This window comes from Phaeobacter sp. JH20_29 (assembly GCF_048056175.1).
GTDB classification, from domain to species: domain Bacteria; phylum Pseudomonadota; class Alphaproteobacteria; order Rhodobacterales; family Rhodobacteraceae; genus Phaeobacter; species Phaeobacter bryozoorum.
This window is the reverse complement of sequence record NZ_JAYMWO010000022.1, coordinates 1-55031: the sequence shown is the minus strand read 5'-3', so window position 1 is coordinate 55031 and position 55031 is coordinate 1. Positions and strand designations below refer to the sequence as shown.

General features: G+C 62.0%; 56 protein-coding genes, 1 tRNA gene and 1 pseudogene (1 of these 58 running past the window's edge). 25 read left to right on the top strand and 33 right to left on the bottom strand.

Features of this window, described 5'->3' with window-relative positions; all coding sequences use genetic code 11:
- The 4 genes from VWZ85_RS19720 to VWZ85_RS19705 form a co-directional block, all read left to right on the top strand.
- Nucleotides 1-513 carry the 3' end of a class I SAM-dependent methyltransferase gene (locus tag VWZ85_RS19720; protein WP_416589451.1) on the top strand. The gene continues 555 nt to the left of window position 1, outside the view, so the window shows 513 of its 1068 coding nt (coding positions 556-1068); its start codon lies beyond the left edge, outside the window; it ends in the stop codon at nt 511-513.
- Complete coding sequence (gene pgeF / locus VWZ85_RS19715; protein WP_416589449.1) at nt 510-1277, top strand: peptidoglycan editing factor PgeF; 768 nt, start codon at nt 510-512, stop codon at nt 1275-1277. The genes VWZ85_RS19720 and pgeF overlap by 4 nt, the downstream gene beginning before the upstream one ends.
- Nucleotides 1278-1472: 195 nt before the next feature.
- A complete protein-coding gene (locus tag VWZ85_RS19710; protein WP_340546220.1) occupies nt 1473-1625 on the top strand; it encodes a hypothetical protein in 153 nt (50 codons plus the stop codon).
- 274 nt (nt 1626-1899) lie between these two features.
- Nucleotides 1900-2676 (top strand): Hint domain-containing protein, encoded by a 777-nt coding sequence (locus VWZ85_RS19705; protein ID WP_416589448.1) that lies wholly within the window; start codon nt 1900-1902, stop codon nt 2674-2676.
- A 111-nt stretch (nt 2677-2787) separates the two neighbouring features.
- Here the strand turns inward: VWZ85_RS19705 and VWZ85_RS19700 are convergent, their stop codons facing one another.
- On the bottom strand, nt 2788-3288 hold the full coding sequence (locus tag VWZ85_RS19700) for an Lrp/AsnC family transcriptional regulator (RefSeq protein ID WP_340546222.1): 501 nt from the start codon (nt 3286-3288) through the stop codon (nt 2788-2790).
- 241 nt (nt 3289-3529) lie between these two features.
- Here VWZ85_RS19700 and trxB point away from each other — a divergent pair, with 241 nt between their 5' ends.
- From trxB to VWZ85_RS19685, 3 genes are all read left to right on the top strand, one after another.
- Nucleotides 3530-4471: a thioredoxin-disulfide reductase gene (trxB, locus tag VWZ85_RS19695; protein WP_416535007.1), complete on the top strand. Its 942-nt coding sequence runs from the start codon at nt 3530-3532 to the stop codon at nt 4469-4471.
- Between the two features lie 5 nt (nt 4472-4476).
- Entirely contained in the window at nt 4477-4809 is a 333-nt protein-coding gene (locus VWZ85_RS19690) for a ribonuclease E inhibitor RraB (protein ID WP_416589447.1), read from the top strand.
- 184 nt (nt 4810-4993) lie between these two features.
- Complete coding sequence (locus VWZ85_RS19685) at nt 4994-7069, top strand: bifunctional sulfate adenylyltransferase/adenylylsulfate kinase (protein ID WP_340546225.1); 2076 nt, start codon at nt 4994-4996, stop codon at nt 7067-7069.
- Nucleotides 7070-7132: 63 nt separating this feature from the next.
- On the opposite strand, the gene VWZ85_RS19680 is transcribed toward VWZ85_RS19685, so the two are convergent.
- From VWZ85_RS19680 to VWZ85_RS19665, 4 genes are all read right to left on the bottom strand, one after another.
- Nucleotides 7133-7996 (bottom strand): hypothetical protein, encoded by an 864-nt coding sequence (locus VWZ85_RS19680; RefSeq protein ID WP_416589446.1) that lies wholly within the window; start codon nt 7994-7996, stop codon nt 7133-7135.
- Between the two features lie 13 nt (nt 7997-8009).
- Nucleotides 8010-8891, bottom strand: coding sequence for a PhzF family phenazine biosynthesis protein (locus VWZ85_RS19675; protein WP_416589445.1), 882 nt, complete (start codon nt 8889-8891; stop codon nt 8010-8012).
- Nucleotides 8892-9137: 246 nt separating this feature from the next.
- Complete coding sequence (locus VWZ85_RS19670; RefSeq protein WP_340546228.1) at nt 9138-9362, bottom strand: DUF1150 family protein; 225 nt, start codon at nt 9360-9362, stop codon at nt 9138-9140.
- A 5-nt stretch (nt 9363-9367) separates the two neighbouring features.
- A complete protein-coding gene (locus tag VWZ85_RS19665) occupies nt 9368-9781 on the bottom strand; it encodes an Hsp20 family protein (RefSeq protein ID WP_072505182.1) in 414 nt (137 codons plus the stop codon).
- A 178-nt stretch (nt 9782-9959) separates the two neighbouring features.
- Here VWZ85_RS19665 and VWZ85_RS19660 point away from each other — a divergent pair, with 178 nt between their 5' ends.
- The 3 genes from VWZ85_RS19660 (at nt 9960) to VWZ85_RS19650 (ending at nt 11881) form a co-directional block, all read left to right on the top strand.
- Nucleotides 9960-10184, top strand: coding sequence for a YdcH family protein (locus tag VWZ85_RS19660; protein ID WP_340546229.1), 225 nt, complete (start codon nt 9960-9962; stop codon nt 10182-10184).
- A gap of 127 nt (nt 10185-10311) precedes the next feature.
- Nucleotides 10312-10812, top strand: coding sequence for a 5-(carboxyamino)imidazole ribonucleotide mutase (purE, locus tag VWZ85_RS19655; protein WP_416589444.1), 501 nt, complete (start codon nt 10312-10314; stop codon nt 10810-10812).
- Nucleotides 10805-11881 carry a 5-(carboxyamino)imidazole ribonucleotide synthase gene (locus VWZ85_RS19650; RefSeq protein ID WP_416541888.1) on the top strand — a complete coding sequence of 359 codons (1077 nt, stop codon included), beginning with the start codon at nt 10805-10807 and terminating at the stop codon, nt 11879-11881. Before purE ends, VWZ85_RS19650 begins: the two co-directional genes overlap by 8 nt.
- Nucleotides 11882-12031: 150 nt before the next feature.
- On the opposite strand, the gene VWZ85_RS19645 is transcribed toward VWZ85_RS19650, so the two are convergent.
- From VWZ85_RS19645 to VWZ85_RS19615, 7 genes are all read right to left on the bottom strand, one after another.
- The gene (locus VWZ85_RS19645; protein ID WP_416589443.1) at nt 12032-13180 is read right to left on the bottom strand and encodes an alpha-D-ribose 1-methylphosphonate 5-triphosphate diphosphatase; all 1149 of its coding nucleotides are present in this window, start codon (nt 13178-13180) and stop codon (nt 12032-12034) included.
- Nucleotides 13177-14010 carry an esterase/lipase family protein gene (locus tag VWZ85_RS19640; protein WP_416589442.1) on the bottom strand — a complete coding sequence of 278 codons (834 nt, stop codon included), beginning with the start codon at nt 14008-14010 and terminating at the stop codon, nt 13177-13179. Before VWZ85_RS19640 ends, VWZ85_RS19645 begins: the two co-directional genes overlap by 4 nt.
- 98 nt (nt 14011-14108) lie before the next feature.
- A complete protein-coding gene (locus tag VWZ85_RS19635; protein WP_416589441.1) occupies nt 14109-14990 on the bottom strand; it encodes a DMT family transporter in 882 nt (293 codons plus the stop codon).
- Between the two features lie 92 nt (nt 14991-15082).
- Nucleotides 15083-15976, bottom strand: a complete 894-nt coding sequence (locus VWZ85_RS19630; RefSeq protein ID WP_416589440.1) for an HNH endonuclease — start codon at nt 15974-15976, stop codon at nt 15083-15085.
- A gap of 306 nt (nt 15977-16282) precedes the next feature.
- The gene (groL, locus tag VWZ85_RS19625; RefSeq protein ID WP_416534997.1) at nt 16283-17932 is read right to left on the bottom strand and encodes a chaperonin GroEL; all 1650 of its coding nucleotides are present in this window, start codon (nt 17930-17932) and stop codon (nt 16283-16285) included.
- Between the two features lie 74 nt (nt 17933-18006).
- Nucleotides 18007-18294: a co-chaperone GroES gene (locus VWZ85_RS19620; RefSeq protein ID WP_340546237.1), complete on the bottom strand. Its 288-nt coding sequence runs from the start codon at nt 18292-18294 to the stop codon at nt 18007-18009.
- A gap of 169 nt (nt 18295-18463) precedes the next feature.
- The gene (locus tag VWZ85_RS19615) at nt 18464-19174 is read right to left on the bottom strand and encodes a DUF2161 domain-containing phosphodiesterase (protein ID WP_416589439.1); all 711 of its coding nucleotides are present in this window, start codon (nt 19172-19174) and stop codon (nt 18464-18466) included.
- A 213-nt stretch (nt 19175-19387) separates the two neighbouring features.
- Between VWZ85_RS19615 and VWZ85_RS19610 the strand changes: the two genes are divergently transcribed.
- Nucleotides 19388-20308: a manganese-dependent inorganic pyrophosphatase gene (locus VWZ85_RS19610; RefSeq protein ID WP_340546239.1), complete on the top strand. Its 921-nt coding sequence runs from the start codon at nt 19388-19390 to the stop codon at nt 20306-20308.
- A 665-nt stretch (nt 20309-20973) separates the two neighbouring features.
- On the opposite strand, the gene VWZ85_RS19605 is transcribed toward VWZ85_RS19610, so the two are convergent.
- The gene (locus VWZ85_RS19605; protein WP_416589438.1) at nt 20974-22941 is read right to left on the bottom strand and encodes a methyl-accepting chemotaxis protein; all 1968 of its coding nucleotides are present in this window, start codon (nt 22939-22941) and stop codon (nt 20974-20976) included.
- 140 nt (nt 22942-23081) lie between these two features.
- On the opposite strand from VWZ85_RS19605, the gene VWZ85_RS19600 reads away from it, so the two are divergent.
- The 5 genes from VWZ85_RS19600 (at nt 23082) to VWZ85_RS19580 (ending at nt 27057) form a co-directional block, all read left to right on the top strand.
- Nucleotides 23082-23957, top strand: coding sequence for a TIGR01459 family HAD-type hydrolase (locus VWZ85_RS19600; RefSeq protein ID WP_416589437.1), 876 nt, complete (start codon nt 23082-23084; stop codon nt 23955-23957).
- 146 nt (nt 23958-24103) lie between these two features.
- A complete protein-coding gene (locus VWZ85_RS19595; protein ID WP_416534992.1) occupies nt 24104-24547 on the top strand; it encodes a MaoC family dehydratase in 444 nt (147 codons plus the stop codon).
- Between the two features lie 75 nt (nt 24548-24622).
- Nucleotides 24623-25555, top strand: coding sequence for a bifunctional riboflavin kinase/FAD synthetase (locus VWZ85_RS19590; protein WP_340546243.1), 933 nt, complete (start codon nt 24623-24625; stop codon nt 25553-25555).
- On the top strand, nt 25552-26022 hold the full coding sequence (locus VWZ85_RS19585; RefSeq protein WP_340546244.1) for a YcgN family cysteine cluster protein: 471 nt from the start codon (nt 25552-25554) through the stop codon (nt 26020-26022). The genes VWZ85_RS19590 and VWZ85_RS19585 overlap by 4 nt, the downstream gene beginning before the upstream one ends.
- Nucleotides 26023-27057 carry a threonine aldolase family protein gene (locus VWZ85_RS19580; RefSeq protein ID WP_416554798.1) on the top strand — a complete coding sequence of 345 codons (1035 nt, stop codon included), beginning with the start codon at nt 26023-26025 and terminating at the stop codon, nt 27055-27057.
- A gap of 67 nt (nt 27058-27124) precedes the next feature.
- On the opposite strand, the gene VWZ85_RS19575 is transcribed toward VWZ85_RS19580, so the two are convergent.
- The gene (locus VWZ85_RS19575) at nt 27125-28027 is read right to left on the bottom strand and encodes a LysR family transcriptional regulator (RefSeq protein WP_416534989.1); all 903 of its coding nucleotides are present in this window, start codon (nt 28025-28027) and stop codon (nt 27125-27127) included.
- Between the two features lie 92 nt (nt 28028-28119).
- Between VWZ85_RS19575 and VWZ85_RS19570 the strand changes: the two genes are divergently transcribed.
- Nucleotides 28120-28548: a hypothetical protein gene (locus VWZ85_RS19570; protein ID WP_340546247.1), complete on the top strand. Its 429-nt coding sequence runs from the start codon at nt 28120-28122 to the stop codon at nt 28546-28548.
- Between the two features lie 114 nt (nt 28549-28662).
- Here the strand turns inward: VWZ85_RS19570 and VWZ85_RS19565 are convergent, their stop codons facing one another.
- Nucleotides 28663-29517, bottom strand: coding sequence for an alpha/beta fold hydrolase (locus VWZ85_RS19565; RefSeq protein WP_416534988.1), 855 nt, complete (start codon nt 29515-29517; stop codon nt 28663-28665).
- A 215-nt stretch (nt 29518-29732) separates the two neighbouring features.
- Between VWZ85_RS19565 and VWZ85_RS19560 the strand changes: the two genes are divergently transcribed.
- On the top strand, nt 29733-30752 hold the full coding sequence (locus tag VWZ85_RS19560; RefSeq protein ID WP_340546248.1) for a ribose-phosphate pyrophosphokinase: 1020 nt from the start codon (nt 29733-29735) through the stop codon (nt 30750-30752).
- Nucleotides 30753-30890: 138 nt separating this feature from the next.
- Entirely contained in the window at nt 30891-31268 is a 378-nt protein-coding gene (locus VWZ85_RS19555) for a GFA family protein (RefSeq protein ID WP_340546249.1), read from the top strand.
- Here VWZ85_RS19555 and VWZ85_RS19550 read toward each other — a convergent pair.
- From VWZ85_RS19550 to VWZ85_RS19520, 7 genes are all read right to left on the bottom strand, one after another.
- Nucleotides 31265-31615, bottom strand: coding sequence for an H-type lectin domain-containing protein (locus VWZ85_RS19550; protein WP_340546250.1), 351 nt, complete (start codon nt 31613-31615; stop codon nt 31265-31267). The two genes, VWZ85_RS19555 and VWZ85_RS19550, sit on opposite strands and share 4 nt — an antisense overlap.
- Nucleotides 31616-31798: 183 nt before the next feature.
- Complete coding sequence (locus tag VWZ85_RS19545; RefSeq protein WP_340546251.1) at nt 31799-32212, bottom strand: F0F1 ATP synthase subunit epsilon; 414 nt, start codon at nt 32210-32212, stop codon at nt 31799-31801.
- A gap of 11 nt (nt 32213-32223) precedes the next feature.
- Complete coding sequence (gene atpD, locus VWZ85_RS19540; RefSeq protein ID WP_340546252.1) at nt 32224-33648, bottom strand: F0F1 ATP synthase subunit beta; 1425 nt, start codon at nt 33646-33648, stop codon at nt 32224-32226.
- A 20-nt stretch (nt 33649-33668) separates the two neighbouring features.
- On the bottom strand, nt 33669-34550 hold the full coding sequence (locus VWZ85_RS19535; RefSeq protein ID WP_340546253.1) for a F0F1 ATP synthase subunit gamma: 882 nt from the start codon (nt 34548-34550) through the stop codon (nt 33669-33671).
- A 14-nt stretch (nt 34551-34564) separates the two neighbouring features.
- Nucleotides 34565-36103: a F0F1 ATP synthase subunit alpha gene (gene atpA / locus VWZ85_RS19530; protein ID WP_340546254.1), complete on the bottom strand. Its 1539-nt coding sequence runs from the start codon at nt 36101-36103 to the stop codon at nt 34565-34567.
- Complete coding sequence (locus VWZ85_RS19525; RefSeq protein WP_416589436.1) at nt 36104-36664, bottom strand: F0F1 ATP synthase subunit delta; 561 nt, start codon at nt 36662-36664, stop codon at nt 36104-36106. It abuts the gene before it with no gap.
- Nucleotides 36665-37248: 584 nt separating this feature from the next.
- A complete protein-coding gene (locus tag VWZ85_RS19520; RefSeq protein WP_340546256.1) occupies nt 37249-37995 on the bottom strand; it encodes a class I SAM-dependent methyltransferase in 747 nt (248 codons plus the stop codon).
- A gap of 65 nt (nt 37996-38060) precedes the next feature.
- Between VWZ85_RS19520 and gloB the strand changes: the two genes are divergently transcribed.
- The 4 genes from gloB (at nt 38061) to VWZ85_RS19500 (ending at nt 43086) form a co-directional block, all read left to right on the top strand.
- The gene (gloB, locus tag VWZ85_RS19515; RefSeq protein WP_416589435.1) at nt 38061-38834 is read left to right on the top strand and encodes a hydroxyacylglutathione hydrolase; all 774 of its coding nucleotides are present in this window, start codon (nt 38061-38063) and stop codon (nt 38832-38834) included.
- A gap of 182 nt (nt 38835-39016) precedes the next feature.
- Nucleotides 39017-41338 carry an ATP-dependent Clp protease ATP-binding subunit ClpA gene (gene clpA, locus VWZ85_RS19510; RefSeq protein ID WP_340546258.1) on the top strand — a complete coding sequence of 774 codons (2322 nt, stop codon included), beginning with the start codon at nt 39017-39019 and terminating at the stop codon, nt 41336-41338.
- A 6-nt stretch (nt 41339-41344) separates the two neighbouring features.
- Entirely contained in the window at nt 41345-42310 is a 966-nt protein-coding gene (locus VWZ85_RS19505) for a M23 family metallopeptidase (protein ID WP_416589434.1), read from the top strand.
- A gap of 206 nt (nt 42311-42516) precedes the next feature.
- Nucleotides 42517-43086 carry a DUF2087 domain-containing protein gene (locus VWZ85_RS19500; RefSeq protein WP_416589433.1) on the top strand — a complete coding sequence of 190 codons (570 nt, stop codon included), beginning with the start codon at nt 42517-42519 and terminating at the stop codon, nt 43084-43086.
- Nucleotides 43087-43102: 16 nt separating this feature from the next.
- Here VWZ85_RS19500 and VWZ85_RS19495 read toward each other — a convergent pair whose 3' ends face one another.
- The 3 genes from VWZ85_RS19495 to VWZ85_RS19485 form a co-directional block, all read right to left on the bottom strand.
- Nucleotides 43103-45070: a peptidoglycan -binding protein gene (locus tag VWZ85_RS19495; protein ID WP_340546261.1), complete on the bottom strand. Its 1968-nt coding sequence runs from the start codon at nt 45068-45070 to the stop codon at nt 43103-43105.
- A 3-nt stretch (nt 45071-45073) separates the two neighbouring features.
- Entirely contained in the window at nt 45074-46255 is a 1182-nt protein-coding gene (locus tag VWZ85_RS19490) for a biopolymer transporter ExbB (RefSeq protein WP_340546262.1), read from the bottom strand.
- 79 nt (nt 46256-46334) lie between these two features.
- On the bottom strand, nt 46335-46865 hold the full coding sequence (locus VWZ85_RS19485) for a gamma-glutamylcyclotransferase (RefSeq protein ID WP_340546263.1): 531 nt from the start codon (nt 46863-46865) through the stop codon (nt 46335-46337).
- Nucleotides 46866-46932: 67 nt separating this feature from the next.
- Here VWZ85_RS19485 and VWZ85_RS19480 point away from each other — a divergent pair, with 67 nt between their 5' ends.
- Nucleotides 46933-47934: a DUF2125 domain-containing protein gene (locus VWZ85_RS19480; RefSeq protein WP_416549200.1), complete on the top strand. Its 1002-nt coding sequence runs from the start codon at nt 46933-46935 to the stop codon at nt 47932-47934.
- Here the strand turns inward: VWZ85_RS19480 and VWZ85_RS19475 are convergent.
- The 3 genes from VWZ85_RS19475 to hisC are packed head-to-tail and all read right to left on the bottom strand — an operon-like array spanning nt 47931 to nt 50805.
- Nucleotides 47931-48806 (bottom strand): extensin family protein, encoded by an 876-nt coding sequence (locus tag VWZ85_RS19475; protein WP_416589432.1) that lies wholly within the window; start codon nt 48804-48806, stop codon nt 47931-47933. The two genes, VWZ85_RS19480 and VWZ85_RS19475, sit on opposite strands and share 4 nt — an antisense overlap.
- Nucleotides 48803-49723 carry a prephenate/arogenate dehydrogenase family protein gene (locus tag VWZ85_RS19470; protein ID WP_416541318.1) on the bottom strand — a complete coding sequence of 307 codons (921 nt, stop codon included), beginning with the start codon at nt 49721-49723 and terminating at the stop codon, nt 48803-48805. Before VWZ85_RS19470 ends, VWZ85_RS19475 begins: the two co-directional genes overlap by 4 nt.
- The gene (hisC, locus tag VWZ85_RS19465) at nt 49720-50805 is read right to left on the bottom strand and encodes a histidinol-phosphate transaminase (protein WP_340546267.1); all 1086 of its coding nucleotides are present in this window, start codon (nt 50803-50805) and stop codon (nt 49720-49722) included. Before hisC ends, VWZ85_RS19470 begins: the two co-directional genes overlap by 4 nt.
- A gap of 152 nt (nt 50806-50957) precedes the next feature.
- Here hisC and VWZ85_RS19460 point away from each other — a divergent pair, with 152 nt between their 5' ends.
- Complete coding sequence (locus VWZ85_RS19460; protein WP_340546268.1) at nt 50958-51419, top strand: Lrp/AsnC family transcriptional regulator; 462 nt, start codon at nt 50958-50960, stop codon at nt 51417-51419.
- A gap of 42 nt (nt 51420-51461) precedes the next feature.
- Here the strand turns inward: VWZ85_RS19460 and VWZ85_RS19455 are convergent, their stop codons facing one another.
- From VWZ85_RS19455 to VWZ85_RS19435, 5 genes and pseudogenes are all read right to left on the bottom strand, one after another.
- Entirely contained in the window at nt 51462-52046 is a 585-nt protein-coding gene (locus VWZ85_RS19455; RefSeq protein ID WP_416589431.1) for a PA14 domain-containing protein, read from the bottom strand.
- A gap of 206 nt (nt 52047-52252) precedes the next feature.
- Complete coding sequence (rpsD, locus tag VWZ85_RS19450; RefSeq protein WP_072505221.1) at nt 52253-52873, bottom strand: 30S ribosomal protein S4; 621 nt, start codon at nt 52871-52873, stop codon at nt 52253-52255.
- A gap of 280 nt (nt 52874-53153) precedes the next feature.
- On the bottom strand, nt 53154-54239 hold the full coding sequence (locus VWZ85_RS19445; protein ID WP_416589430.1) for a Hint domain-containing protein: 1086 nt from the start codon (nt 54237-54239) through the stop codon (nt 53154-53156).
- A 280-nt stretch (nt 54240-54519) separates the two neighbouring features.
- Nucleotides 54520-54780: pseudogene (locus tag VWZ85_RS19440) on the bottom strand (transposase); the annotation flags it as partial.
- 172 nt (nt 54781-54952) lie between these two features.
- A tRNA-Met gene (locus tag VWZ85_RS19435) sits at nt 54953-55029 on the bottom strand.
- Between the last annotated feature and the right edge of the window lie 2 nt (nt 55030-55031).

Below are 55031 nucleotides of genomic sequence, written 5' to 3'. Positions count from 1 at the left end.
GGCGCGGTGGCGCCACAGCCTGCACTGGCGCATCGCCTTGAGGACACCCGCGACGGTGATCTGGTCGAGCTGTGCGAAGCCGCGCAACCGATGGTTCAGACCATCGCCACCCGGATCGCCCGCTACGGCGGAACCGCGCTTATTGTCGATTACGGCGATTGGCGGTCGCTGGGGGATACGTTGCAGGCCCTGCGCGCCCATGCGCCAAGCGATCCGCTGAAGGATCCGGGCAGCGCCGATCTGACCACCCATGTCGATTTCGAAGCGCTTGCACTGGCTGCGAAATCTGCGGGCTGTGCCTATAGTCGGCTGACCCCGCAAGGCGTGTTTCTGGAGCGTCTGGGCATCACCGATCGGGCACAGGCGCTGGCGGCGCGGCTAAACGGCGATGCGCTGCAATCTCTGATTGCGGCGCATCGACGGTTGACGCATCCTGAGGAAATGGGAAACCTGTTCAAGATACTGGGGATTTTCCCCGAAGAGACCGCACCCCCACCGGGATTGAACGCATGACGCTGGAAATTCTCATCTCCGAGCTGCTCAATGGCACCAAACACGGCTTCTTTACCCGTCGCGGCGGGGCCTCTTCGGGTATTTTTGCCGGATTGAATTGCGGGCTTGGCTCGTCGGATCAGCGCGAAGCGGTGCAGATCAACCGGATGCGCGTCGCCGCAGCGATGGAGGCATCGCCCGAGGCGCTTGGCCGGGTGAATCAGGTGCATTCCGCCAATGTCCTGACCATCTCCGATCCCCGGCAGGACAATATTCAGGGCGATATTCAGGCTGATGCCATGGTCACCGATGTGCCCGGCGTGGTGCTGTCGATCCTGACCGCCGACTGCCAGCCGGTTCTGTTTCACGACCCGGAGGCCAATGTGATCGGCGCAGCTCATGCCGGGTGGCGCGGCACGCTTGATGGCGTGCTGGAGGCCACATTGGACGCGATGGAACAGCTGGGCGCGCAGCGGCAGTCCACCCGGGCGGTCATCGGCCCGTCGATCTCGCAGCGCGCCTATGAGGTCGGCCCTGAGTTCTTTGACGACTTCATGATGCAGGATCCGGAAAACGCACGGTTCTTTGCCAATGGCGAGGGCGATCGCTACCTCTTTGATCTGCCCTCTCTGGGTCTGCACAAACTGCGCAGCGCCGGCGTGGCCGAGGCCGCATGGACCGGGCATTGCACTTACTCCGACCCGGAACGGTTCTATTCCTTCCGCCGCGCGACCCATCACAAAGAGGTCGACTACGGGCGCCTGATCTCCTGCATTCGCCTGTAGGCGCCGCGACCTGCAATTCGCGGCCCAATGTGACCACCGAAGCGCGCCCGCGCGGGGGCTGAGTGCGCGCGGATCACTGCGGCGTTCCTGTGATTTCCACAGATCGGCCACATTCCCGGCGCATTGGCAGGCGACAAAAGACGGGACTAAAGCGCGGGCCGCAGAATGCTGCCCCGCTCCTACAGGAGACGCCTCATGAAACCAAAATCGCGCTTCATCAAATCCATTGTAGCTGCCGCCAAGACCGAAGAGGTGCGCCTACCCTGGACGCGTGGCGCCACCCGGCAGATCGCGATTGAGCGGCGTCGCGAGACTCTCCGGCGCCCGGCCCAGGCCAAGAGCGCCTGAGATCATTGAAGAGGCGTCCCTGCAATCTCGACGGCCCGCTCTCACGACGGGGCCAGGAATACCCGCCTGACACCGTCCACCGGTGATCACCTCCGGCGGCGGCCTCTGCCCAAGACAGGACCGCCGCATTTACCTGCCCGATTGGGCGCATTGCCCGGGACCGCGCGTATTGCGACCGGGGCGCCCGACAGGGACCAAGCGATTCCGGCGCGCCTTCTGCTCATCGCGCTGCCGGGGTTGATGCAAGTACAGTCATGAGAGAGGCACGTTCGCCATGACCATACCCCAGTCGCTGCGACGCGCAGCTGCCAATGCGGTCGAAGCCAATGCCCTGCTACAGGACCCTGCTGCCCAGCGCGGCGGGACGCGGCCACAGCTGCGCCGTTACGATGTCTGTAGCCTGCTGCCAAACGGCCAGATCGCCGAGACACGCCATGTCGCACCGTCGCTGCCATTGTTCGAAGACGCCTTTACCGCCTTTTGCCGCGGATCCCTGATCGAGACCACGCAGGGGCCCATTGCAATCGAGGATCTGCTGCCGGGCGATGAGCTGATCACCTTTGATGGCGATCCGCTCCCCCTGTTGTGGAAAGGCAGCACCAGCCTTGTCCCATCGCGCAGCGGGCAGCACGGTCGCAGCCACCGGCTGACCAGCTTTACCGCCGATAGCCTTGGCGAGGCAAAGCCGATGTCGACGGTTGTCGCAGGCCCCGCCGCGCGGCTGTTGCAACGGGCACCTCTGCCGGGGATCAAGCTGGACAATGCCGCCTCGCTGGTTCCGGTGCAGCAATATCATGACGGGATGAGTATTTTCGAAACCGCGCCCCCGACCGCCGTGGACCTCTTTCATCTGTGCCTGCCACGCCATGCGGCGATCAGTGTCGGCGGTCTGCGGTTCGAAACCTATCACCCCGGCCCGGAGGCCCTGAAACTGGTGAGCCATGCCATCCGCACGCTCTATCTGAACCTGTTTTCGCACGTCGAATCGATCGCAGGCTTCGGCCCGCTGGCCTATCCCCGGATCCTGCTGCAAGATCCCGATATGAATTAAGCCGGGTCCGCCCACCGCTGCGGCGGTCGCCCCAAACGAAAAAAGCGCCCGCATTGCGAGGCGCTTTTTCTGATCAGACTGGCCTGACCGATTTCTGCGAGGCTCTGCCCCTCAGGCTTCGCGCGCGAGCCGTTGCTCCAGCACATCAAAGGGAACGCCGGGTTCGTCCTTGGCCCCCCGGATCACCAGCGACGTCTTGACGCTGGCCACATTCGGCGTCGTCAGCAGATCGCCGGTCAGAAAGCTCTGGAAGGTGCTGAGATCGGGCGCGACGCATTTCAGGATGAAATCCACCTCGCCGTTCAGCATGTGGCACTCGCGCACCAGCGGCCAGTCGCGGCATTTCGCTTCAAAGGCGCTCAGCTCGGCCTCGGCCTGGCTCTCCAGCCCCACCATGGCAAAGACCTGCACTTCGAACCCCAGTTCGCGTGCGTTGACCTCGGCATGGTATCCGCGGATCAATCCGGCCTCCTCAAGCGAGCGCACCCGGCGCAGGCACGGCGGTGCGGAAATACCCACACGCTTGGCCAGTTCAACATTGGTCATACGACCGTCGGCCTGTAACTCCGACAAAATCTTGCGATCAATCGGATCAAGGCGTGTTGTGACCATCTGGAAGCTCCTGTTGAATTTTCCGTTTGTTATACCAGCATCCGTAGCGCACGCAATATTATTTCAGGCGCGCGCAACAATATTTGCCGTTGATAAGATGAGACCTCAGCATCTTAGCCCAGGCATCAAAACCGGGGGCATCCGACATCGCTGAAGCCGGGGCTTTAAGACATCGCCGGGTGCAGTTATATGCATTGCCTGACGGCGGCAAGACCGCCCTTTCATCGACTGGGGAAATGAGATGAGCGACACGCGCCACACCAAGGTTCTGATCATCGGGTCCGGCCCGGCAGGCTACACCGCCGGTGTCTACGCCAGCCGCGCTATGCTGGAGCCGATTCTGGTTCAGGGCATTGAGCCGGGCGGCCAGCTGACCACGACTACCGAGGTAGAGAACTGGCCTGGCGACACCGAGGTTCAGGGCCCGGATCTGATGGTGCGGATGCAGGAGCACGCCAAGACGATGGGCTGCGAGATCATCGGGGACATCATCACCGATCTCGACACCACCTCGCGCCCATTCGTGGCCAAGGGTGACAGCGGCACCGTCTACACCGCCGATGCGGTCATTCTGGCAACCGGCGCGCGCGCCAAATGGCTCGGCCTGCCGTCCGAGGAGAAGTTCAAGGGCTTTGGCGTCTCCGCCTGCGCGACCTGCGATGGTTTCTTCTATCGCGGCCAGGAGATTGTGGTGATCGGCGGCGGCAATACCGCTGTGGAAGAGGCGCTGTTCCTGACCAATTTCGCCTCCAAGGTGACGCTGATCCACCGCCGCGACGAGCTGCGCGCAGAGAAAATCCTGCAAGACCGCCTGATGAAGAACGAGAAGATTGAGCCGCTGTGGTTCCACCAGCTGGAAGAGGTGATCGGCACCGAGAACCCGCTGGGCGTCGAGGGCGTGCGGGTGAAGAACGTGAAGACCGGCGAAATCACCGAAATCTCCTGCAAGGGCGTCTTTGTCGCCATCGGCCATGCGCCTGCCAATGAATTGGTCAAGGACGTGCTGGAAACCCACAATGGCGGCTATGTAAAGGTAACGCCCGGCACCACCGAAACCTCCATCCCCGGCATTTTTGCCGCTGGTGACCTGACCGATCACAAATATCGTCAGGCGGTGACCTCCGCCGGCATGGGCTGCATGGCGGCGCTGGATGCCGAACGCTTCCTCGCAGAGCAGGAGTGAGCGCGGTGGCGCATGATTTCGACACCCAGAAGGCCGAGACATTCTCGGCCTTCTCCGATTTGCAGGCCGAGGGTGACCTGCCGTTTGAGGCGGATCTTGATCTGTTCTTTGTCACTGAAGAGGCCAAGGACTGGATGCCCCTTGCCGAGGCACTGGCCGATCTGGGCTTTTATACCCAATGGGCAGAGGCCGAGGGCGATGATCCCGCCACATTGATCGCGACGATGCCCGAACAGATCCTGTCCGCATCAGCGATCTGGATGGTCGAAGAGGTCGCAACCCGGACTGCACTTGACCATGGGTTTCGGCCAGACGGCTGGGGATTTGCCGAGGATTGAGCCCAAGGCAGCCCCGGCTGCCAGACCCCTGTCCCGGCCCGCCGGAGACAACAGACCGCCCGTTCCGCTTGCGTTGCAATAGGGGAACGGCGGTCTTTTTCACGAAACTCAAAAGGGTTTTGACTTTGCTGCGACTGCAAAGCATGACATGTGTTCACCCGTGAACACACTTTGAGTCGACCCGATGCCATCCCGATCCACACCACTCAGCCATGAGGACGAAGACCTGCTCTTTCGTATCCTCAGCCAGCTCGACAAGGCGCCAGACGCCTCGCAGCGGGCGACGGCGACGGCTGTCGGGATTTCACTTGGGCGGCTCAATGCACATCTACGCGCAGCCGCAGAAGCCGGTCTTGTCAAGGTCAGCCATCGCGCAGGTCCCGACAAACGTCAACGCTTCGCCTATGCGCTTACCACCCGAGGTGCTGCCGAAAAAATCCGGCTCACCGATCAGTTTCTCGCCCGCAAGTTCGCCGAATACGACGCGCTTCACGCTGAACTCACTGGGACCACCAGTGGCCTCGTCCCCTTCAAGTACAGGACCAAGTTGATGCAGAATAATCTTGCCCCCATCCCGGAGCTTTATGTCTCCTATGACTCCGCCCAAAAGCTGAAGGTCGAGGCCGCAGAGCTGAAGAGCCATGACCTGAGCCCGCGCCAGATCTGCGATCTGGAACTGCTGATGAACGGCGGCTTCAACCCGCTGAAAGGGTTTCTGAGCGAAGCAGACTACAACGGCGTTGTCGAAAACATGCGCCTTGCGGACGGCACCCTCTGGCCGATGCCGATCACGCTGGATGTGTCCGAGGATTTTGCCGCATCGCTGGAAATCGGCGAAGACATCGCCCTGCGCGATCAGGAAGGTGTCATCCTTGGCACCATGACCGTGACCGATCGCTGGGAGCCGAACAAATCGCGCGAAGCCGAAAAGGTGTTCGGCGCCGATGATGACGCCCATCCGGCGGTCAACTACCTGCATAACACCGCAGGCAAGATCTATCTGGGCGGTCCGGTGACCGGCATCCAGCAGCCCGTCCACTATGATTTCCGCGGACGTCGCGACACTCCGAACGAGCTGCGCGCCTATTTCCGCAAACTGGGCTGGCGCCGCATCGTGGCCTTCCAGACCCGCAACCCGCTGCATCGGGCACATCAGGAACTGACCTTCCGCGCCGCGCGCGAGGCCCAGGCCAACCTGCTGATCCACCCGGTTGTCGGCATGACAAAACCGGGCGACGTCGATCATTTCACCCGCGTCCGCTGCTACGAGGCGGTTCTGGACAAGTATCCGGCGGCCACCACATCCATGTCGCTCTTGAACCTGGCAATGCGTATGGCCGGCCCCCGCGAGGCGGTCTGGCACGGGCTGATCCGCAAAAACCACGGCTGCACCCATTTCATCGTTGGTCGCGATCACGCAGGCCCCGGCAAGAACTCCGCCGGTGAAGATTTCTACGGCCCTTATGATGCGCAGGATCTGTTCCGCGAGCATCAGGAAGAAATCGGCATCGAAATGGTCGACTTCAAACACATGGTCTATGTGCAGGAACGCGCCCAATACGAACCCAACGACGAGATTGAAGATCGCGACAATGTCACCATCCTGAACATCTCCGGCACCGAACTGCGCCGCCGCCTGCAGGAAGGCCTGGAGATCCCCGAGTGGTTCTCCTTCCCCGAGGTTGTGAACGAGCTGCGCAAGACCAAGCCGCCACGTTCCAAGCAGGGCTTCACCGTGTTCTTCACCGGGTTCTCCGGCTCCGGCAAATCCACCATTGCAAATGCTCTGATGGTCAAGCTGATGGAAATGGGCGGCCGTCCGGTGACGCTGCTCGATGGCGACATCGTGCGGAAAAACCTCAGCTCCGAACTGGGCTTCTCGAAAGAGCACCGCGACCTCAACATCCGCCGCATCGGCTATGTGGCCTCCGAGATCACCAAGAACGGCGGCATCGCCATCTGCGCGCCGATCGCGCCTTATGCCACTACCCGCCGCGCCGTGCGTGAGGATGTGGAGCAGTTCGGTGCTTTCCTGGAGGTGCATGTTGCGACCTCGATCGAGGAATGCGAGCGCCGCGACCGCAAGGGTCTCTACAAGCTGGCTCGTGAAGGAAAGATCAAGGAATTCACAGGGATTTCCGATCCCTATGATGTCCCCGTTGATCCGGAGCTGCGTGTCGAGACCGAGAATGTCGACGTCGACAACTGCGCCCATCAGGTTCTGCTGAAGCTGGAGAACATGGGGCTGATCGCAGGCTGATCCACCCGCAAGACTGACAGAAGGCCGCCCGATCGGGCGGCCTTTTTCGACTCACACATGGGGTTAAAGGCTGGCCCGAAGCGCCTCCGCCGCGCGGCGCTCAATACTGCCATATCGCGCAGCCTCCGGCTTAAGCGCCCTGAGCGTCGGCAGCCGCGCCGTGTAATCATCCTGCGATATCATCGCGATGGCCGCGCGTATCTCTTCGCCGGTAGAGCAGATCATCATTCCGGCAGGATCGAAGAAATCGCTGATATTCGGGCAGCCCCAATAGATCGGCACCGTTTCGCAGAGAACCGCGTCGATGAGCTTCTCTGAGAAATAATTCCGTTCGCGGACATTCTCGATCACCACACTATAGCGGTAGGGCGCCAGCCCGTCGGATTTTGTCTCAAACGGCCGGTATCCACGCCCGAGGATGGCCACCTCGGGCGTGCTGCGCCTCAGATGTTCGACCACGTCATGGCGCAGCTTGTGGCCCGGATGGTTCCGCTTGGCTGAGGCGATGATCGAAAGATCGGCACGTTTCTCTATCGCCAGCTCCTGCCACTCAGGCACCCATGTGGTGCCGAAGGGCAGGAAATGCCCGTTGCCAATGCCCGCCAGCAAGTCCTCATTATAGCTGAACACCCGAAAGAACCGCCGCCAGGTCCAGGGCAGCAGCCGGTGGTGCAACGACGACATGATTTTGGGCTCCATCACCATCATGGAGATCCCCGCCCGACAGGGCCAGCGCCCCGGCAGGTGCATTCCGGTTTTTGCCCAGACAATCAGATGGTCTTGCGCTGCAAGATCCGAGACCCGCCCGCCGATCAGATCGCCGGGGCAACCGAACGGCCAGTGCAGGCTTGCAAGCTCGCGATTGGCAAAGGCCCGGTTCAGCTTTGCCCCATAGGGCACCACCGCAATGGCAGGCTCGCGCGTCACAGTCCGCCCTCTGTCAGCCGAGGTCTGGCAGATCTACGGTGCCGCGCATCAGAACATAGCCACTGCCCGCCACCCGCACGCCCTCAATCGCATCCGCCGGGCCAACCCGCGTCACCACAGCCTGACCGGGACGGCCAAGGCCATGTCCCTGCTCGGCAATGAAACGGTCGGACTCCATCAGACCGTGGTGCCACAGATAGGCGGCCATGGCGCCGGTCGCCGAGCCTGTAAATGGATCCTCCGGCGGGCTCGGCGGGGCCATCAGCAGCCGCGAGAATGTGTTCCCCACGGCGGTGGCACCGCTCAAGGTCACCAGAAACGGTTCCATCATGTCGATACCGTCGGCACCCATTGCCGCCCCCAGCCGGGCCAGCGCCGGCACATCCAGCGTCGCGGCCTCAAGCGCGGCACGGTCCCGCAACACCGTGATACAGAACGGCAATCCGGTCGACACCCGCTGCGGTCGGCCAACAATCGCCTCCACCGGCAGCGAAACCGCCGCCGCGACCAGCTGCGGATCGGCAAAGGCGCCGAATTCTGGCGCGATCTGGGTCATTTCAATGAGATCATCCGCCATGCTCACCCGCACCAGACCGGCTCCGGTCTCCAGCGTGATCGCATCGCCCTCCATCAGGCCACGGTCGCGCAAGGCTGCCACGGTGGCAATGGTCGGATGGCCTGCAAAAGGGATCTCGCGGCTGGCGAGGAAATAGCGCACCCGCACATCGGCAACCTGTGACGGGCCGGTGAAGGTGCATTCCACCAGCGAGGTCTCGCGCACATAGGCCATGCAGATCTCATCGCTCAGCCCTGCGCCGCCATGGACCACTGCGCAGCCGTTGCCACCAAAGGCCCGGCCCGAAAAGGCATCTACCCAGTCAAAATCGTATCGCAATGTACCCTCCCCGGCGTGATCACGGTCCTGCGTCAGCAAGATCACGCCGCACGCGGCATCGCAAGCGGATTTGGGCCCGGAGTTGCCGCCTGCCCCTTTGATTGCACCTGCGCGCAGCGCCTGCCGGACAGCCTGAGAGCCCCGCCGCAGCTGTCGCCGCCCAACAAAAAGGGCGCCATGGGTATGGCGCCCGATCCGCTTGCAATCACCTGCGCTGGCGTTGCTCACGCCGTGCGGCAATATCTATTAGTGCACCGGCACCGGCGCATAATCATGCTGCCGCGCCAGAACAAAGGCCATTTTCCGGTCGCTGACCAGGGCCAGCTGTTCACCAGCGGCATCATGCACCGCATAGAGGTGGCTGCGCCCGGCGGCACCGGCCTGAACCTCCGCAGGGAGATCCGCGACATCAACCGCCTTGACATAGACAATGCGGCTGTCGGCATCGTTGAACTGATAGGCTGTATGCATCTGTCTTACCCCTTCTTGATATTGATCGTCTGAACCACGGTTTCGGGCCGCGATCGGGTCAGGTCGACATGCAAGAGGCCATTTTCCATAATGGCCTCCCCCACCTCGACCCCATCCGCCAGCACAAACATGCGCTGAAACTGCCGCGCGGCAATGCCCCGGTGCAAAAACACCCGGCCATCGCTGTCATCGCTCTGGCGTCCCCGGATGACCAGTTGACGGTCCTCGACGGTGATCGCCAGATCCGCCTCGCCGAAGCCGGCCACCGCCAGCGTGATGCGATAGGAATGATCTGAGGTTTGTTCGATATTATAGGGAGGATAGCCCTCGTTCCCGGATTTGGCCGAGCGTTCCAGCAGGCGTTCCAGCTGCTCAAATCCCAACATATGCGGATACGAGCCAAGTGTGAGTTTAGACACGGGTTTCGTCCTTGATTCTAAAGCGACGTATGGTGACGGCCCCATTATGGCGACCGCTTCCCTAAGAATATGGATGTTTTATCTGTTTTCACAAGCCCAAGGCACCGCGGCGCTGGCGCAAAAGCCTCTAAAAGCGTAATATTCGCCAAAGATTAACCCGCCAGCCGACGAGTCGCCAATGAACGCACCAACCGATATCTCCATGAAAACCGACGATGTTTTACAGGTGGAGCTGGAGGTCTTTCGCAGGCAACACCGCGATCTCGACGAAGCAATCGTGGCCCTGCAGGAGCGCGGGACCAGCGATCAGCTGACCATTCAGCGATTGAAGAAGCAGAAGCTGATCCTGAAAGACAAGATTGCCTTGATCGAAGACCGGCTGACACCGGATATCATCGCCTGATCCCCCATCCAGCCAACGCGCCCGACAGCTCCAATGCCGCATTGCGCGATGCACAGGGTTCTCTATAGTGCGCGCTTCCTCCAACCCAGCGGGTTCGCAGGCCCGCGGCATGACAGGATCCGAGCCTATGCCAGAGCATACCGCCGACATCAAAGTGGGCATCATCATGGGCAGTCAGTCCGACTGGCCAACCATGAAAGAAGCCGCCACCCTCCTCGACGAACTGGGCGTGTCTTATGAGGCCAAGATCGTCTCGGCCCATCGCACCCCGGACCGGCTGTGGAGCTATGGCAAATCTGCCGCCGAACGTGGTCTGCAGGTGATCATCGCAGGCGCCGGCGGGGCCGCCCACCTCCCCGGTATGGTCGCGTCGAAAACCCGCGTTCCGGTGGTTGGTGTGCCGGTTCAGACCCGCGCCCTCTCCGGTGTTGATTCGCTTTATTCCATCGTGCAGATGCCCAAGGGCTTCCCGGTTGCGACCATGGCCATCGGCGCCGCCGGTGCAGCAAATGCCGGATTGATGGCCGCCGGAATTCTGGCCTTGCAGGATCCCGAACTTGCCCGGCGTCTCGACGACTGGCGCGCGGCTCTTTCCGCTTCGATCCCAGAGGAACCGGTTGATGACTGATCGTTTGAACACAGGCGCCACCATCGGCATTCTCGGTGGTGGCCAGCTGGGCCGCATGTTGTCGGTCGCCGCCTCCCGCCTCGGCTTTCGCACGCATATCTTCGAGCCGAGTGCAAATCCCCCGGCCGCAGATGTCGCCCATAAGGTGACAACCGCGAGCTATGAGGACGCGGACGCGCTGGCAGGCTTTGCCGCCTCTGTTGATGTGATCACCTATGAGTTCGAGAACATCCCGACGTCGGCGCTGGACCTGCTGGAACAGCACAAACCCATCCGCCCCGGCCGTGAGGCCCTGCGGATCAGCCAGGACCGGTTGACCGAAAAGACCTTTCTGCAGGATCTCGGCCTGAGCACCGCGGCTTTTGCCGATATTGCCGATCAGGCCAGCCTCGACGCGGCGCTGGCAACAATCGGCACCCCTTCGATCCTGAAAACCCGCCGCTTCGGTTATGACGGCAAGGGGCAGGCCCGGATCAAGGCGCCTGAAGACGCAGCCACCGCGCTGAGCGAGATGGCAGGCGCCCCTTCGATCCTGGAAGGGTTTGTCACCTTCAGCCATGAGATTTCAGTGATCGCCGCGCGCGGCGTCAGCGGCGAGATCGCCTGTTTTGATCCCGGTGAGAACGTTCACCGCGACGGCATTCTTCATACAACGACAGTGCCCGCGCGCCTCAGCGCCGGACAGCGTATGGACGCGGTCCTGATGGCAGGCAAGATCCTGAATGCGCTGGAATATGTGGGCGTCCTCGGGGTCGAACTCTTTGTCACGCCACAGGGGTTGATCGTGAATGAAATCGCTCCCCGGGTGCATAATTCCGGCCATTGGACGCAGAATGGCTGCGCCGTGGATCAGTTTGAACAACACATCCGCGCAATTGTTGGCTGGAGCCTTGGCGACGGGCAGCGGCACAGCGATGTGGTGATGGAGAACCTGATCGGTGCCGATGTGGACCGGATCCCTGAGCTGGCTCAGGAAACCCGCTGCGCCATCCATCTCTACGGCAAGACCGAAGCCAAGCCGGGCCGCAAGATGGGCCATGTGAACCGGGTGCAACTGCCACAGACCTGACCAATTGGGGCTCTGCCCCAAACCCCGGGATATTTTGAGCCAGAAGATGGCGGCAGGGCAGTAAAAGCGGCCCCGCCGGTTTTACGCGCCGCAAAGAGGGCCATCCGGCCTGATGCGCGGCGCTCTCCTCCCGGCGACGCGGCGGATCTGTCAGGCCAGAAAGCGGCCTGCCACATCGCCGTTCATATAGCTGACCCTGCCGCCCGAAAGCGTGGCTGCAACACCACCCTGGGCGTCAAGGATCACGAGATCGGCGCGTTGTCCGGGCCTTAGCTCTCCGCGATCCTCCAGCCCGAGGATACGCGCCGGGCCTGCTGACACCAGCCTCCAGGCTGAGGCAAAATCCAGAACACCGGTTTTCTCAAGCATCAGAGCCGCCCGGCGCGGACTGGGGTAGTGATAGTCAGAGGCGAGCGCATCGCAGAGCCCCATGGCGATCAGATCAAGCGCCGAGGCATTGCCCTTGTGTGAGCCTCCGCGCACCACATTGGGTGAGCCGAGGATGACAGGGTCGCCCGCTGATGTCGCGGCCTCTGCGGCCTCCATCGTTTCGGGAAACTCCGAGATCCGCGCGCCGCGGTGGCGCCAGGTGATGCGGTCATCCGCTGTATGGTCATCATGGCTGCCCAAACAGACGCCTGCGGCCTGAAGCTTTGCGGCCAGCTGATCCAGCGCCGCGGGCACTTCGGGTCTGCGGGCATGCATCTGCTGCAACATCTGCCAGTGAACCTCCGGATTACGCCCTGCCTTGAGCGCCTGGCCGGTCAACCGGGGAGGCTTTTTTCCTTGCGCAAGCCGGTCATGAGGTAGGTGATCGTTGAAGACGACATAGGGGACCTGCCATCCCGCGATCTGTGACGGCAGATCATCGTAGGCCTCCAGCAGGTGGATTTCAAACCGCAGCTGCGGAATCAGATCGGTAACGACACGGGGTTTTGCGGATTTGATCCCTTCAAAGACCTGATCTGCAAAGTCGGGACCGCGCAGCCCCCCCTCCCAGGAGTAGAACTGGGCAAGAACACCGGTTGTGATGCCGTTTGCCGCCAGTTCTGCCTCTGCGGCGATCACCCCTTCGACCATCTGTTTCATGGCACCGCGCCGGGGCGCGAGGTGACGTTCGAACCCATCGCCGTGACAGTCAACGATCCCCGGAAGGATCCGATATCCGGCCAGGTCAATCTGCCGCCCCGCCCGCTCGGCCTGGATCCGACCTGCTGCCAGCGCCAGCACACCAGCGCGCTCCATCCCGTCCGGGCGCAGTACATCTGCACCGGTCAATGTCAGTTCAAGCGTGCTCATGGCCGGGCCTCCCCTTGCAGCTGATCCCCATCGGCGCTGCACCGACCACCGGCACAGGCCTCCTCTATTTCACCCGTGATGGACTCAAACCATGTCAGATCGGGGTCAAAGCGCCCCCTGTCGAGGAAATGCAACGCCTGCGCAATAACCTGCGGATTATTCATCATGAAAGTATGGGTCACGGGCAACACGATGTGATCCGCCATGCCCTCCAGATATGTGCTCTGCACCGACACCTTGCCGTCATCCGGCCCCGGAATGATGGCCGAAAACACCGGGTTGAGCGAGAAGCGCCCGGCGATGACCCCAACCGGGAAACTGGCAGCAGGCAGCTGGTTGGGCAGGCTGTCCTCGCCGGTTCCCAGCTGCAGCCCCGCAGGCCCGTTCAACAGGCCAAAGACCTCCCAGTCGCCCAGTTCGTCCACCAACTCGCTGCCGTGGTTGGGAGGGGCCAGCATAACCACCCGCCCCAGCGCCTCTGGCCGGTTTTCCCGCAACCAGTGGCGCAGCAGGATGCCGCCCATCGAATGGGTGATAAAGTGGATCTGCTCGCCTTGTGATATCTGCTCCGCACATTGCCCGACCGCATCCGGCAGCGTCTCCGCGGCAAGCACCGCCACCGGTTTGTCGGTTGACGGGTACCCGGGTGTCACGACCTTGACGCCGCGCGCCTCCAGCACCTGCCCCATAACCGCCAGCGAGATTTCGCTGCGCGCCAGACCGTGCAGCAGGATCGCGCAATCTGCACGGGCCAATCCCGGAGCAAAACACAGGATCGCGGCGACACATGCCGAAATACTGGCTAAGAAGGTGGTGGAATGTCGGGTCATTGTGCTCGCGGTCTCAAGGGGTCGTGACACCGCAGATAGGGGCATTTCACCTCAACGGAAAGAGCAGACCGCGATTCCCAGAGCCGTGACGCGGCGCCTTAGCCCTCTTTGCCCGCCGGGATGCCCGCCGCCCGCCTGCGCCCCGGCCCAGACAGGACGACGATTGCAATACCGCCCAGAACAGCGATCGCGCCAATGGTCAGCTGCAGGCCAATCACCTCTCCCAGCACAACCGCACCGGCGAGGATCGCGATCACCGGCACCGACAGCTGAACCGTGGCAGCCACGGCGGGCGCAAGCTGTGGCAAGACGTGATACCAGAGCGCATAGCCAAGGCCCGAGGTTACTGCGCCGGACACAATGGCCAGCACCACGCCCCATGGAGAGATGACGATGTCCGCGCCGAAGATCAGCACCGCGGGCACCATGATCACGCTCGCCGCCGCGAAATTCACAGCCGTTGCCGCCAGTGGTGCCTTTGCGCCCCGTCCGAGCAGACTGTAGCCCGCCCATCCAAGACCGCCCAGCGCCATCAGGCATGAGGCCCCCAGCGGCGCCGCTGGCACACCGTCGGTCGGCCAGACCACCGCAGCAAGCCCGACCAGAGCAATTGCCGCGCCAGCGACCTGCCCCGGCGCGACCGGACTGCCCCGCAGCGCCCCCCACAGGAACATCGACACCTGCACCACGCCGAACAGGATCAGCGCGCCAAGCCCTGCATCCAGGTCCTCATAGGCGATGGAGAACCCGACGATATAGGTCGTAAGCGCCGCCGCCCCCCAGAAGGTCTGGCGTCGATCACGTCTCAGCGACAGCCCGCTGAGGGCACAAAGCCCAACCAGCGTGACTGCCCCGGACAGCACACGCAAAAGGCCAAAGCTCGTGGCCTCCATATGCCCGCCTCCGATGGCCAGTCGGCTGAGGATGGAATTGGCGGCAAAGGCCACAATGGTGAGGAAGACAAGAAGAAACAGGCGCATGAACTGGCTGCTATCGTGCAAACCAACTTCGGACCAGTGATATTTTCGTGTCAGAGATCTATCTTCGACTGAACATGTCCCCCGAAGCGCCTCTAACCCTTAAAGACATTCTCCCGATGCCAGCGGAGATATGATCTGTGTGGTTTGAATGCGGGGTTCACAGGCTCAATCAATCGCCGGTCCGGCAGCAGCAAACGATCCAGCGTCGCGTCATCCACCGCCTTCTTCGCAACAAGCACCTCATGGTCGTCACTGATCGACAGAAGACCTCGGTCAAACATCCAATGCACCGTTCCCGACAGGGCCAGCCCATTGCGCACCGTGTCCGGACCAGATTCCGAAACCGGCACGATATGGGCGGCCTCGACCTCCGGTCGCCCGCCGCCATTGCGCAACTCCAGCCCCGACACCGAACAGCGGCCGCCATAGGCATGTTTGACCTGTCTTGCAAAACTACGATCCCGGAAGGCCCGCTGGGACAGCAGCGTTTCGCGAGGTCCATTTGGGGATTCAAAAGCGACCTGTGCTTCGGCAAAACCAGGCTCTGCGGTGAAATCCCCGGTTCGCGGAATGGCATTCGGCTCTTCGCGCGCAGTCAGGCCGGCATTGATAATGCGCGCAAAATCCGCGTCGGAGATCAGCCGCACCGCGCTTGTGTTGCTGCCGCGCGACCGTGGCAGCCCGGTTTCATAGGGTCCCTGCCCCTCTACCCATCGGGGAACAAAATTCTCAAAGGACAGCTCACTGCCTGTGTCCAGCAGCGCATAGGCCAATGCTGGGTCCTCAGGGTCATCCTGCACCTTCAGGACACGCTGTACAGCATGGTACCCTGTACCGCCGCCGCGCCGCCCCTCGTAGAAGATGACCCAGTCGCCCACGGTTTGCTCGACCCGGCTCAAATAGAGCTTCTTCGGGAAATGATACGCTTTTCCAGGCTGGTCGTCATAACCCGAATGCGAGGACTGAATAAAAACTGCTTTGACCATGGCGGCAACTTTAGGCCTTTGTTTCGAAAACGAAAAGAGAAGAGACAAGAGGCATCATCCCCTCTTTCTGGCCAAACATGCCGACGCTGCGACGCCCCCCCTCATTCACCTTTCCAAAAATACTCCCGCCGGAGGCAGGCCCGCAAGGCGGGCCTTCTCTCTCCCCGCCGAAACGAAAAGGGGCCGCCCGAAGGCAGCCCCTAATTCTTCCAGTCATCAGCGGTGGGCTTCCGGCGAATTGGCCCAGATAACGAACCTGCAGCCAATCGCTTTTTGCCTCATCCCAAATCCCAAGGGGATTTGTGATTACATCATGCCGCCCATGCCGCCCATGCCGCCCATGTCGGGCATGCCGCCACCTGCCGCGCCTTCTTTGGCGGGCTTGTCGGCAACCATGGCTTCGGTGGTGATCAGCAGGCCTGCGACCGAGGCTGCATCTTCCAGCGCGGTGCGGGTCACTTTGGCGGGGTCGATCACGCCGAAGGAGAACATGTCACCATATTCATCAGTCTGGGCGTTGTAGCCAAAGCTGCTGTCAGAGGATTCACGGATCTTGCCCGCAACCACGGCACCGTCAACACCGGCGTTCTCGGCGATCTGGCGCAGCGGCGCTTCGATGGCCTTGCGAACGATCATGATACCGGCGTTCTGGTCGGAGTTTGCACCTTCCAGACCGTCCAGTGCCTTGCCGGCCTGAACCAGAGCAACACCACCACCAACGATGACGCCTTCCTGCACGGCTGCGCGGGTTGCGTTCAGAGCATCGTCGACGCGGTCTTTGCGCTCTTTCACTTCCACTTCGGTCATGCCGCCGACGCGGATCACGGCAACACCGCCTGCCAGTTTGGCAACGCGCTCTTGCAGCTTCTCACGGTCGTAGTCAGAGGTGGTCTCTTCGATCTGGGTGCGGATCTGGGCAACGCGTGCTTCGATCTCGGCCTTCTCGCCAGCGCCGTCAACGATGGTGGTTTCGTCTTTGGTGATTTCGATTTTCTTGGCGGTGCCCAGCATGTCCATGGTGACGGACTCGAGCTTCATGCCCAGATCTTCGGAGATGACCTGGCCGCCGGTCAGGATTGCGATGTCCTGCAGCATGGCCTTGCGGCGATCGCCGAAGCCCGGTGCCTTGACAGCAGCAATTTTCAGACCGCCGCGCAGCTTGTTGACAACCAGGGTTGCCAGCGCTTCGCCTTCGACGTCCTCAGCGATGATCAGCAGCGGTTTCTGCGACTGGATCACCTGCTCAAGCAGCGGAACCATTGCCTGCAGCGACGACAGTTTCTTCTCGTGCAGCAGGATCATGCAGTCGTCGAGTTCTGCAACCATCTTGTCGGGGTTGGTGACGAAATAGGGCGACAGGTAGCCACGGTCGAACTGCATACCTTCGACAACAGTGGTCTCGGTTTCCAGACCCTTGTTTTCTTCGACGGTGATAACACCTTCGTTGCCGACTTTCTGCATCGCGTCAGCAATCTGACGGCCGATTTCTGCTTCGCCGTTGGCGGAGATGGTGCCAACCTGCGCAACTTCGTCGCTGTCTTTCACATCGCGGGCCGAGGCTTTGATCGCTTCAACAACCTTGGAGGTTGCCAGGTCGATGCCGCGCTTCAGGTCCATCGGGTTCAGACCGGCTGCAACCTGCTTCAGGCCTTCTTTGACGATGGCCTGGGCCAGAACGGTTGCGGTGGTGGTGCCGTCACCGGCTTCGTCGTTGGTGCGGGAAGCAACTTCCTTCACCATCTGGGCGCCCATGTTCTCGAACTTGTCTTCCAGTTCGATTTCCTTCGCCACGGACACGCCGTCCTTGGTGATGCGCGGTGCGCCGAAGGATTTGTCCAGAACCACATTGCGGCCTTTCGGGCCCAGGGTCACTTTCACGGCGTCGGCCAGAATGTTGACGCCACGCAGCATACGGTTGCGGGCATCGGTGTCGAATTTGACGTCCTTAGCAGCCATTTTTACTCTCCTAGAGAAATTCTGTGGGTTTAAGCGATCAGAGATCAGAGCAGACTTGGGAAAAACCCGGTGTCTTACTCGATGATGCCCATGATGTCGCTTTCCTTCATCATCAGCAGCTCTTCGCCGTCGACGGTGACCTCGGTGCCGGACCATTTGCCGAACAGGATCTTGTCGCCAGCCGAAACAGCCATTGCGATCAGCTCGCCGCTGTCCTTGCGTGCGCCTTCGCCGGTTGCGACGACAACGCCTTCGCTCGGCTTTTCCTTGGCGGAATCAGGGATGATCAGACCACCGGCGGTTTTTTCTTCGCTTTCGGTGCGACGGACCAGCACGCGGTCATGAAGCGGTTTCAATGCCATCTTTGTAGCTCCTTAAAGGCTCAAAGGTTGTTGTCTCGCCCCCCTGCTCCCCGCAGAGGGTGTTAGCACTCAATACTGCCGAGTGCTAACGAAGGAATAGCTAGGCAGGGCGTGCGGTCCTGTCAACAGGTTGGTTGGGAAATTTTATGGCAATATTCTGCCGCGGCCATCACGCAGGGCCCACCTCGGCCGCTGTCCCATCGTCGGCCCCCAGCGCTTCCCAGCTATGCGCCCAATGCACCAGCCCCGCCTGACCGGCCTCGGTCAGTTGATAAATGCCGGTGGCGACCCGCACGAACCAGCCATAGTGATTGCTCGCCATGATCCGGGTGGCCTGCGGGACGCCCGCTGCCCTGGCCACGGCGGCCCCCTTGCTCGGCCCGTGGTCTGCCAGATGGGCGGCACAGCGCAAGGCGTCCTGGCGATAGGCGGTCACGATCCCGTGGCGGGTGGCCCCACCGGCATTCGGATCCCCCTGCAGGCGCTGAAATTCGCGCAGCAGCCGCGCCTGTTTCTTGGCCGATTTTCGCGGCGCGTAAGGCCCCGGATCACACTGGACCTCCGTCCGACCATCCGGCAGAACCGTGATCAGCCCCAGCCCCAGACGCCGACACATCGCCAGATTGTCCTTCAGCACCCGCCGCGCCTGGCGGCCAGCGGGTTTCGGCACAGCGATATAAACGAGGTCGCTCAGCGCAAGCCGCGTGATCGCCTGATGGAACAGCGACAGTGAAAACCGCAACTTCAGCTCGACAATAACCGGTGGTTCATCGCCCCGGCAGGCAACCACATCAGCGGCCCCCACCTCCCCCTTCACGGTATACCCCTGCTGTTCCAGCAGGGCCTTCACGGGCGGATAAAGCTGATCTTCGCGGGTCATGGCGCAATGCTACCCCCAGCCGCAGCCGAGGAAAAGCCATTCGCCAAATCAGGGCAATGATCCGCAGCCATTGGCGCCCTTGGCGCGCCTGCGCAGCGCTGATCTGCACGGACGGCATAGCTGCATTGACGAGACAACGGGCCGGGGTGACAAGATCGCCGCCCCCACCTATAAGACGCGCAAAATTCCGGCATCTGCATAGGACACACTTCAATGACTACCTTCGTCTTCGGCCATAAATCCCCCGATACCGATTCCACCGGCTCCGCCATCATCTGGTCGTGGTATCTGAACCAGATCAAAGGCGTCGAAGCCGCTCCGAAATTGCTAGGCGAGCCCAACACCGAAGCGGCCTTCATGCTGCAACACTGGGGGCTGGAAAAGCCGGAGATCATCAGCGATGTGGCCGATGATCAGCCTGTCGTCATCGTCGACACCAACAACCCGGCCGAACTGCCCGCCAATATCAATGGCGCTGACGTTCGTGCGATCATCGACCATCATAAACTGGTCGGCGGGCTGGAAACCAAAGGCCCCATCGACATCCGCATCGAGCCGGTCGCCTGCACCGCGACCATCATGTGGAAAATGATCGGCAGCGATCTGGCGCAGGCACCACGCGAGATCAAAGGCGCGATGCTGACCTGCATTCTGAGCGACACGCTGGAATTCCGCTCGCCGACCACCACCCAGGAAGACAAAGCCGTGGCCTATAGCCTGGCCGAAGATCTCGGCGTCGATATCGCCACCTATGCCGCCGAGATGTTTGCCGCGAAATCCGATGTTTCGGCCTTCTCCGACGCAGAGCTGCTGCGGATGGATTCCAAGGAATACGCGGTCGAAGGCACCAAATTCCGGGTCTCGGTTCTGGAAACCACCGCTCCCGCCGTGGTGCTGGATCGCAAGGCGTCGCTGATGGAAACCATGACAACTGTCGCTGCCGAAGATGGCGTTGATCAGGTTCTGCTCTTTGTGGTGGATATCCTGAAGGAAGAAGCCACCCTTCTGGTGCCCAACGACCTGGTGAAAACCCTCGCGGCCAAGAGCTTTGGCGCCACAGCGGAGGGCGATAGCGTTGTGCTGCCGGGGATCATGAGCCGCAAGAAACAGATCATCCCCAATCTGACAATCTAAGGCCCGGCGCCTTCGAGCCTATGAAATGCGAAAGATGCGGGTCTTCTAAGGAGGCCCGCATCTTTTTTGATGGACCCGCAGTATCCGGCAGTCCGATCTCCGGGTGATACCACCGCGCGTTTCGATCGACCGGCAACCAGGTGCTGGTAGCACGCGCAGAGCGATCGCCACCCTCTTGCGGATCCCCCCGGACCTCTGTTTGCCGCATCTGCGGTGCGCATTGACCAATTGCTGTGGTTGCCCGTGTCGCGGTCCCCGGATGACACTCCAGCAAATCACGCCTCAGGGCGAAAGTAAGCCACGGATACCTAAGTCATCCCAGCCCGCCCCGGTGCAAAGGGGCCAAAGCGCCGCGACCGGCGTCAGCGCCTCGGCAAAGGAGCCAGCACCGCCAGAGGTGACGTGGATCTATCGACCGGCATTGGCATTTCCGTCATGCAAAGGCATTGGCGCTGGCAATCCTGCCATAAAGTCGCGGGCGCCCGATTCGCTCACAGGCATCGGCTGACCGAGGCCGGTCGGTTCAGATTGCACCGGGCGAAGCTGACGCCCGATCCCAGGTGACAGGCCGCCACGCGCGGCAGGCGGCAAGCCCGAAACCGGCGCGTGGTCAGCTGCCTACCGTGCCCCACAGACGACTATCAGGCGCTCAGGCCGTCAGGCCGTCAGGCGAAATTGGCAACCGCATCCCGATCCGCCCAATCGTCACCGGCACCCCCTGCTTTCGACCCCACGGACTTGTGCAGCGATGCGCGGTCGGTGTCCCAGTCATCGATGCCATCGCCGGAAACAGGCCCATGGGCGGAGACTTCGTTATAGTCTTCCCAACGCTCCTCATCCGGGTGACCTGCCTCGACAACGGCCGCTGCGCGCTCCGCCGCTGAGGGTGCGCGGCCTGCGGCACCATCTGCTGAGAGCAGAACAAACTGGCTGACGATCTGGTTCAGACCATAGGTCTCGCTGTTCATCTTCAGGATGGCAGCGCCGGATTCCTCAACCATCGCGGCATTCTGCTGGGTGACATTGTCCAGCTGGGCAACACCGATATTGATTTCGTTCAGCCCCTGCGCCTGTTCACCGGATTCCGAAGAGATACCAGAGACAAGCGTGGCGATATTGACCACCTCGCCGACAACCTGCGACAGGGCCTTGCCGGCGCTATCGACCTTCTCCACGCCCTCTTCCACCGTTCTGGTGCTGGCCGAAATCAGCGACTTGATCTCATTGGCGGCATCCGATGACCGTTGCGCCAAAGCGCGCACCTCGGAGGCGACGACGGCAAAACCGCGGCCGACCTCACCTGCCCGCGCCGCCTCGACACCAGCGTTCAATGCCAGCAGGTTGGTCTGGAAGGCAATGTCGTCGATCACGCCGATGATCTGCGAAATCTGCCCGGACGAGCGTTCGATCTCATTCATCGCCTCGATCGCGCCCTCCACGACCCGGCCGCTGTTTTCAACATCCTTGCGCGCGGAATCCACAGCGCTTTCGACGGCTTTGGCGTTCTGGGCGGAGTTGTTGACACTGACCGTCATTTCTTCCAGCGCGGCAGCCGTTTGCTCCAGCGTGGCCGCCTGGCTTTCGGTGCGGGCAGACATGTCTTCAGCACCGGACCGGATTTCATCGGATTGCGCCTGGATCGCGGCGCTTGCCTTGACCACCTGGGCCATCACCTCATTCAGTTTATTGACCGTTTCGTTATAATTCATCCGCAGCGGATCATAGGCCTCGCCAAAGCTCTCTGCGATGCGAACGCTGAAGTTCCCGGACGCCAGCGCCTGCAGGCCCTGACGCAGCCGGTCGATGACATGCTCACCCTCCACACGCAGGGTATTCTGTTTCTCCAGCTCGCTGATGACCCGGGCCGACACACGGTCGATATCGCGGGCGATCTCGCCAAAATCGTCACCGCGCATCCGCTCAGCGACCTTGATGCCAAAATCCCCTTCTGCGACTTCGCGCAGGGCTTCGCGCAGCCGATCAATCGGGCGCACAATGTTCATGGTCATCTTGCGCGCGTTATAGAGCGTCACCAAGACCAACAGGGCGGATGTTCCCAGGAGGACATAAAGCAGAAGCATGTCATGTGCCCGCGCCGCCTTTGCGGTTTCGACCGCCGAGGTTTCAATCCAGTCACTCAACGGGTGCAATTTCTCATTGAGGGCCGCGTAACTGTCCTGAAAGGCATCGACAGCAGCCTCCGCGGCGACCGGGTCGGTGACGGCCAGCTCTGCCAGGGCGACGCCCTGACCGACAAAGGTATCAACCTCCGCCACCATCCCCTCGACCTGCGCCAGCGCCTTTGGTGGCAAGGAATCGTTTTTCAGCAATTCCAGATTCTTGCGAAGCTCCTCGCTGGCCTGGACCACTTGTGCGCGCAGCGCCTCTTTCTCGGCTGCGGTCGCATGATCCCCGGCAAACACGAGATAGATCACTTCCGAGTGCAACTCTTCATGCAGGAGGTCGACCTTCAGCTCGTGGCGCACCGTTTTGGTTACATCAATCTGCCGCTCAAGCTCCAGTTCGCTTTGCCACAGGCTGTAGACAGATATCAGAGCCAATATAACAATCGCAAAAACGGATACCGCACCCGAAATAATAAATCGGGTTTTTGTTGACATCGTTCGAAACATTACCGCACACCTCTGGGTTGTAGCCTCGACCTGTTCTACGCCTCTGTTGTTAAAAAACCGGAAACATCGCCGATCTGGTCAAATTCCGCAGGCTCTGGCATAGCTTGAACAGCCGAAATCCCATGTGAAAGACCTGTCCCATGACCCGACTCATTGCCTCCCTCGCCGAGGTCTCAAGCCAGTACAAAGCCCTGTTTGTCGATCTTTGGGGCTGTGTGCACAACGGTATCACCGCCTACCCCGAGGCCGTGGCTGCCTTGCAGGCCTATCGCGCGGCAGGCGGTGTTGTTGTGCTGGTGACCAACTCGCCCAAGCCAAGGGCGGGGGTTGCGGCACAGCTTGGCGACTTCGGCGCCCCTCAGGATGCCTATGACACCATTGCCACCTCCGGCGATTCCGCACGCGCCGCCATGTTCAGCGGTGCCGTTGGCCGCAAGGTCTATTTCATGGGTGAATGGGAGCGCGATGCCGGCTTCTTTGAGCCGCTGAAGATGCTGGACGATCCGATTGATGTGACCCGCGTTCCGTTGAAGGAGGCCGAAGGCATTGTCTGCTGCGGCCCCTTCGATACGCAGGCCGACCCGGATGTGAACCGCCCGGATTTCCTTTATGCCAAGCAGATGGGGCTGAAACTACTCTGCGCCAATCCCGATATCGTGGTTGATCGCGGCGAGACGCGCGAATGGTGCGCCGGGGCGCTGGCGCGGCTTTATACGGAAATGGGCGGCGAGAGCCTGTACTTCGGCAAGCCCCACCCGCCGATCTACGATCTGGCGCGGCGGCGTCTGGCGGAGCTGGGCCTGGATATCGCCGACCGTGACATATTGGCGATCGGTGACGGCCCCCACACCGATATCTCGGGCGCAATGGGCGAAGGTCTGGACTCACTCTTCATTACAGGTGGACTTGCAGCAAAAGAGACCAAAACCGACCACCAGCCCGATGAAGCCGCGCTAAGCACCTATTTGGAAAAGGAAAAATCTGCACCGACCTATTCTATCGGCAGATTGCGCTAACGGAGAAAACACTTGCCTTTCTGCGACTGCAAAGTAATAAAGTTGCCGTAACAAGTCTGCATTTGCCCGATTGTTTCAGGTTCGACCCGCAACCCATAGACAGCACCGCGCAATTTTTCGCAGAGCAACGGCAACAGGAGAGGCATATGTTGGACAATTTTCCGCGCGGAACGATCTGCATCGAAGATATCGAAATGGGGATGGTCCGCTATCTGCGCAAAGAGGTGACGGACAAGGATATCGAGATGTTTGCCGAGGTCTCAACGGACCATAACCCGGTGCATCTGGATGAAGATTACGCGCAGGACACCATGTTTCAGGGGCGCATCGCCCATGGGATGCTGACTGCCGGGTTGATCTCTGCCGTAATTGGCGAGCAACTGCCCGGCCATGGCACCATCTACATGAGCCAGTCCCTGAAGTTTCTTGCCCCCGTCCGCCCCGGCGATCTCGTGCTTGCGGAGGTCGAGGTGACCGGCATCGAGATCGACAAACGCCGGGTCAAGCTGGATTGCCGCTGCATGGTGGAGGGCAAGAAGGTGCTGGTCGGCGAAGCCATGGTGATGGCGCCGTCACGCAAGTTCGACTGAGGCGATGGCCGCCAAGCTGTGGCGCCCCGTGGCATGGCTCTTGCAAGCGCGCCCCGGCGCGGCTAGGCAGTGGCCATGCGCATTATCCGTGACTTTCAATTCGTAGATCCAAAGGATCGTGGGGCCTCTGCCGCCATCGGCAATTTCGATGGTGTCCATCGCGGCCATCAATCGGTCATCGATCTGGCCCGCGACGCTGTGCCCGAGGCGCCGCTCGGGGTCCTGACCTTCGAACCTCACCCGCGGGAGTTCTTCGCCCCCGATGCCCCGCCGTTTCGCCTGATGTCGGCCGAAGCCCGGGCATCGCGGCTGGAAAAACTGGGGGTGGAGCGTCTCTACCAGTTGAATTTCAATGCCGCCCTCTCCGGTCTCACGCCCGAGGGCTTTGCCCGCAAGGTGATTGCCGACGGTCTAGGCCTGCGTCATGTCGTCGTCGGCTCGGATTTCTGTTTCGGCAAGGGTCGCGCCGGCTCTGCCGACGATCTCCAGCGTTTTGGCGACCAGATGGGGTTCGGCGTCACCGTGGCGCCGCTGATGGAATATTCCGAGGACACGGTCTCCTCCACCGCCATCCGCCGCGCGCTCAGCGACGGGCGGCCGCGCGATGCCGCCAATATGCTCGGCCATTGGCACCGGATCGAAGGCGAGGTCATTGGCGGCGAACAACGCGGCCGCGAATTGGGCTATCCCACGGCGAACATGTCGATCGACGGGCTGCATCAGCCCGCCTTTGGCGTCTATGCCGTGCTGGTCGATGTGCTGGATGGCCCCTATCGGGGCAGCTATCATGGCGCCGCCTCCGTCGGAGTGCGCCCGATGTTCGATGGCAGCCATCCCAATATTGAAACCTTCCTGTTCGATTTCACCGGCAACCTCTATGGCGCGACGCTGTCTGTGGGGCTGGTCGAATACCTGCGCCCGGAAATGACCTTTGACGGGCTGGAGGGGCTGCTGGCCCAGATGGACGCTGATTGCATCACCGCGCGCCAGCTGTTGGCGGCGCTATGAGCCAGGGCATTGACCGCAACGGGCTGGGCAAGCGCTTCTGGGAAAAGAAGCCGCTGACAAAGCTCAACAACCGCGAGTGGGAAGCGCTCTGCGATGGCTGTGGCAAATGCTGCCTGAACAAGCTGGAGGATGAAGACAGCGGCGAAGTGGCGCTGACCCGGGTTGCCTGCCGTCTGCTGGATGATGCCACCTGCCGCTGCGCCCACTACGAGAACCGCCATCAGTTTGTCCCCGAATGTATCGTGCTGAAGCCCGACAATCTGGACACCCACGCCTATTGGATGCCACAGACCTGCGCCTATCGCCTGCTCTGGGAAGGCAAGCCGCTGCCCGACTGGCACCCGCTGATCACCGGTGATCCTGCAAGCGTGCATGAGGCCGGTGTTTCGGTGCGGGGCTGGACCGTATCGGAATTCGACACTCCCGAAGAAGACTGGGAAGAGCATATAATCGAGGAGCCACTCTAAATGCATTTCGCCTCTGACAACTCCGGTCCGGCCAATCCTGAAATTCTGGCAGCCCTTGCAACGGCCAACACTGGCTATGCCATGGGCTACGGTGCAGATGACGAGATGGCACAGGTCACCACCCGCATCCGCGAGATCTTTGACGCCCCGGACGCAGCGGTCTACCTCGTCGCAACCGGCACGGCCGCCAATGTACTGGCCCTTTCGACCCTGTCGCAGCCCTGGCAAACGCTGTTCTGCACCCGACAGGCCCATATCAACGTCGATGAATGCAACGGGCCTGAGTTCTACACCGGCGGCGCCAAGCTGACGCTGGTGACCGATGCTGACAAGATGACCCCCGCCGATCTGCGCCAAGCCCTTGAGGGCGAGGAAAATCGCGGCGTCCACGGGCCGCAGCGCGGTCCCGTCTCGATCACGCAGGTGACGGAATTTGGCACGGTCTATTCGGTCGAAGAGCTGCGCGCTCTCTGCGAGGTTGCAAAATCCTACGGTCTGCCGGTGCATCTGGATGGTGCACGTTTCACCAATGCGCTGGTGACGCTGGGCTGCACCGCCGCCGAGATGACCTGGAAGGCAGGCGTGGATGCGGTGTCTTTTGGCGGCACCAAAAACGGCTGCATGGGGGTTGAGGCGGTGATCTTCTTTGACCCTGCCAAAGCGCAGGAGTTCGAATATCGCCGCAAACGCGGGGCGCATCTGTTCTCCAAGCATCGCTATCTGTCAGCGCAGATGCTGGCTTATCTGACCGATGATCTCTGGCTGCACAACGCCCGCGCGGCAAATGCCAAGGCAGCGCGTCTGGCGGACGGGTTGCGCAGCAAAGGCGCCCGGTTCAGCCATGATCCGCAGGCCAACATGATCTTTGCCGCCCTGCCACGCGCCACCCACCAGCGGCTGTTCGACGCCGGCGCGGTCTATCACCTTTGGGACGGCGGCCTGGAAGGCGCAGCGGACGAAGAGGTCACCGCGCGGTTCGTCTGCGACTGGTCCATAGAAGACGACCAGATAGACGCGTTTCTCGCGCTTCTCTGACACGTATAGCGGTTGGGCCGCCACCTCCTAATGGGACGCCGGTTTGCCGCCCACCGGCGGCTCCCGGTCACATCGGCTCAGCGGTCATCGCGGGCCCGCCACCCGGAGCGCTGCCACCCCCGGCGCCAGCACCCATGAAGCTCTGGCGGCTCAGGAAATGCCGCGCCATAGCGTCGGCAAATCCTGTTTTGCGATAGCCGACACCAACCACCCGCGTTACCGGGTCGACGTCCGAAATCTCCCGCAGCACAATGCCCCTGTGAGCATCGCCATGGGACATTGGCATCAGCGCCATTCCCAAACCGGCAGCCACCAGATCCATCAGCTGGGCATCATGTATTGCGCTGGCCGCCACCCGCAGCCCCGTCCCGCCGTCATCCCGCGCCAGTTCAGCCAGATACCGGTCCGCGCTGGGGCAATAGGGGCGCGCAATCAGGGCCTCATCCGCAAGATCTGCCAGCGTCAGCTGCGGTTTTGCCACCAGAGGATGCCCGGAGGGCAGACCGAGACCATAACGCTCCTGCCAGAGCGGATGAAAACCGCAGCCCCGTGGCAGACAGCTCTCAGCCGCAAAATGCAGATCCGCCTGCGTGGGATCCTCGGTAAACTGAAACTGCGCCTGTGGTTCCGCCCGCCGGATCCGGGCCAGCCCATCCTCAAATGCCGCCATCAAGACGTCGGGCGCGCAGAACACCCTTACCGTTTGCGCGACATGCCCCTTTAGCCGCGCCTCAAGCTGGCTCATCTGCGCCAGCACCCCGCCTGCCTGCTGATAGAGTTCGTGCCCGAGCGCGGTTGGCGTCAGACCATCCCGGCCGCGCCGAAACACCGGGCCGCCATACCGTTGCTCAAGTCGGGCAATTGCCGCCGAGACCGAGGGCTGGCGCACATCGCAGGCCCGTGCCGCAGCACTGAAGGTTCCCATTTCATAGGCAGCCCGGAAATATCGTAGCGGTGTCAGATCATCCATAGCTTCAAACTATAACATGGATAGCCTCCAGAGCAATTCCCTATAGTCGGTATCTTTGCCATCCTGTCGGCACCACTCAACAGGAGAGCATCATGTCCGCAACCACCCTCGCCCCCGCGCCCCAAGCCACAACCGCCCCCGAAATCGAGCAGTTGCTGCGCCTGTTCGAGGCAGGCGACCCCGCCCTGATGGGCTTTATCGCGCCGGATATCGATTTTCGCATCGACCATTACCGCGACAGCGATGGCGTCGACGTCAGCTGGCAACAGGCCACCGATATCGAGGGCTTTGGTGTGATCCTGTCCCGGCTTGGCCCCGAAGTTTTCCCCCAGGGAACAAAAATCGTGGATCTGACATCACAGGATCTGGGGGATGGCTGGTATAATACCCGGTTCCAGCAGCGCTATCACTACGCGGTGCGGGATCGTATGGTGGAAAGCGTGACCTTCATCCTGTCCCATCAGAAGGACGGCAAGATTGACTATTTCCGCGAAACCGTCACCACGGTGACCGATCTCTGAGGCCAACTCACGCGCCCTGACGTCGCAAGCTGAAAAACCCGAAGCCGCCTCTGGCGCGCTTCGGGTTCTTGCTACGGGAACGCCCCCTCGGGGCCGTGCAGCATCGGCTAGGGCCTAGGCCTGCGCCAGCGCCACGTCCGGCCAGAAGCTTTGCAGCAGAGCCGCCGTCTCGGCCGGATGTGTGATCGGCAGCATATGTCCCGCCGCCTCGACCCTTCGGCAGGTTACCTCCGGCAGTCGTGCAGCAAGAGCGCGAATGACCTCATGCATGATGGGCTGGCTTTTGCCGCCATCAATCAGCAGACAGGGCATCGTCAGCAACGCCAGCTTATCCGGTTCCAGCACGCCCAGCATATCGTCGTAGATCTGCGTATCGCAGGCCATCACCGCCGGAAAACTGCGGACCATGGCGCTGCGGGCGCTTTCGGGCAGATCTGGCCATTTCGGATGGCCTGCTCCCCAGGCCCGGTTGAACAGGCGAGTCGCCTGCTCCACATCACCGTTGAGATAGGTTTCGCGAACGGTCATGTGGTCCCGGCGCAGCGCCTCAAGCGCCTCGGGATCGGTCGTCGTCGCTGTCCCCAGCGAAAAAAACACAGGTTCGATCATCACCAGAGAGCGCACCAGGTCAGGCCGCATCTGCGCCATTGCCAGCGCCACCGTGGCACCAAAGGAATGGCCCAGCAGGTCAATCGGCCCGTCCTTGGCCAGATTCTCCGACTCGATCAGGGCCAGCCCGGCCTCGGCATTGCGCAGTTGCAAAAGCCCCTCACCGTCCCAATCGGGACTGCGCCCGTGCGACAGCATGTCGAAACTTGAGATCGTCACATGTTCTTCCAGAATGGTCGCCAGACCACGCCAGGCACCGGAATGGGCAAGGGAGCAATGGACTCCCAGAACCTGCCGATTGCCGCGACCAAAGGAATGGGTGACCACGGGCTGCGCCAGCCCGGCCGAGATTTCCGCCATCATGACTGCCCTTTTGCGGTCGCGATGCCACCGTCAACCAAGGTCCTTCTTCGCTGCTCCTCTGCGCAACTCCAGCAGGTTTCCCCTGCCCTGTCGTTTGCCACCATGGGCCTGTTCTCCCGCATTAAATCTAGGCGCGACGGTACGCCCATGCTAAGCGGGGTTCAACATCACGAATCTGTCACACTGCCATTGCTGCCTGGGGATAACAGCCAATGCCGACTTTGAACGAACCCAAGCTGATTGCTGGGAACGCCAATCTTCCGCTTGCCGAAACCATTACCCGCCGCATGTCGATGCACCGCGGCGTTGATCAGGGCCTCGTAGATGCCCGGGTCGAGCGGTTCAACGACGGCGAAATCTTCGTCGAGGTTTATGAGAACGTCCGCGGTGAGGACATGTTCATCATTCAGCCGACCTCGAACCCGGCCAATGACAACCTGATGGAGCTCTTGATCATCGCAGATGCCCTGCGCCGCTCCTCTGCCCAGCGTATCACCGCCGTGATCCCTTATTTCGGCTATGCCCGCCAGGACCGCCGCACCAAGGCCCGCACGCCGATCTCGGCCAAGCTGGTGGCGAATATGCTGACCGGTGCGGGCATCGAACGGGTTCTGACAATGGACCTGCACGCGGCCCAGATCCAGGGCTTCTTCGATATCCCCGTCGACAACCTCTATGCTTCGCCGATTTTTGCTCTGGATGTGAAAAACCAGTTCAAGGACAGCATGGACGAACTCATGGTCGTGTCACCGGACGTCGGCGGTGTGGCCCGCGCCCGTGAACTGGCAAAGCGCATCAACGCGCCTCTGTCGATCGTCGACAAACGCCGCGAGAAAGCCGGCGAGGTCGCCGAAATGACCGTGATTGGCGATGTCACCGACAAGATCTGCCTGATCATCGACGACATGTGCGACACAGCCGGCACCCTGTGCAAGGCGGCGCAGGTGCTGCTCGACAATGGGGCCAAGGAGGTCCACGCCTACATCACCCATGGTGTGATGAGCGGCCCGGCTGTTGAGCGCGTGACAAACTCGGTGATGAAATCGCTGGTGCTGACCGACACCATTCAGCCGACCGAAGCGGTCCTTGGCGCGCCGAATATTCGCATCCTGCCGACCGCGCCCTTGTTCACTCAGGCCATTCTCAATATCTGGCACGGCACCTCCGTGTCCTCTCTGTTCGAGGACAAGACGCTGGTTCCGATCTACGAGTCGCTGTCGCGCAACGGCTAAACCGCGCCGCCAATCGGCCAAGCTCTTTGACCCCACGCCCGGAACCCGGCGCGTGGGGTTTTTCGTCTTGCCGCTATCGACGGCACGCCGCCCAGCACGCTAGGCTTGGCGCGTGGCTTAAAGCGGGGAGGCAGGAGGATGCAGCACCATCAGGGCAGCTGCCTGTGCGGCGCCATCCGTATCAGCGCCTCCGGTGCGCCGCTCCGGGTTGGCATCTGCCATTGCAGCGACTGTCGCAAGCACCATGGCGCGTTGTTCTACGCGGCTGCGATTTTCCCGGCATCGGCTGTCACTGTTGATGGCAGGCCGCAGCATTACAGGGGGCGCCATTTCTGTGGTATCTGCGGCTCGTCGGTTTTTGCCCGAAGCGGCGATGAGATCGAGCTGCATCTGGGTGCGCTCGAAACCACGGACGGGCTGCTGCCAAGCTATGAAGGCTGGTGCCTGCGCCGCGAGAGCTGGCTGCCCGCGTTTCCGGGTCTGACCCGTTTTGACCGCGACAGAGACCCGAGTTAGGGCACGTCCCAGTCATCGGCAAAGGGCAGCGTTCCGATCGCCAGCCAGGAGGCCCGGATCCGCGCGACGCGGCTGTCATTCCAGGTGCGAAACACCACGTCAAATCCTTGGTGGGTGATCTTCTCGGCGACCAGCTCCGCCCGGATGGCGGCCCCGGAATCGATGTCCACCAGCGAGCTGGAGAGATGCACCGCAGGCAGCTCGGCAAAGGGCTCGGAAAAGCGCACCTCGCGGCGGCGTTCGCGCGGGCCGGTTCCGGTCCACATGCTGCCGCCATTCTCGAACTCCGAGAAGATCTCGATATCGCCCTGATCCACCCCAAGGCGGGGGCTCTGTACACGTTTCATACTGTTTCCGCCCCCTGAACCCCTGCCCGATCTCTTCCCTGCCCGCTCTGCGCACCGCCCGACCTGCGCAAAGCCTGGCGCACAGGGCGCGGGCGAGTGCGCCGCCTGTCCTGCAACTCTGCCAAAAAACAAAACCGGCCCGCAAGGGGCCGGTTTATCGTGTTTTGCCATGGCTCTGACGGATCAGAGGCTCATGTGGGTGCCCAGGGCTTCCATGTCAGCGAGCAGCTTGGCCGCGTCTTCAACGAGACCATGCGGTTGATCGGTTTCCTGCACGGTCTTGTAGGTCGTGCGGGCCTCTTCAATCAGCTCGTCCAATTGCGCGCGCGTCAGCTGGTCCATGGGGATTGCCTTTTCAGCAAGGACAGACAGACCGTCAGCGCCGATTTCAGCAAAGCCACCGGTGACCAGATATTCCGATGTGCCTTGCGGGCCTTCAACCCGCAGGACACCCGGACGCAGCGTGGTGATGGTCGGCGCATGGTTGGCCATAGCCGTCATGTCGCCTTCCGCGCCGGGGATCATTACCGCGGTCACCGGGAGCGACGCCAGGCGGCGCTCCGGGCTCACGAGGTCGAATTGCATCGTATCAGCCATCAGGGCCCTCCTTAGGCCGCGTCAGCAGCCATTTTCTCGGCTTTAGCGATCACCTCGTCGATGCCGCCAACCATGTAGAAGGCGCCTTCGGGCAGGTGGTCGTATTCGCCAGCCACAACGGCTTTGAACGACGCGATCGTGTCCTCAAGCGGAACCTGCTTGCCGTCTGCGCCGGTAAAGACCTTTGCAACGTCGAACGGCTGGGACAGGAAGCGCTGGATCTTACGCGCGCGGGTCACGGTCAGCTTGTCCTCTTCGGACAGTTCGTCCATGCCGAGGATCGCGATGATGTCCTGCAGCGACTTGTAGCGCTGAAGGATCTGCTGAACGTCGGAGGCCACAGCATAATGCTCTTCGCCCACGATGGACGGGTCCATCAGGCGCGATGTGGAGTCGAGCGGGTCAACAGCCGGGTAGATACCCAGTTCCGAGATCGAACGGTTGAGAACGGTGGTCGCGTCCAGGTGGGCAAAGGTGGTTGCCGGTGCCGGGTCGGTAAGGTCGTCCGCGGGAACATACACAGCCTGGATCGAGGTGATCGAGCCGTTCTTGGTGGAGGTAATGCGTTCCTGCATCGCACCCATGTCGGTGGCCAGCGTCGGCTGGTAGCCCACAGCCGAAGGAATACGGCCGAGCAGAGCCGAAACCTCGGAACCCGCCTGGGTGAAGCGGAAGATGTTGTCCACGAAGAACAGAACGTCGGTGCCAGACTGGTCACGGAACTGTTCCGCCAGGGTCAGACCGGTCAGAGCAACACGGGCACGCGCACCCGGAGGCTCGTTCATCTGGCCGTAAACCAGGGCCACCTGCGATTCTTCCAGGTTATCGGGCTTGATAACGTTGGATTCGATCATCTCGTGGTAGAGGTCGTTGCCTTCACGGGTCCGCTCACCAACACCGGCGAACACGGAGAAGCCCGAGTGCACTTTTGCGATGTTGTTGATCAGTTCCATGATCAGAACGGTTTTGCCAACGCCGGCGCCGCCGAACAGACCAATTTTACCACCCTTGGCGTAGGGGGCCAGCAGGTCGATCACCTTGATGCCGGTTACCAGCACTTCGGATTCGGTGGACTGGTCGCTGAACTCGGGTGCGGGCTGGTGGATCGAACGGGTCTCCGCTGCGTTCACCGGGCCCTGCTCGTCCACGGGCTCACCCACGACGTTCAGGATGCGGCCCAAGGTCGCGTTGCCGACGGGGATCGAGATCGGTGCGCCGGTGTCGGCAACAGCCTGACCGCGAACCAGACCTTCGGTCGCGTCCATAGCGATCGTACGGACGGTGTTTTCACCGAGGTGCTGGGCAACTTCCAGAACCAGGGTCTTACCATTGTTGTCGGTGGTCAGCGCGTTCAAGATCGCCGGCAGGTGGCCGTCGAATTGCACGTCCACAACGGCGCCGATGATCTGGGTCACCTTGCCTTTTGCATTTGCCATGTTTCGTCTCCGGTTTTCTTTTAGAGCGCCTCGGCGCCCGAAATAATTTCAATCAGCTCGTTGGTGATCACGGCCTGACGCGAGCGGTTGAACTCGATGGTCAGCTTGTCGATCATCTCGCCCGCGTTGCGGGTCGCGTTGTCCATCGCGCTCATCCGGGCACCCTGTTCGGAGGCCCCGTTTTCCAGCAGCGCTGCAAAGATCTGCGTTGCGACGCCGCGCGGCAGCAGGTCGGCCAGAATGGCCTCTTCGCTGGGCTCGTAGTCATAAACCGCAGAGCTGGTCGCAGCCGCGTCTTCCGTGGCATCGAACGACGCCGGGATCACCTGCTGGGCTGTCGGCACCTGGGTCACAACGTTCACGAACCGCGCATAAAAGAGCGTCGCAACGTCGAATTCCCCGGCATCAAAGCGGGCCAGAACGTCCTTGGCGATGTCCTGCGCATTGGCATAGCCAACACGTTTGACGTCGCTCAGATCCACGTGGCCGACAAAATATTCGCCAAGGTCGCGCTTCATCGCGTCCCGGCCTTTTTTGCCGACTGTCAGGATCTTGACAGTCTTACCCGCCGCCTTCAGCGCCTGGGCTTCCACCCGGGCCAGCTTGGCGATGTTGGAATTGAAGCCCCCGCACAGCCCGCGTTCGGCGGTCAGCACGACCAGGAGATGAACCTGGTCGCTACCGGTGCCGGCAAGCAGTTTGGGTGCAGAATCGCTGCCACCGACAGATGCGGCGAGCCCGGCCATAACGGCGTTGAACCGTTCGGCATAGGGACGTGCATCTTCGGCGGCCTCTTGGGCGCGGCGCAGTTTTGCGGCCGCGACCATCTGCATGGCCTTGGTGATCTTGCGGGTCGATTTGACCGACGCGATCCTGTTTTTAAGGTCTTTAAGGTTAGGCAACGCCTGATCCCCCCTTAAGCGAAGTCAGCTGCGAACGCGTCCAGAGCTGCTTTGATCTTGTCGGCTGCATCACCCTTGATCTTCGGGTCTTCGTTGGTGATCCAATCCAGCAGGTCCTGGTGCTTGCTGCGCAGATGCGCCAGCAGGCCAGCCTCGTAACGGCCGACTGCTTTCACGTCGACTTTGTCGAGGTAACCGTTGGTACCTGCAAAGATCACACAAACGATCTCGGCGTTGGTCAGCGGTGCGTACTGCGGCTGCTTCATCAGTTCGGTCAGGCGGGCACCACGGTTCAGCAGCTGCTGGGTCGCGGCGTCCAGATCGGAGCCGAACTGTGCAAAGGCTGCCATTTCGCGGTACTGAGCCAGTTCCAGCTTAACCGGACCAGCAACGGATTTCATTGCATTGGTCTGAGCCGAGGAGCCCACACGCGACACCGACAGACCGGTGTTCACAGCAGGACGGATGCCCTGGTAGAACAGTTCGGTTTCCAGGAAGATCTGACCGTCGGTGATCGAGATCACGTTGGTCGGAATAAACGCGGACACGTCGCCGCCCTGGGTTTCGATCACGGGCAGCGCGGTCAGCGAGCCGGCACCGAATTCTTCGTTCAGCTTCGCGGAACGCTCCAGCAGGCGGGAGTGCAGGTAGAAAACGTCACCAGGATAGGCTTCACGGCCCGGCGGACGACGCAGCAGCAGCGACATCTGGCGATAGGCCACGGCCTGCTTGGAGAGGTCATCATAAACGATCAGCGCGTGCTTGCCGCTGTCGCGGAAGTATTCGGCCATCGCGGTCGCGGCGTAAGGCGCCAGGAACTGCATCGGAGCCGGTTCGGACGCGGTTGCGGCAACCACGATCGAGTATTCCATCGCACCGGTTTCTTCCAGCTTCTTCACCAGCTGGGCCACGGTCGAGCGCTTCTGGCCGATCGCGACGTAAACACAGTACAGTTTCTTGGATTCATCATCACCAGCGGCGTCGTTGTAGACTTTCTGGTTCAGGATGGCGTCCAGCGCAACGGCGGTTTTACCGGTCTGACGGTCACCAATGATCAGCTCTCGCTGGCCACGGCCAATCGGGATCATCGCGTCAACCGATTTCAGGCCGGTTGCCATCGGCTCGTGAACCGATTTACGCGGGATGATGCCCGGTGCCTTCACGTCGGCAACCTTGCGTTCGGATGCGTTGATCGGACCCTTGCCGTCCAGCGGGTTGCCCAGACCGTCGACTACGCGGCCGAGGAGCTCGGGGCCAGCGGGAACGTCCACGATGGAGTTGGTGCGCTTGACGGTGTCACCTTCTTTGATGTCACGGTCGGAGCCGAAGATAACGATACCGACGTTGTCGGATTCGAGGTTCAGCGCCATGCCCATGATGCCGCCGGGGAATTCGACCATCTCGCCGGCCTGGACATTGTCGAGACCGTAGACGCGGGCAATACCGTCACCAACGGACAGCACGCGGCCAATTTCTGCCACCTCGGCTTCTTGACCAAAATTCTTGATCTGGTCTTTCAGGATCGCAGAAATTTCTGCTGCTTGGATACCCATTTATCCGACCTCTTTCATTGCGTTCTGTAGGGAGTTGAGCTTGGAGCGGATCGAGCTGTCGATCATCTTCGAGCCCACTTTAACGACAAGACCGCCAATGATGCTTTCATCGACGGTTGCATTGATCACGACCTTTTTCCCGGTGCGTTCGGCCAGTGTCTTGGCCAGCTTTTCGCTCTGGGTCTTGGTCAGCGCCTTTGCCGATGTGACATCGGCGGTAATCTCACCACGGGTTTCGGCCAGGCGTGCGCGCAGAGCCTCAAGCAGCGCAGGCACCACAAACAGGCGGCGCTTTTCGGCCATCAGCGACAGCGCATTTGCCAGAACCGGGGCCAGGCCCATTTTCTTGGCAATTGCGGTGATCGCAGCCCCCTGCGCCTGACGCGACACCAGGGGTGACGTGATCAGGTCGCGGAGATCTTCACTATCCGCCAGAGCGGCAGACAGGTCATTGATGCTGGTTTCAAGGCTATCAAGCGCCTTGCTCTCTTCGGCGATCTCAAAGATCGCGGTGGCATAGCGCGCGGCAATGCCTGCGGAGATCGAAGCTGGTTCGGACACGTCCACCCTTCCGATATTGGCCCCGGTTGGCTAACCCTTGCAGGTGGCGTCCGGGGGCGTGAGGTCTCCCCACAATCTGGTGGGGCGTCAAAATCAGCGTGGATGTAGCAGAGCGTTGGCAACCTATCAACTGCCTTGGACAGCGAGGTAAAAAAGGAAGTTTCAAGCGTTTTCAAGTGATTAGGCAATAACACTCGATGAAACGACAGAACATGCGTCAAAAAAACCGACTTTAGGCGTCAATTTTGCGATTCCAAATCAGCAAAAATCACGCCCTGAGGACAAAAAAACCTCCAAACCGTCGAAAACGAGCACTGAAAGCGCGATTTTGAACCATATGCGGGGAATCAAGCACCAGAGCACCCGAAGCCGCCTTCCGCAAGGTCACCCTGCGCCACCTGCCAAAGATTAAGAACCGCCTATTTCATAGCCTCTCATCGCGCCCCATTTTGCGCCACCTGTCCAGCCCGCAGACGTCGCGACGCGGCGTCGTTTGCAGGCGACCTGCCGTCACCCTGTGCATATGCCGCAAACGACATCGACGACCGCTCGGACGCATCCGCCCGCCCCTGAAATCGCCCCCGTCACGCCGGTTCGGGCATCGGATTGGACAACCCTTCCAGCACCCGGATCGGGTTGGGACGGCGCAGGCGGGTCATCTCGCCGCGCTGGACATGCACCTGCTTGCTGACCTCCACCAGAAACGCACCGCCCCCCAGCATCGCCGGAAGACGGTCCCCCATCCGCTCAAACAAAGGCCCGGACTTCAGCCAGAAGCGGCGCTGACTGGGCGGCAGATAAAGCGCGGCTGAGTGCCGCTCGACGGTGAACTGATGCAGGCGCAGCTGATTTTCCACCTGGCTCAGCGTATAGGGGCGGCCAAAGCCAAACGGGGTCACATCCGAGCGCGCCCAGAGACCGGCACGGTTGGGCACCACAAAGACGGCGCGCCCCCCCGGTCCCAGCACCCGCCAGCATTCCTCCAGCAGATGCGACGGCCGGTCCGAGGTCTCCAGCCCGTGCAGCAGCACCAGCCGATCCACATGCCCGGTTTCAATCGGCCAGGAGGTCTCTTCGCAGAGCACCGAAACATTGGGCAGCCCGGCCGGCCATTGCATCACCCCCTGCGGCCCGGGCATCAGCGCAATCACCCGCCGCGCCTCCGCCAGATAGGGGCGCAGCAGCGGTGCCGCAAACCCAAACCCCGCGACCGTCAGCCCGGCCGCCTCGGGCCATAGTTCCAGCAGCCGACCGCGGATCGACGCCTGCGCCGCCCGCCCCAGGGTGCTGCGATAGTAGAAATTCCTCAGATCCTGAACATCAACATGCATTGCGGGCGTCCGTTGCTTGGGCCAATCTGAGGCCAGTCGCCGTCAGTTTACCCATCGAGAAGCGAATGACCATGCCCCTTGAAATCGTCACCCTGCCCTGCCTGTCCGACAACTATGCCTTTGTGCTGCACAATGCCGCCACCGGTCAGACCGCGCTGGTTGATGCGCCGGAAGCGGAGGCTATCAAGTCGGAGCTAGACAGGCGCGGCTGGGGGCTGGATCAGATCCTGCTGACTCACCATCACTGGGATCATATCGACGGGGTCGCCGACCTGCGTGCATCCTATGACTGCCAGATCGTCGGCGCGCGCGCCGATGCCCATCGCCTGCCGGATCTAGATCTGGCGGTGGCCGAGGGAGAGACCTTCAGCTGCCTCGGCGAGGAGGTCCATGTGCTGGATGTCTCCGGCCATACCCTCGGCCATATTGCCTTTCACCTCCCGGCGTCCTCAGCGGTTTTCACAGCCGACAGCCTGATGGCGCTGGGATGTGGCCGCCTGTTTGAAGGGACTGCCGACCAGATGTGGCAGAGCCTCCAGAAACTCGCCGCCCTGCCCCGCGACACCACGGTCTATTCCGGCCATGAATACACCCAGTCCAATGCCCGCTTCGCGCTCACCATCGACCCGGACAACCCGGCGCTGCAACAGCGCTGTGCCGCGATTGATGCGGACCGTGCAGAAGGGCGACCAACAGTCCCGTCACGCCTGCAAGAGGAGCTGGACACCAACCCGTTCCTGCGGGCCCATCTCGACAGCGTCAAGGATGCCCTTGGCATGGGCGGGGCGCCGGCGACCAAGGTCTTTGCTGAAATCCGGGCGCGAAAGGACAAGTTTTAGGCGCCCCGGCTGCCGTTTCACGGCACAGTCACGAGAAATGTGACAAGAAATTGCAAGAAAGAACTTGAAGCCGGGCACGTATCAACCAAACTCTAATACTATCAGGACATGGTTGGACTGTGGAAGGCTAGGCATCCGTCCCACAGCCTCAACGCCAACCCAAGACCAAGAGGAGCACGCCCGTGCCTTCATTCTCGAGCACTTTGGAACAGGCCATTCACGCCGCGCTTGCGCTGGCAAACGAACGGCGTCACGAATTCGCAACCCTGGAGCATCTGCTTCTCGCCCTGCTGGATGAGCCGGACGCGGCCCGCGTCATGCGCGCCTGCAGTGTCGACCTCACCGAATTGCGTGCAACCCTTGTCGAATTTGTCGATGAGGATCTCGCCAATCTGGTCACCGACATCGACGGCTCCGAAGCGGTACCGACCGCGGCCTTCCAGCGCGTGATCCAGCGCGCCGCCATCCATGTTCAAAGCTCCGGCCGGACCGAGGTGACGGGCGCCAATGTGCTGGTCGCCATCTTCGCCGAGCGCGAGAGCGACGCGGCCTACTTCCTGCAGGATCAGGACATGACCCGCTATGACGCGGTGAATTTCATCGCCCATGGCGTGGCCAAGGATCCGGCCTTTGGTGAGTCCCGGCCCGTCACCGGCTCCCCCGAAGTCGAGGAAGAGCCCCAGCCCACCACCGAGGGCGACAAGAAAGAGAGCGCGCTGGCGAAATACTGCGTCGATCTCAATGAAAAATCGCGCGAGGGCGACATTGACCCGCTGATCGGGCGCAGCCACGAGGTTGAGCGCTGCATCCAGGTTCTGTGCCGCCGCCGCAAGAACAACCCGCTTCTGGTTGGCGATCCCGGCGTTGGCAAGACCGCCATCGCCGAAGGCCTGGCGCGCAAAATTGTCGCCGGTGAAACGCCCGAGGTTCTGTCGGAAACCACCATCTACTCGCTGGATATGGGCGCGCTGCTGGCGGGCACCCGCTACCGCGGCGATTTCGAGGAACGTCTGAAAGCCGTCGTTACCGAGCTGGAAGATCACCCCGATGCAGTTCTGTTCATTGACGAAATCCACACGGTGATCGGCGCAGGCGCCACCTCCGGCGGGGCCATGGACGCGTCCAACCTGCTGAAGCCCGCGCTTCAGGGCGGCAAGCTGCGCACCATGGGCTCCACCACCTACAAGGAGTTCCGCCAGCATTTCGAGAAGGACCGCGCGCTGTCCCGCCGGTTCCAGAAAATTGATGTGAATGAACCGTCGGTCGAGGATTCCATCGAGATCCTGAAAGGGCTGAAACCCTATTTCGAGGACCATCACGGCATCCGCTTTACCAGCGATGCGATCAAATCTGCGGTGGAGCTCTCCGCCCGCTACATCAATGATCGCAAACTGCCGGACAAGGCGATTGACGTCATCGACGAGGCCGGTGCCGCACAGCATCTGGTGGTCGAAAGCAAACGCCGCAAGACCATCGGTGTGAAGGAGATCGAAGCGGTTGTCGCCAAGATCGCCCGCATCCCGCCCAAAAACGTCTCCAAGGACGACGCCGAGGTGCTGAAGGATCTGGAGCGCTCGCTGAAACGGGTGGTCTTTGGTCAGGACAACGCGATCGAGGCGCTGTCCAGCGCCATCAAACTGGCCCGTGCCGGTCTGCGCGAACCGGAAAAACCCATCGGCAACTATCTCTTTGCAGGCCCAACCGGCGTCGGCAAGACAGAGGTCGCCAAACAGCTCGCCGATACGCTGGGTGTGGAGCTTCTGCGGTTTGACATGTCCGAATACATGGAGAAACACGCGGTTTCCCGCCTGATCGGCGCGCCTCCGGGCTATGTCGGTTTTGATCAGGGCGGGCTGTTGACCGATGGTGTTGACCAGCATCCCCACTGCGTGCTGCTGTTGGATGAGATCGAGAAGGCGCACCCGGATGTGTTCAACATCCTGTTGCAGGTCATGGATAATGGCCAGCTGACCGATCACAACGGCCGCACCGTGAACTTCCGCAATGTCGTGCTGATCATGACCTCGAATGCCGGCGCATCCGAGCAGGCAAAGGCCGCCATCGGCTTTGGTCGTGACCGCCGCGAAGGCGAGGATACAGCCGCCATCGAACGCACGTTCACCCCGGAGTTCCGCAACCGTCTGGACGCGGTGATCTCCTTTGCACCGCTGCCCAAGGACGTCATCCTGCAGGTGGTCGAGAAATTTGTCCTGCAACTGGAAGCCCAGCTGATGGACCGCAATGTCTCGATCGAACTCACCCGCAAGGCGGCAGAATGGCTGGCTGACAAAGGCTACGACGACCGCATGGGCGCGCGTCCTCTGGGCCGTGTCATTCAGGAGCACATCAAGAAACCGCTGGCGGAAGAGCTGCTGTTTGGCAAACTCTCCAAGGGGGGCCTGGTCAAGGTCGGCATTAAGGATGGCAAACTGGATCTCAGGATCGAAGGCCCGGCCAAGCCTCGCATCTCGGGGGACAGGCCGCCGCTGCTTACGGCCGAGTAACAGCCAATGCGTCTTCTGCCCCTGGCATTTCTCTCCTCGCTCGCCGCGCCCGTCGCGGCGAGCGATCTCGTTCTGGACTGGCCGGTCGATTGCACCCTCGGCGACAGCTGCCAGATCCAGCAATATGTCGATCGCGCCATCGGACCGGCGACACAGGATTTCACCTGCAATCCCCTCACCTATGACGGCCACAAGGGTACGGATATCGCCCTGCCCTATCTCAGCGACATGGAGGCCGGCGTCACTGTCGTTGCCGCTGCGGATGGCACCGTGGTCGGCAGCCGCGACGGGATGGAGGACCGCTATTCCAGCGGGCCGGACGACCCCGCGATCGAGGGGCGGGAATGTGGAAACGGGGTTCTGCTGCGCCACGGCGGCGGCTGGGAAACTCAGTATTGCCACATGAAACGTGGGTCCATCCAGGTCAGCTCCGGCGACAGGGTCACGGCCGGCACACCGCTTGGGGAAATCGGCCTCTCCGGCAACACCCAGTTTCCCCATCTGCATCTTTCCGTGCGCAAGGATGGTGTCACCATAGACCCCTTTGGCCCCCGGATGGAGCAGGGCTGCGGTGCCGACATCGGCGCGCCGCTCTGGGCCGAGGAGATCACCTATCAGGCCGGCGGCTTTCTGGGCAGCGGCTTTGCCGACCATGTTCCGAAATTTGCCGCGATCAAGGCCGGGATCGCCGATCAGTCGCCGCTGGCATCCGGCAGCGGCGCAATCGTGTTCTGGGCCTATGCCTTCGGCGCCCGCAGCGGTGACCATCTGGTGCTGCGTATCGACGGGCCGCAGGGCACCCTGCTGGAGCAGACCGAACCGCTGGAAAAAACCCAAGCGCAGCTGTACCGCGCCGCGGGCAAACGGATCCGTGGATCGGGGCTGCAACCCGGCCGCTACATCGCAACCGCGACACTGCTGCGCAACGGCCAGGTCGTAGATGATCAGCGCCAGGAAATGACGGTGAAATAGGGCTTCACCGACACGGCGGGGCCAAGCCCTCTTGGCCTTGCCGCTCTCAGCGGCTAATCTGCTGCCACGGTCGGCAGACACCGAGGCGTCGCTGCTCCCGCATGGGAGTGCTAAACCTGCCATATCACCGAACGGTTTCCATTGCAGATGGCGCCGCGTCGTCAGGACAGCGACCAACGACCGCACAGGCGCCGATTGGATGCAATATGACCCGAAAACCGCTTCCCCTACAGGTGGATGACCTGTCCCATTTCTCCCGCGCCTTGTCCCGGCAACTGGGCGAGACCAGCCCCTCGCATCTGACACTGATGAACATGCTCGCCCGCGCCGCCGGTTTTCAGAACCTGCAACACCAGCGCGCCATACAGGCAGCGGCCCGACGGCTCGCGAAAACCACAATGGCGCCGGCGGCTGATCATCGGCTGATCGAACGCACGCTGGGCCATTTCGATGACGACGGGCGGATGCTGCGCTGGCCGTCAAAACGCGCCGTGCAGACGCTTGCGCTGTTTGGGCTCTGGTCGGTCTTTCCGGCCGACAGGGCGTTGCAGGAGGCGCAGGTGAATGCGCTGCTGATCGGCGAACACCGCTTCAGGGATCCCGCAACCCTGCGGCGCACCATGATTTCCTGTGGATTGCTGACCCGGCAACGCGATGGCAGCGACTACAGGCGGATCGAACAGCAGCCCACCGCCGAAGCCAAAGCACTGATTTCGCGACTGGCAGCCCGCCGCAAACAGCGCACCCAGGCAGCGGCGCAGATCACGCGCCGGTAGCACCGGCAATGGCACCTCAGCGCTCGGTGAATTTCAGCTCGATCCGGCGGTTCTGCGCCCTTGCAGCCGCAGTCGGGGCTGGATTCACCGGCTGATATTCACCAAATCCATTGGCAGACAGGCGCTCGGGCGGGATGCCCAGCGCCTGCACCATGTAGCGCACCACCGACAGCGCGCGGCCCTGGCTCAGCTCCCAGTTATCGGCAAATTTCGGGTGCACCCCCAACGGGGTGTCATCGGTGTGCCCGTCAACCCGGATGATCCAGTTGATTTCCGGCGGAATGGCCGCTGCCACGGTCTGCAGGATCCCTGCGACCTTGGCGATTTCAGCCCGCCCTTCCAGCGACAGATCGGCGCTTCCGGGGGCAAACAGCACTTCCGAGGCAAAGACAAAACGGTCGCCTTCGATCCGCACCCCTTCCTGATTACCCAGCACATCGCGCAGCCTGCCAAAGAACTCTGAACGATACTGCTCAAGATCCTGCGCCTTGGAGCTGAGCTGCTCTGCCTCAGCCTCCAGTCGCTTGCGCTCACTCTCTTCCAGCAGCCGACGTCGGCGTTCCTCGGCGGCGGCCCGGGCCAGGGCAGCGTTCAGATCCTGACCAAGGTTCTGCATCTGCACCGACTGTGCTGCATCACGGGCTTTGTAATCGTCCAGCAGAGCCTGCAAACCGCCAAGCTGTTCGCGCAGGGCGGCGACCTGCTGGTTCAGCAGTGCGGTCTGACGCCGCGCCTCCTCGGATATGGCCTGCTCGGCGTTCAGGCTCTCGCGGGCCTGTGCCAGCAGGGCGGCACGCTGCTCTGCAAGGCTCGCCAGCTCGGCGCTTTCGGCGGCCTGATCCTTGCCGTCGCTCAGGGCCGCCAGCAATCGCTGCTGCAACAGATCCCGGTCCGCTGCAGCTGCATTGGCCTGTTCCAATTTGCCCAGCGCCTCCAGCAGGCGCTGTTCCAATTCGGCCTGCGCCGCCGTGGTGGTTTCAAGATCCGATTGCGCGGTGTCGCGGCTCTGCCGCAGCCGGTCCAGCTCTTCCTGCAATGCCGCCACCTCGCTGTCGGCGCGTGTCTGTGTGGCATCGAGCTGCGCCAAGACACGGGTCAGCCGCTCGGCCAGAACATCCCGGTCCGCGCTCGCTGCCTGTGCGCTGTCGAGCGCGTCCAGAACCTCGGCCAGCCGCGCATCCAGCTGGTCCTTGGCCGTTTCAGCAGCGGCAAGCAATGTCAGCGTATCCTCGGCGGCCTGCCGCTGCGCCTCAAGCGCGAGGGTCATGGCGGTCAGTTCGGCATCCGCATCCTGCAGCCGGTTGCGCAGCGCCTCGGCGGCAGCCGCCTCCGCAAGGCGCGCTGCCTCGGCAGAGGTGAGCTCCGTTTCCAGCTGCTGCGCCGCTGCCGTGGCATCCGCCGCCGTAGTCTCCAGATCGGCAACCAGTGCCTCCAGCGCCTCGCGTTTGGCCGCAGCCAGCCGGGCCGCCTCCGTCTGGGCGTCGATTTCACTGCGGCTGGCAGCCAGCGCCTGCGAGAGCGCGTCACGCTCGCCTTCCAGTTCAGACTGCGAGGCCTGCAAGGCCGCGCGCTGTGCGGTCAGATCACTGATCGTGGCATTGGCCTCCTCCTGGCGAAGCAACAGCTGCGCAACCTGCGCCTCAAAATCGCTGATCTCTCCGCGCGCTGCCGACAGCTCCGCCTCGGCAGCCTCAAGCGCGCCCTGCGTGGTGCCGAGCGTCGCCGACAAGGCGCCAAGACGGGCCTGCAACTGACTGTTGGCCCGCTCCTCCAGCCCAAGCGCATCCGCCAGCGCCCCGACTTCCGCGGCCAGTTCATCCAGCTGGCTTTCCTGCCCCGAAATCGTCTCGCGCAGCACAAATTGAACCACCATGAAGATGGTCAGAAGAAACATCAGGACCAGCAACAGACCCGTCATCGCATCCACAAACCCCGGCCAGATCGAGGCCTGAAAACGTTGTCCGGTGCGACGTGACAGGGCCATCGCTTAGTCCTCGGAGCCGCGTGCGGTGCGACCCAATCCACGCGGTCGGGCAAAGGCCTTGACCAGGAGGTCGATATCCTTGCGCAGCTCCGCCAGGCTCTCCTGACGGCCGGCGGAGATTTCTTCGAGGATGCGCAGCATCTGGACGTCGATAGAGCGCAGCCGCATCCGGCTTTCGGCATCCAGCCCGACATCGCCATGGGCGCGCATCAGTTCGGTCAGGGCCTCCTGCCCCACTGCGACCCGCTCCAGCGCCCGGGCCGTGCCTTCGGTTTGGTCCTGCCGCCGGTTCATATCCGTAATCGCATCCACCAGCTCGGACAGTTTCTGATCCACCCCGGCGCGGGCTTCGGAGGTTTGCACAAACATCGACTGCAACGCGTCCATCTGCTCGGTCATGCTGTCCAGCACACCTGCAAGTGCCGTGTTTTCACCGCCGCCTGTCTCCTCGCCTGAAGAAAAGCTGACGCGGGTAAAAGACGACAGCCATTCTTCAAGCTCACGGTAGAACCGGTTCTGACCATGGCCTGCGAACAGCTCAAGCAGCCCGACGATCAGCGATCCCGCCAACCCCAGCAAAGACGAGGCAAAGGCAACGCCCATGCCGCCCAGCTGCGCCTCAAGCCCGGTCATCAGCCGGTTGAACACTGCGATCCCTTCCTCACCTTCCTGCGGGGCGAGGCTGCGGATGGTATCGACCACCGCTGGCACCGTGGTCGCAAGACCATAGAACGTCCCCAGAAGGCCAAGGAAAATCAGCAGGTTAACGATATAGCGTGTAATTTCACGCTCTTCGTCGATCCGGGTCGCAACGGAATCGAGGATCGAGCGGGTCGAGGATGAGCCAAGCTGCATCCGCGCGCCCCGCGACCGCAACAGTGACGCCAGCGGTGCCAGCATCGACGGTGGGCGAACATCCTCTCTGGCGACCCCGGCAGCGAAAGCCTCGATCCAGCGTACCGACCCGATCAGTTGCAGCACCTGCCAGAAACAGGCCATCACGCCGAAAACAAACACCAGACCGATAAACCCGTTGAGCCAGGGGTTGGCTTCAAACACCGGCAAAACGCGCGGCAGCGCCACAAAGGCCCCGAACCCTGACAGCCCGAGAGCGATCAGCATCATGATAATCTGGCGTACCGGTTGGGAAAACTGCGGTCTGCTTTCGCGGTCTGGCTGCGCCATAGCTGTGGCTCCTGACACTTTTTTTTGGTGCTCTTGCAGAACCGGAGCCTATAGGCAAATCCTCAAAAGAGCCAAGGCTTTATGACGCAAGATCCCGCACACGCGCCGCAAGCCAATCCAAATCAGCGTCGCGCAGCCCGATCTCCGCCAGATGCTCGGCCGTATTGAACAGATATTCGGTATTGGGGCCACGTCCCCCAACCGCTTCGGCAATGATCTGCGCCTGAGTTTCGAGGCTAATGCCGCCGCAATATTGGATATGATCGGGATCAATCACATAGGTCACGGCGGTAACTTCCCCGCCGCTGGCCAGCTGCACCGTCAGATCCTTCTCCACATAGGCCGAGGAAATCAGCTCCCGCGCCCGCAGTTCCAGCAAGGTCTGCTCTTCGTGGCCAGCCTCGACCGCCAGCGCGATTCCGGTACAGGCCGCCCCTTCGATGGCATCCAGCGCCAGCACAAGACCGGGTTTCTCCTCGCTGCCGCGATGATGGATCGACTTCATGCAGAAGGACCGCGCATAGCCCGGCAGGGTCGCAACTTCGCGGCGGGCCACCGGAAAACCCGGATTCCACAACAAAGATCCGTATCCAAATACCCACATGGTCATGACGCTGGCCCTTTTTTGATCGCGGTCTATAAACATCAAATCCCACGTCCAGAAAAGAGGCCGAATGATGATCCGTTGGACAAAAATGCTGCTCATTTCGGTCTCCGTCTGGAGCCTCTACTGGGCGGTTGCCGCCTGGGGCCTGCGTCAGGGGCTGGATGGCTGGTTTGCCGAGCAGCAGCGGCAGGGTTGGCAGGCCGATTATGCCACGCTGCGCACCTCGGGCTATCCACTCTATCACCATCACCGGATCACCACCCCGGCCCTCGCCGATCCGGGCACCGGCACCGCATGGCGTGCCGATTGGCTCGACATCCGCAGCCTTGCACTCTGGCCCGGCACCGTGACGCTTCTGCTGCCGCCGACACCACAACGGTTCTCCTATTTCGACAGCACCGCGATCCTGCACACCGAGGGGCTGCGGGCCGAGCTGCAACTGGCACCGGGATCCGCGCTGGACCTGGAACAGCTGCACATGATGGCCAGAAACTGGACGGTACAGAGCAATGGCAAACCCGAGCTGAGCGGTCAGGCGGTCCTGCTGGAGATGACGCGGACCGATGCGCAGAACCACTACCAGATCCACGCCGATGCGCAGGGTGTGTCCCCTCACCCGCTGTTGCGCCAGCGGTTAGCGGCGACCGAGGGGCTTCCGGAGCGGCTGGAGACGGTCACGCTCGACATGAATGTGGGGTTCGACACCAGCTGGAACCGCAGCGCGATTGAGCTGCGCCGCCCGCAGCCGCGCCAGATTTCGCTGCATCTGGCCGAGGCCCGCTGGGGCCCGATGCGCATCAAGGCGACAGGCGAGCTGCGTCTGGATGAGACCGGCCTGCCAGAGGGCGATCTCGCGCTTCAGGTTGAAAACTGGCAGGACATCCTGCAAATGGCCGAAGCCTCAGGCAGCCTGCACCCGACTGCGCGCTCCGGGATTGAGCGGGTTTTGCGGGTCTTTGCCGGGCTTGGCGGCAACCATCGCGACCTTGATCTGCCGCTGACTTTGCGCTCCGGCTATGTCACACTCGGTCCGCTGCCGATCGGTCCAGCGCCCCGTCTGATCCTGCGCTAGCGGCAATAAGGACCACCGCGATGGCGGGCGACGTCCAGATGGAAATGATCCAGATAGTACCGGTCCGAAAGCGGCCCCAGCACGGTGCCAAACGGGCCACAGGCACCTTTCCACATCTTCCGCAGCCCCTTGCGCGTGGCGCGCGCGGTCCAGCCCTTCAGCACCGTGATCACCTTGCCGCTCTCCAGAACGAAGCCCGAGATATCAATCGCCTTGGCCCGACCATGTTCTGAGATCTTTGCGCCCGGCCGGTTGTTCCGGGTGCGGCAGGAATAATGCGCCGCCACCCTCAGGGCCACCACCTTGTCACGCCGGCCAAAGGCCTTGACCACATCCCGCTCCACCCATTTCTTGAGCGCGCGGGCGGTGTCGCAGGTCATCACCGACTGCTGGCTGAGCGTCACCCCGGCAACCGAGCGCACCCGCACCGCGCTCTTTGCGCCGCAGCCGTTCAGACGCCCTGGTACGGCACCCACCTCTGCTCCCTGAATGTCGATATCACCGCAGACCGAGGTCTTGCGGCGTTTGCGTTTGCCGAACAGGATTTTCTCCGCCAGATCGCCGGGCCGCAGATGCGGACGCAGAGAGGCCTCTGGACCGGTCGGCATCATCGGCAGGCGCAGCGCAGCCATGGCGACGGCCTGTTCAGACGGCGGTCGCCCTTGCGGGCGCAGATCCGATGAAACGGTGACCGCAGCAGCGGCGGGCGTCGGCGTCAAAGCGGCGACAGCCGCCGGATCCGGGCGCGCATTGGGCCGCAGCGAGCGGTCAGGCGCATTGGCCGCAGTGGCCCCGGCGCTGACGGCGATCATGACGATCAGCCCGGCTGCCGTCGCAACCGCCTGCGCCCCCGACCGCCAGCCGCGCCTCATGACTTGGTCTCGCGGCCGAAGTTCGGCGCCGCCGTATCCTGCCCGGCCTCGATAATGCCCCGGCGGATGGCCCGGGTGCGGGTGAAATACTGGTGCAGATGCTCCCCATCCCCGGTGCGGATGGCCCGTTGCAGGGCAAACAGCTCCTCGGTGAAACGTCCCAGAATTTCCAGCGTCGCATCCTTGTTGGTCAGGAATACATCCCGCCACATGGTCGGATCGGAGGCGGCAATCCGGGTGAAGTCACGAAATCCCGCAGCCGAGTATTTGATCACCTCGCTGTCGGTCACCCGGCGCAGGTCATCAGCCACGCCAACCATCGTATAGGCAATCAGATGCGGCGCATGCGAGGTCACCGCCAGAACCAGATCATGGTGATCCGCGTCCATCTCATCGACGTTGGAGCCCATCCCCTCCCAGAGCCGGCGCAACCGGTCCACCGGGGCGCGCTCGCAGCCCTCTACCGGCACCAGCAGGCACCAGCGGTTGTCATAAAGCTCGGCAAACCCGGCCTCGGGCCCGGAATGTTCGGTGCCCGCCAATGGGTGGGCCGGCACGAAATGCACCCCGTCGGGGATATGCGGCAACACCGCGTCGATCACATGGCGTTTGACCGACCCCACGTCGGAAACCGTGGCACCGGGTTTCAGCACCGGCGCAATGTCCGCCATCACAGCATCCATCGCCCCCACAGGCACACAGAGCACGACCAGATCAGCGTCCTGCGCCGCCTCCGCAGCCGTCTCGCAGACACGATCACACAGGTTGATACGGCGCGCGGTGTCGCGGGTCTGTGCGCTGCGGGCATAGCCGGTGATCTCGCCTGCCAGCCCGCCACGGCGAATGGCATGTGCCATGGAGGAGGCGATCAGGCCAAGACCAATCAGCGCGATGCGGTTGTAGATCGGCGCGCTCATGCCGCGCCATCCTTGAACGCCTTAACAGCCGCAACCAGTTGCTTGCATGCGGTCTCATCACCCACGGTGATCCGCAGCGCTGCGGGCAGCTTGTATCCGCTCACCCGGCGCACGATCAGCCCGCGCGACTGAAGGAAGGCATCGCAGGCGCCCGCTTCTTCCGGGCTGGCAAAGCGCGCCAGAATGAAATTCGCACAGGAGGTGTCTGAGGGCACACCCAACTCTGCCAGCGCCTCGGCCAGCCAGCCGCGCCACCTGGCGTTTTCCTGACGGCAATGTTCGGTATACTCCGTATCCCGCACCGCTGCCTCCGCCCCGGCAAGAGCGGTGGACGACAGATTGAACGGACCACGCACCCGGTTCAGCACGTCAATGATGACTTTCGGCGCATAGCCCCAGCCGACCCGAGCGCCACCCAGCCCGTAGATCTTGGAGAAGGTGCGCGTCATCACCACATTGTCGCGGCTGGCCACCAGCTCAGCCCCGGCGTCATAATCTTCGACATATTCCGCATAGGCGCCATCCAGCACCAGCAGTGCTCCCCGTGGCAAACCATCGGCGAGCCGGGCCAGATCAGCGGTGCCGATCATCGTGCCGGTGGGATTGTTGGGATTGGCGATGAACACCAGCCGCGTGCGCTCGCTGCATCCGGCCAGCAGCGCATCGACATCGGTGACGCGTTCGCGTTCCGCCACCTCGACCGGGGTCGCCCCGGCCGCCAGGGCGCTGATGCGATACATGGCAAAGCCATGCTCGGTGAACAGAACCTCATCCCCGGGCCCCGCATAGGCCTGACAGAGAAAGGTGATAATCTCGTCACTGCCCGCCCCGCAGATGATCTGCTCCGCCGGCAGGCCGTAGACCTCGCCAATCGCCTGACGCAGGGCGCTGTGATCGGAACTCGGATACCGGTGCATCTGAGAGACCGCCGCCTGCATTGCCTCAATGGCTTTCGGGCTTGGCCCCAATGGGTTTTCATTGGAGGAGAGCTTGGTCACATTGCTCACCCCTTTCACATGGGCAGCCCCGCCCTCATAAAGGGCGATGTCCAATATGCCAGGCTGCGGCGCGATGTGGGTCATGGTAGATGCTCCTTGATGCCGCCTCGTAATAACCGCCTTGGCAGCAATGGGAAAGCGGCAAGACGCCTCTTGCCGGATTGCAATGTCCCGGTCCCGTCCGTTGGCTGCACTGAGTGATTGAACTCCGCCATGCCCGCCGCCATGATGGGGCCATGACCCATAAGCTGGATAACATCGACCTGGCCCTGCTGCGCGCCCTGCAGCGTGACGCCAGCCTCTCGCAGCGCGATCTGGCAGAGCAGGTCGGCCTGTCGCAGAACGCCTGCTGGCGACGCCTGAAAACCCTGAGCGAAAGCGGCCTGATGCAGGGCACCACCGCCCGTCTGGACCGCAAGCAGCTGGGGCTGGATCTGGTGGTCTTTGTGATGCTGCGCACACGTCACCATTCGGCGGAATGGTTGCAGACCTTTCGCCGCCATGTGCTGACCATCCCCGAGGTGGTCGATTTCCACCGCATCGGCGGCGATTACGATTACCAGCTGAAGGTCGTGACCGAGGATATGGCCAGTTACGACAAGGTCTACCAGCGCCTGATCGAAGGTGTCGAGCTGGACAGCGTCACGTCGTATTTCGCCATGGAAGCCATCGCCGAAGGACGCCCGCTGCCGCTATAGCCGCAGGCGCCCGCAACCGGTCACCGCCAATCCGCAGTCCTGTCAGCGGCCAAAAGCCTTGTTCGGCATCCAGGTGACACGGCTGCCCTGCGGCCCCATGCGCATATGCAGGCAGGAGGTATTCAGCCGCTGAAAATACAGCACATGGATCGGATACCAACCGGCTTGCGGCACCTCCACCTGCTGGGCAAAGGTCTCCTGACAGGTCTGCCGACCATCGAATTTGCCGACCACCTTGCCGCCGATCGTCGCCCGGATGCCATCATTGGTGAGGAAATCAATCGTATAGATGCCCGGCGCATCAAAACGCACATAGCCACGGATGTCAGCCGCGACATGCTCCGAGCGTTTGGAGGTGAGGGCATTCTGCCCGATGCTGGTGTCGCGATAGTCAAGCCCCTTGAGCGGCGGTCCGACCTCAGCTCCGGCCTCCAGCGCCTTGGCAGCGGCGCGCAGCGTCTTGACGTCGTCGGGATAGGCATAGCGCACCGACAGACCCGGCTTCAGCCCCGTCGGTTGCGGGTTGGCCGGGGTCAGACGCAGGGGCGCCGCCCATGAGAGTGTTGCTGTGAGTGTTGCGGTGACAGCTGCCATTGCAGCCACCCCCAGAATACGGGTCATTTTCATCGTCTACCTTCCTGTTCATCGCCTCTGAGCGGGCGTCTGCAAAAAGGATAGGTCCGCAAAGGGGCAGCTGGCAATCGCAAATGGCGGCAGCGGCGGGTGGCGCCTGTCATCCCAGGCGATCACCAGTGACCCTCCGCTGCGGTAGCAAATGAAAAAGGGGCCGCCAGATGGCAGCCCCTTTCTGTCGTGTCCGGTCCGGACAGGACTTAGTTCTTGGCGTAGAATTCGACGACCAGGTTCGGTTCCATCACAACCGGGTACGGCACGTCGGACAGGCCCGGTGCGCGCACGAACGTGGCGGTCATCTTGGAGTGGTCGGCTTCGACGTAGTCAGGAACGTCACGCTCTGCCAGCTGAACAGCTTCCAGCAGTGCGGTCATTTGCTTGGACTTCTCGCGAACCTCGATCACATCGCCTTCCTTCACGCGGTAGGAGGGGATGTTCACGCGCTTGCCGTTGACCAGAACGTGACCGTGGTTCACGAACTGACGGGCCGCAAAAACGGTTGCAACGAATTTGGCACGGTACACAACCGCGTCCAGGCGGCGCTCCAGCAGACCAATGAGGTTTTCACCGGTGTCGCCTTTAACACGCTCAGCTTCGGCGTAGATGCGACGGAACTGCTTCTCGGTCAGGTCGCCGTAGTAGCCCTTGAGCTTCTGCTTGGCGCGCAGCTGGATACCGAAATCGGACAGTTTGCCCTTGCGGCGCTGGCCGTGCTGGCCGGGGCCGTATTCACGACGGTTCACCGGGGACTTCGGACGGCCCCAGATGTTTTCGCCCATACGGCGGTCAATTTTGTACTTGGCAGACGTGCGTTTGGTCACGGCTGATCTCCTTCAGTTTTGGTCGCACCCCAAAGGGCTGCATCGAAGGGCGTTGTCCTCTTGCTCCGTGTCGCGAAGGACCGGATGATCCTTGCGCTCTTCGGGCATGACAGGCATTCCCTTGCGGGAGCCGCCAACACCAATGAAGCCGCGTGTATAGACGAGGGCGAGAGAGAGTCAACCAGCTTTTCCGCCCCTATCGCGCGTTGCCAAAGGCAGAGGGAAAAACGGCTCCGCGAGCGGCGCAGTCGCACGGTCTCAGCGCGCGACCGACAAGCGGTCAGGCTGCTGCATGTCGCAGGATTGCCGCCTCCGGCTGGCTGAGATTGCGGCGCGCGAATTCGCCATAGCGCATCGCATCGACTTCCAGATCCGGCAGCTGCTGCAACAGCCGGGCGCGATCCTCATCGCGCAGCGCGCTCAGCGCCGCCTGGGCGGGGTGAAAGCTCTCCGTCTCGACCCCATTGGCCCACAGCACCTGATGCTCCGCCAACAAGACATGAATATAGGTGACCTCGCGCAGCTGCGTATCGACCGTAATCTCGCGACCATTGATCAGATCGCGCGCCGCAACCAGCACCTCGGGCGTGTTGAACAGGCTTTGCACATGCGGCCCCCGCAGCAGCATGCGATGGCTCGGCGAGACCAGCAGATCCGCATCGGGCCGCTCGATGCCAAGCGCCCCTCCCCTGATCCGCACCGGGCGCAGCTCGGGCGCGACGAACAGCCGTGCGCCGGTCATCCGCCGCGCGCCAATCCACTGGATCTGCTGGGCGCCGCTGTCGCGGGTCTGGATCCAGTCGCCTTCCTGCAGCCGTTCAACCGGTGTCGCCCCTGCAGGGGTGCGCAGCATGGTTCCGGGGGTAAAACAGATCACGCCGGTATGCGACCGCACATCGCGTCGGTCGCCTGTGTCCATCCGCACATCGACGACCCACAGATCCCTGTCGCTCGGAGGTTGAGAATCGACAAACATCAACAGCGGCCGCTGCACGGGCCCGACATCAATCAGCGTCACCGTGTAATTGCGCCGCCCGTCGGTCACCACGAAATAACGATCCCGCAGCACCGTCTCCGGGCGGTCCTCCTCCGGCCGGTCAGCCAGCCGGTCCCGCCCCTGCGGTCCGGGTTCGATCGCCAGCCCGACCAACCGGCGCACGGACCGCGCCGCATTGCGCCGCAGATCCCGCTCCGCATCGCCAGGTTCCAGCTCCAGGAGATTGCCAGGCCCGTCGACCCGCAGCGGCGCCCCGCGCCAGCGCCAGCTTGCCCCGGCGGCCAATGCCGACACCGGCGCCCCCGGCAGACCATCCACTTCGGTCTGCCCCCACGAAATGACGTAGGTGCCTCGAAAGCCTGTTTGCATATGCTCGACTGCCTGTCTCTGGCGGTATTGTTGTTAAACCAACGTTAACAGAAACCGCCCGCCCACAAAAGCCACATCACCAGAACGGTTCACAGCCGCTCGTCCTTTATGGTCAAAGAGATGCAGCCTACGATTTCAAGACAGCTCATATGAGGAAGGACGAAAGGGATGGTGGTTGTCGGCTGGCAGGACTGGGAGCGACAAGGGCTGAAGCATTGCGTCTGCCGTGAGACCCCGCAAGCGTTCTCAACAGACGGGCCTTGGCGAGCGCTTCGCCCAAAAAATCGTTTTCCAGCGTCAACTGGCCTATCTTCGCGTGCAACGATTTGACATCGATCTCGGTCTCCTTCGACGCCTTCGGCTTGTCGTCAAAAACGTCTGTCACGCGGCCTAGGAGCTGGTCTTTCCGTTGCTTGACCTGGTTCGGATGAACGTCAAACTGCGTCGCCAATTCGCTCATCGTTTTGTCGCCCTTCAAAGCTGCCAATGCGACTTTCGCCTTGAATGCAGGGCTGTGGTTCCGTCTGGGTCGTCTGGCCATCGTCGCTCCTTCGTCCCGGCACGCTGCCGGATCAGGAGCAGAAAATCCACCTAGCTCAACTGTCCATATTTCTCGGGCCAAATCTGTGTTTCACACACATCCAGTGCCTGTGCCTGAACGCGAAGATCCCCGCCGGAGCGAGGTTTAAGGTGCTGATATTTCATTGAGAATTTGGTTGCGGGAGTAGGATTTGAACCTACGACCTTCAGGTTATGAGCCTGACGAGCTACCGGGCTGCTCCATCCCGCGAC

Bases quoted from the DNA above. Each gene is read 5' to 3' on its own strand.
- pgeF (WP_416589449.1), top strand. From the start codon at position 510: ATGACGCTGGAAATTCTCATCTCCGAGCTGCTCAATGGCACCAAACAC.
- VWZ85_RS19710 (WP_340546220.1), top strand. From the start codon at position 1,473: ATGAAACCAAAATCGCGCTTCATCAAATCCATTGTAGCTGCCGCCAAG.
- VWZ85_RS19705 (WP_416589448.1), top strand. From the start codon at position 1,900: ATGACCATACCCCAGTCGCTGCGACGCGCAGCTGCCAATGCGGTCGAA.
- VWZ85_RS19700 (WP_340546222.1), bottom strand. From the start codon at position 3,288: ATGGTCACAACACGCCTTGATCCGATTGATCGCAAGATTTTGTCGGAG.
- trxB (WP_416535007.1), top strand. From the start codon at position 3,530: ATGAGCGACACGCGCCACACCAAGGTTCTGATCATCGGGTCCGGCCCG.
- VWZ85_RS19685 (WP_340546225.1), top strand. From the start codon at position 4,994: ATGCCATCCCGATCCACACCACTCAGCCATGAGGACGAAGACCTGCTC.
- VWZ85_RS19670 (WP_340546228.1), bottom strand. From the start codon at position 9,362: ATGCATACAGCCTATCAGTTCAACGATGCCGACAGCCGCATTGTCTAT.
- VWZ85_RS19660 (WP_340546229.1), top strand. From the start codon at position 9,960: ATGAACGCACCAACCGATATCTCCATGAAAACCGACGATGTTTTACAG.
- purE (WP_416589444.1), top strand. From the start codon at position 10,312: ATGCCAGAGCATACCGCCGACATCAAAGTGGGCATCATCATGGGCAGT.
- VWZ85_RS19650 (WP_416541888.1), top strand. From the start codon at position 10,805: ATGACTGATCGTTTGAACACAGGCGCCACCATCGGCATTCTCGGTGGT.
- VWZ85_RS19645 (WP_416589443.1), bottom strand. From the start codon at position 13,180: ATGAGCACGCTTGAACTGACATTGACCGGTGCAGATGTACTGCGCCCG.
- VWZ85_RS19640 (WP_416589442.1), bottom strand. From the start codon at position 14,010: ATGACCCGACATTCCACCACCTTCTTAGCCAGTATTTCGGCATGTGTC.
- VWZ85_RS19635 (WP_416589441.1), bottom strand. From the start codon at position 14,990: ATGCGCCTGTTTCTTCTTGTCTTCCTCACCATTGTGGCCTTTGCCGCC.
- VWZ85_RS19630 (WP_416589440.1), bottom strand. From the start codon at position 15,976: ATGGTCAAAGCAGTTTTTATTCAGTCCTCGCATTCGGGTTATGACGAC.
- groL (WP_416534997.1), bottom strand. From the start codon at position 17,932: ATGGCTGCTAAGGACGTCAAATTCGACACCGATGCCCGCAACCGTATG.
- VWZ85_RS19620 (WP_340546237.1), bottom strand. From the start codon at position 18,294: ATGGCATTGAAACCGCTTCATGACCGCGTGCTGGTCCGTCGCACCGAA.
- VWZ85_RS19615 (WP_416589439.1), bottom strand. From the start codon at position 19,174: ATGACCCGCGAAGATCAGCTTTATCCGCCCGTGAAGGCCCTGCTGGAA.
- VWZ85_RS19610 (WP_340546239.1), top strand. From the start codon at position 19,388: ATGACTACCTTCGTCTTCGGCCATAAATCCCCCGATACCGATTCCACC.
- VWZ85_RS19605 (WP_416589438.1), bottom strand. From the start codon at position 22,941: ATGTTTCGAACGATGTCAACAAAAACCCGATTTATTATTTCGGGTGCG.
- VWZ85_RS19600 (WP_416589437.1), top strand. From the start codon at position 23,082: ATGACCCGACTCATTGCCTCCCTCGCCGAGGTCTCAAGCCAGTACAAA.
- VWZ85_RS19595 (WP_416534992.1), top strand. From the start codon at position 24,104: ATGTTGGACAATTTTCCGCGCGGAACGATCTGCATCGAAGATATCGAA.
- VWZ85_RS19590 (WP_340546243.1), top strand. From the start codon at position 24,623: ATGCGCATTATCCGTGACTTTCAATTCGTAGATCCAAAGGATCGTGGG.
- VWZ85_RS19585 (WP_340546244.1), top strand. From the start codon at position 25,552: ATGAGCCAGGGCATTGACCGCAACGGGCTGGGCAAGCGCTTCTGGGAA.
- VWZ85_RS19580 (WP_416554798.1), top strand. From the start codon at position 26,023: ATGCATTTCGCCTCTGACAACTCCGGTCCGGCCAATCCTGAAATTCTG.
- VWZ85_RS19575 (WP_416534989.1), bottom strand. From the start codon at position 28,027: ATGGATGATCTGACACCGCTACGATATTTCCGGGCTGCCTATGAAATG.
- VWZ85_RS19570 (WP_340546247.1), top strand. From the start codon at position 28,120: ATGTCCGCAACCACCCTCGCCCCCGCGCCCCAAGCCACAACCGCCCCC.
- VWZ85_RS19565 (WP_416534988.1), bottom strand. From the start codon at position 29,517: ATGGCGGAAATCTCGGCCGGGCTGGCGCAGCCCGTGGTCACCCATTCC.
- VWZ85_RS19560 (WP_340546248.1), top strand. From the start codon at position 29,733: ATGCCGACTTTGAACGAACCCAAGCTGATTGCTGGGAACGCCAATCTT.
- VWZ85_RS19555 (WP_340546249.1), top strand. From the start codon at position 30,891: ATGCAGCACCATCAGGGCAGCTGCCTGTGCGGCGCCATCCGTATCAGC.
- VWZ85_RS19550 (WP_340546250.1), bottom strand. From the start codon at position 31,615: ATGAAACGTGTACAGAGCCCCCGCCTTGGGGTGGATCAGGGCGATATC.
- VWZ85_RS19545 (WP_340546251.1), bottom strand. From the start codon at position 32,212: ATGGCTGATACGATGCAATTCGACCTCGTGAGCCCGGAGCGCCGCCTG.
- atpD (WP_340546252.1), bottom strand. From the start codon at position 33,648: ATGGCAAATGCAAAAGGCAAGGTGACCCAGATCATCGGCGCCGTTGTG.
- atpA (WP_340546254.1), bottom strand. From the start codon at position 36,103: ATGGGTATCCAAGCAGCAGAAATTTCTGCGATCCTGAAAGACCAGATC.
- VWZ85_RS19520 (WP_340546256.1), bottom strand. From the start codon at position 37,995: ATGCATGTTGATGTTCAGGATCTGAGGAATTTCTACTATCGCAGCACC.
- gloB (WP_416589435.1), top strand. From the start codon at position 38,061: ATGACCATGCCCCTTGAAATCGTCACCCTGCCCTGCCTGTCCGACAAC.
- VWZ85_RS19505 (WP_416589434.1), top strand. From the start codon at position 41,345: ATGCGTCTTCTGCCCCTGGCATTTCTCTCCTCGCTCGCCGCGCCCGTC.
- VWZ85_RS19500 (WP_416589433.1), top strand. From the start codon at position 42,517: ATGACCCGAAAACCGCTTCCCCTACAGGTGGATGACCTGTCCCATTTC.
- VWZ85_RS19495 (WP_340546261.1), bottom strand. From the start codon at position 45,070: ATGGCCCTGTCACGTCGCACCGGACAACGTTTTCAGGCCTCGATCTGG.
- VWZ85_RS19490 (WP_340546262.1), bottom strand. From the start codon at position 46,255: ATGGCGCAGCCAGACCGCGAAAGCAGACCGCAGTTTTCCCAACCGGTA.
- VWZ85_RS19485 (WP_340546263.1), bottom strand. From the start codon at position 46,865: ATGACCATGTGGGTATTTGGATACGGATCTTTGTTGTGGAATCCGGGT.
- VWZ85_RS19480 (WP_416549200.1), top strand. From the start codon at position 46,933: ATGATCCGTTGGACAAAAATGCTGCTCATTTCGGTCTCCGTCTGGAGC.
- VWZ85_RS19475 (WP_416589432.1), bottom strand. From the start codon at position 48,806: ATGAGGCGCGGCTGGCGGTCGGGGGCGCAGGCGGTTGCGACGGCAGCC.
- VWZ85_RS19470 (WP_416541318.1), bottom strand. From the start codon at position 49,723: ATGAGCGCGCCGATCTACAACCGCATCGCGCTGATTGGTCTTGGCCTG.
- hisC (WP_340546267.1), bottom strand. From the start codon at position 50,805: ATGACCCACATCGCGCCGCAGCCTGGCATATTGGACATCGCCCTTTAT.
- VWZ85_RS19460 (WP_340546268.1), top strand. From the start codon at position 50,958: ATGACCCATAAGCTGGATAACATCGACCTGGCCCTGCTGCGCGCCCTG.
- VWZ85_RS19455 (WP_416589431.1), bottom strand. From the start codon at position 52,046: ATGAAAATGACCCGTATTCTGGGGGTGGCTGCAATGGCAGCTGTCACC.
- VWZ85_RS19445 (WP_416589430.1), bottom strand. From the start codon at position 54,239: ATGCAAACAGGCTTTCGAGGCACCTACGTCATTTCGTGGGGGCAGACC.